The 51356-nt window shown below is 71.8% G+C and carries 42 protein-coding genes (1 of these 42 cut by a window edge); 18 read left to right on the top strand and 24 right to left on the bottom strand.

From position 1 onward, the window contains the following. The 5 genes from Raf01_RS23290 to Raf01_RS23310 all read right to left on the bottom strand — a co-directional run. Positions 1–279: the start of a DUF1684 domain-containing protein gene (locus Raf01_RS23290; RefSeq protein ID WP_203920079.1), read on the bottom strand. It extends 438 nt beyond the left edge of the window; 279 of the gene's 717 nt are visible here — the first part of the coding sequence; it begins with the start codon at positions 277–279; its stop codon lies beyond the left edge, outside the window. A gap of 181 nt (positions 280–460) precedes the next feature. Next, entirely contained in the window at positions 461–1651 is a 1191-nt protein-coding gene (locus tag Raf01_RS23295) for a hypothetical protein (RefSeq protein WP_203920080.1), read from the bottom strand. Next, positions 1648–4233 carry an FtsK/SpoIIIE domain-containing protein gene (locus Raf01_RS23300; protein ID WP_203920081.1) on the bottom strand — a complete coding sequence of 862 codons (2586 nt, stop codon included), beginning with the start codon at positions 4231–4233 and terminating at the stop codon, positions 1648–1650. Before Raf01_RS23300 ends, Raf01_RS23295 begins: the two co-directional genes overlap by 4 nt. Next, positions 4218–5351, bottom strand: coding sequence for a hypothetical protein (locus Raf01_RS23305; RefSeq protein WP_203920082.1), 1134 nt, complete (start codon positions 5349–5351; stop codon positions 4218–4220). Before Raf01_RS23305 ends, Raf01_RS23300 begins: the two co-directional genes overlap by 16 nt. A 5-nt stretch (positions 5352–5356) precedes the next feature. Then, positions 5357–5617 (bottom strand): hypothetical protein, encoded by a 261-nt coding sequence (locus Raf01_RS23310; RefSeq protein WP_203920083.1) that lies wholly within the window; start codon positions 5615–5617, stop codon positions 5357–5359. A 385-nt stretch (positions 5618–6002) separates the two neighbouring features. Here Raf01_RS23310 and Raf01_RS23315 point away from each other — a divergent pair, with 385 nt between their 5' ends. Then, positions 6003–6872 carry a DMT family transporter gene (locus Raf01_RS23315; RefSeq protein WP_203920084.1) on the top strand — a complete coding sequence of 290 codons (870 nt, stop codon included), beginning with the start codon at positions 6003–6005 and terminating at the stop codon, positions 6870–6872. 16 nt (positions 6873–6888) lie between these two features. On the opposite strand, the gene Raf01_RS23320 is transcribed toward Raf01_RS23315, so the two are convergent. Together Raf01_RS23320 and Raf01_RS23325 are read right to left on the bottom strand one after the other, a co-directional pair. Beyond that, complete coding sequence (locus tag Raf01_RS23320; protein WP_203920085.1) at positions 6889–7728, bottom strand: hypothetical protein; 840 nt, start codon at positions 7726–7728, stop codon at positions 6889–6891. Between the two features lie 13 nt (positions 7729–7741). After that, complete coding sequence (locus Raf01_RS23325) at positions 7742–9355, bottom strand: DUF885 domain-containing protein (protein WP_203920086.1); 1614 nt, start codon at positions 9353–9355, stop codon at positions 7742–7744. Positions 9356–9532: 177 nt separating this feature from the next. On the opposite strand from Raf01_RS23325, the gene Raf01_RS23330 reads away from it, so the two are divergent. Both Raf01_RS23330 and Raf01_RS23335 read left to right on the top strand, forming a co-directional pair. After that, positions 9533–10333: a siderophore-interacting protein gene (locus Raf01_RS23330; protein WP_203920087.1), complete on the top strand. Its 801-nt coding sequence runs from the start codon at positions 9533–9535 to the stop codon at positions 10331–10333. Between the two features lie 245 nt (positions 10334–10578). Continuing rightward, the gene (locus Raf01_RS23335; RefSeq protein ID WP_373319553.1) at positions 10579–12282 is read left to right on the top strand and encodes a cellulase family glycosylhydrolase; all 1704 of its coding nucleotides are present in this window, start codon (positions 10579–10581) and stop codon (positions 12280–12282) included. A gap of 67 nt (positions 12283–12349) precedes the next feature. Here Raf01_RS23335 and Raf01_RS23340 read toward each other — a convergent pair whose 3' ends face one another. Then, complete coding sequence (locus tag Raf01_RS23340; protein ID WP_203920088.1) at positions 12350–13780, bottom strand: hydrolase; 1431 nt, start codon at positions 13778–13780, stop codon at positions 12350–12352. A gap of 87 nt (positions 13781–13867) precedes the next feature. On the opposite strand from Raf01_RS23340, the gene Raf01_RS23345 reads away from it, so the two are divergent. Further along, the gene (locus tag Raf01_RS23345) at positions 13868–14887 is read left to right on the top strand and encodes a class I mannose-6-phosphate isomerase (RefSeq protein WP_203920089.1); all 1020 of its coding nucleotides are present in this window, start codon (positions 13868–13870) and stop codon (positions 14885–14887) included. Between the two features lie 175 nt (positions 14888–15062). Next, entirely contained in the window at positions 15063–15983 is a 921-nt protein-coding gene (locus tag Raf01_RS23350) for a polysaccharide deacetylase family protein (protein WP_203920090.1), read from the top strand. 75 nt (positions 15984–16058) lie between these two features. Here Raf01_RS23350 and Raf01_RS50610 read toward each other — a convergent pair whose 3' ends face one another. After that, entirely contained in the window at positions 16059–16193 is a 135-nt protein-coding gene (locus Raf01_RS50610; RefSeq protein WP_275413026.1) for a hypothetical protein, read from the bottom strand. A 142-nt stretch (positions 16194–16335) separates the two neighbouring features. Beyond that, positions 16336–16779 carry an alternative ribosome rescue aminoacyl-tRNA hydrolase ArfB gene (gene arfB, locus Raf01_RS23355; protein ID WP_203920091.1) on the bottom strand — a complete coding sequence of 148 codons (444 nt, stop codon included), beginning with the start codon at positions 16777–16779 and terminating at the stop codon, positions 16336–16338. Positions 16780–16912: 133 nt separating this feature from the next. Between arfB and Raf01_RS23360 the strand changes: the two genes are divergently transcribed. Further along, a complete protein-coding gene (locus Raf01_RS23360; RefSeq protein ID WP_203920092.1) occupies positions 16913–18187 on the top strand; it encodes an acyltransferase in 1275 nt (424 codons plus the stop codon). A 17-nt stretch (positions 18188–18204) separates the two neighbouring features. On the opposite strand, the gene Raf01_RS23365 is transcribed toward Raf01_RS23360, so the two are convergent. Then, positions 18205–19278, bottom strand: a complete 1074-nt coding sequence (locus Raf01_RS23365; RefSeq protein WP_203920093.1) for a serine/threonine-protein kinase — start codon at positions 19276–19278, stop codon at positions 18205–18207. A gap of 353 nt (positions 19279–19631) precedes the next feature. Between Raf01_RS23365 and Raf01_RS23370 the strand changes: the two genes are divergently transcribed. Continuing rightward, positions 19632–20720, top strand: a complete 1089-nt coding sequence (locus Raf01_RS23370) for an S-(hydroxymethyl)mycothiol dehydrogenase (RefSeq protein ID WP_203920094.1) — start codon at positions 19632–19634, stop codon at positions 20718–20720. 30 nt (positions 20721–20750) lie between these two features. Here the strand turns inward: Raf01_RS23370 and Raf01_RS23375 are convergent, their stop codons facing one another. The 3 genes from Raf01_RS23375 to Raf01_RS23385 all read right to left on the bottom strand — a co-directional run bounded on the left by Raf01_RS23375 (position 20751) and on the right by Raf01_RS23385 (position 23892). Then, positions 20751–21506: a DUF427 domain-containing protein gene (locus Raf01_RS23375; protein WP_203920095.1), complete on the bottom strand. Its 756-nt coding sequence runs from the start codon at positions 21504–21506 to the stop codon at positions 20751–20753. After that, positions 21503–23113 (bottom strand): sensor histidine kinase, encoded by a 1611-nt coding sequence (locus tag Raf01_RS23380; protein ID WP_203920096.1) that lies wholly within the window; start codon positions 23111–23113, stop codon positions 21503–21505. Before Raf01_RS23380 ends, Raf01_RS23375 begins: the two co-directional genes overlap by 4 nt. 65 nt (positions 23114–23178) lie before the next feature. Beyond that, on the bottom strand, positions 23179–23892 hold the full coding sequence (locus Raf01_RS23385; RefSeq protein ID WP_373319554.1) for a response regulator transcription factor: 714 nt from the start codon (positions 23890–23892) through the stop codon (positions 23179–23181). Positions 23893–24077: 185 nt separating this feature from the next. Here Raf01_RS23385 and Raf01_RS23390 point away from each other — a divergent pair, with 185 nt between their 5' ends. Beyond that, a complete protein-coding gene (locus tag Raf01_RS23390; protein ID WP_203920098.1) occupies positions 24078–25058 on the top strand; it encodes a serine hydrolase in 981 nt (326 codons plus the stop codon). A gap of 73 nt (positions 25059–25131) precedes the next feature. Beyond that, a complete protein-coding gene (locus Raf01_RS23395; protein WP_203920099.1) occupies positions 25132–25566 on the top strand; it encodes a MarR family winged helix-turn-helix transcriptional regulator in 435 nt (144 codons plus the stop codon). A 73-nt stretch (positions 25567–25639) separates the two neighbouring features. Here the strand turns inward: Raf01_RS23395 and Raf01_RS23400 are convergent, their stop codons facing one another. Further along, on the bottom strand, positions 25640–26641 hold the full coding sequence (locus tag Raf01_RS23400; protein WP_203920100.1) for a M56 family metallopeptidase: 1002 nt from the start codon (positions 26639–26641) through the stop codon (positions 25640–25642). Next, positions 26638–27012 (bottom strand): BlaI/MecI/CopY family transcriptional regulator, encoded by a 375-nt coding sequence (locus Raf01_RS23405; RefSeq protein WP_203920101.1) that lies wholly within the window; start codon positions 27010–27012, stop codon positions 26638–26640. Before Raf01_RS23405 ends, Raf01_RS23400 begins: the two co-directional genes overlap by 4 nt. Positions 27013–27246: 234 nt before the next feature. Here Raf01_RS23405 and Raf01_RS23410 point away from each other — a divergent pair, with 234 nt between their 5' ends. Genes Raf01_RS23410 through galE form a run of 3 tightly spaced genes read left to right on the top strand, consistent with a single transcriptional unit; the run spans position 27247 to position 30262 of the window. Continuing rightward, positions 27247–28470 (top strand): glycosyltransferase, encoded by a 1224-nt coding sequence (locus Raf01_RS23410; protein ID WP_203920102.1) that lies wholly within the window; start codon positions 27247–27249, stop codon positions 28468–28470. Continuing rightward, positions 28467–29285, top strand: coding sequence for a polysaccharide deacetylase family protein (locus Raf01_RS23415; protein ID WP_239133844.1), 819 nt, complete (start codon positions 28467–28469; stop codon positions 29283–29285). The genes Raf01_RS23410 and Raf01_RS23415 overlap by 4 nt, the downstream gene beginning before the upstream one ends. Further along, positions 29282–30262, top strand: a complete 981-nt coding sequence (gene galE / locus Raf01_RS23420; RefSeq protein ID WP_203920103.1) for a UDP-glucose 4-epimerase GalE — start codon at positions 29282–29284, stop codon at positions 30260–30262. The genes Raf01_RS23415 and galE overlap by 4 nt, the downstream gene beginning before the upstream one ends. A 101-nt stretch (positions 30263–30363) precedes the next feature. On the opposite strand, the gene Raf01_RS23425 is transcribed toward galE, so the two are convergent. Continuing rightward, positions 30364–32004 carry a phosphatidylglycerol lysyltransferase domain-containing protein gene (locus tag Raf01_RS23425; protein WP_239133849.1) on the bottom strand — a complete coding sequence of 547 codons (1641 nt, stop codon included), beginning with the start codon at positions 32002–32004 and terminating at the stop codon, positions 30364–30366. Positions 32005–32112: 108 nt separating this feature from the next. Between Raf01_RS23425 and Raf01_RS23430 the strand changes: the two genes are divergently transcribed. Then, on the top strand, positions 32113–32631 hold the full coding sequence (locus Raf01_RS23430) for a VOC family protein (protein ID WP_203920105.1): 519 nt from the start codon (positions 32113–32115) through the stop codon (positions 32629–32631). Positions 32632–32751: 120 nt separating this feature from the next. Here Raf01_RS23430 and Raf01_RS23435 read toward each other — a convergent pair whose 3' ends face one another. The 3 genes from Raf01_RS23435 to Raf01_RS23445 are packed head-to-tail and all read right to left on the bottom strand — an operon-like array spanning position 32752 to position 37532. Then, entirely contained in the window at positions 32752–35226 is a 2475-nt protein-coding gene (locus Raf01_RS23435; protein WP_203920106.1) for a serine/threonine-protein kinase, read from the bottom strand. A gap of 43 nt (positions 35227–35269) precedes the next feature. After that, complete coding sequence (locus tag Raf01_RS23440; RefSeq protein WP_203920107.1) at positions 35270–35815, bottom strand: hypothetical protein; 546 nt, start codon at positions 35813–35815, stop codon at positions 35270–35272. 37 nt (positions 35816–35852) lie between these two features. Continuing rightward, positions 35853–37532 carry a right-handed parallel beta-helix repeat-containing protein gene (locus tag Raf01_RS23445; protein WP_203920108.1) on the bottom strand — a complete coding sequence of 560 codons (1680 nt, stop codon included), beginning with the start codon at positions 37530–37532 and terminating at the stop codon, positions 35853–35855. Positions 37533–37665: 133 nt separating this feature from the next. Here Raf01_RS23445 and Raf01_RS23450 point away from each other — a divergent pair, with 133 nt between their 5' ends. Together Raf01_RS23450 and Raf01_RS23455 are read left to right on the top strand one after the other, a co-directional pair. After that, a complete protein-coding gene (locus Raf01_RS23450) occupies positions 37666–39231 on the top strand; it encodes an SseB family protein (RefSeq protein ID WP_203920109.1) in 1566 nt (521 codons plus the stop codon). Between the two features lie 13 nt (positions 39232–39244). Beyond that, a complete protein-coding gene (locus Raf01_RS23455; RefSeq protein ID WP_203920110.1) occupies positions 39245–39622 on the top strand; it encodes a hypothetical protein in 378 nt (125 codons plus the stop codon). Here the strand turns inward: Raf01_RS23455 and Raf01_RS23460 are convergent. The 4 genes from Raf01_RS23460 to Raf01_RS23475 form a co-directional block, all read right to left on the bottom strand. Continuing rightward, on the bottom strand, positions 39570–40484 hold the full coding sequence (locus Raf01_RS23460) for an SMI1/KNR4 family protein (RefSeq protein ID WP_203920111.1): 915 nt from the start codon (positions 40482–40484) through the stop codon (positions 39570–39572). The two genes, Raf01_RS23455 and Raf01_RS23460, sit on opposite strands and share 53 nt — an antisense overlap. Before the next feature lie 137 nt (positions 40485–40621). Further along, positions 40622–42634 (bottom strand): hypothetical protein, encoded by a 2013-nt coding sequence (locus Raf01_RS23465; protein WP_203920112.1) that lies wholly within the window; start codon positions 42632–42634, stop codon positions 40622–40624. Between the two features lie 58 nt (positions 42635–42692). Further along, positions 42693–43838, bottom strand: coding sequence for a hypothetical protein (locus Raf01_RS23470; protein WP_203920113.1), 1146 nt, complete (start codon positions 43836–43838; stop codon positions 42693–42695). A gap of 192 nt (positions 43839–44030) precedes the next feature. Continuing rightward, positions 44031–44738, bottom strand: coding sequence for a hypothetical protein (locus Raf01_RS23475; protein WP_203920114.1), 708 nt, complete (start codon positions 44736–44738; stop codon positions 44031–44033). A gap of 213 nt (positions 44739–44951) precedes the next feature. Between Raf01_RS23475 and Raf01_RS23480 the strand changes: the two genes are divergently transcribed. The 3 genes from Raf01_RS23480 to Raf01_RS23490 all read left to right on the top strand — a co-directional run. Then, the gene (locus Raf01_RS23480) at positions 44952–45347 is read left to right on the top strand and encodes a YbaB/EbfC family nucleoid-associated protein (RefSeq protein WP_203920115.1); all 396 of its coding nucleotides are present in this window, start codon (positions 44952–44954) and stop codon (positions 45345–45347) included. Next, positions 45344–45796, top strand: coding sequence for a hypothetical protein (locus tag Raf01_RS23485; RefSeq protein WP_203920116.1), 453 nt, complete (start codon positions 45344–45346; stop codon positions 45794–45796). The genes Raf01_RS23480 and Raf01_RS23485 overlap by 4 nt, the downstream gene beginning before the upstream one ends. Positions 45797–45855: 59 nt before the next feature. Next, positions 45856–51356 (top strand): DUF5995 family protein (locus tag Raf01_RS23490; RefSeq protein ID WP_203920117.1); only part of this gene is annotated, 5501 nt, incomplete at its 3' end.

The raw sequence follows: 51356 nt of genomic DNA on the forward strand, positions 1-51356 counted from the left end.
GGGGTTGGCGGGGAAGTAGCTCAGGCCGGTGAAGTCCGCCCGCCGCGCGGGTGGGATCGGCGACTGCGGGTGGGTGGCGAACATCTCGTCCCGGGCGGCCCGGAAGCCGGCCAGATCCAGGTCGGACAGGTAGAGCCGGACAATCCGCTCGCGCCAGTCGGCCAGGTCGATGTCGGAGGAGTGCGGATCGGAACGCGGATCAGGATCAATGTCGGAACCGGTGGGGCGGATGTCGTCGGCGTCTCCGGGAACGCTGAGCCCGGGCTGTGTGTAGTCCATCGCTGTCGACGGTAGCCGCTTGCAGGCTATGGTCGCGCGGGCCGAACGGCACGGGGCCGCCGGTTGCGCCCGCTATGCCGCCTTCCGACCGGTCTGGCTCGGGCCGTCTGAGCCGGCGTCCGGGTAGCCGCGAGCGCCGGGCGGCCGGGTCGCCGCGGACACCTCAGCCGGCGCGGATACGTCAATTCGCCAGTGTGAACGCCGCGTAACCGATGCCGATCAGCAGCAGGATCACACCCAAGATCAGCAGCGGCAGCCCCACCGCGGGCCGCTGTTTCACCGGACGTACCTGATCCAGCGCCTCGCGTACCTGATCCAGGAGGTGAGCCGGGTGTTCGGTGATCGGTTCGCCACTCTCGTCCGGCCCCGGCGGCGGCCCGAGCTTGGCCGGGTCGCGCAGCCGCATCCGGCCGGCCAGGATCTGCCAGAGCCGGGCCGACTCGGCCTCGGTGAACTCGACCGCGGCCTGCGCGACCCCGAGCGCGGTGCTGGCCTCGGCGACCCGTTGCGAGGTGCGGGCCACCTCGGCCTGGGCCCGGGCCTGCTGGCGGACGAACCACTCGTGCACGGCGGTGCGCCGCCGGGCGAGGTCGGCTTCGGCACCGGCCAGCCGGCGGATGAGGTCGGCGTAGGAAGTGCCCGGCTCGGTGGGCACCAGGTCGCTACCGACCGCGTGGGCGCCGGTTGGGGTCGTGACGGCTGGGGTCGTGACGGCTGGGGGTGTGACGGCTGGGCCGGTTTCGATCGGGGCAGCGCGAGTCGCGCCGGATCCGGTCGAAGCGGTCTCGCTCGAAGCGGTCTCGGTCGGGGGAGTCTCGGTCGCGGCAGCCCCGGTGGCGTCAACCCCGGTCCGGGCGGCGTCGCCCGGGGTGGTATCGGCCCGGGCGGTGTCGCCCGGCGCAGCGTCGCCCGGCGCGGTGCCGGCCGGGGTGGTGTCGCCGGGGGCAGCGTCGCCCGGGTCGGCGTCGGCCGGGACGGGGGCGGCCGGGATGGCGTCAACCGAATCAGCGTCGGTCGGGATGGCGTCAGCCGAGTCAGCGTCGGCTGGAGCGGTGCCGGTCGAGTCGGCGCCGGTCGAGTCGGTGTCGGTGGAGTCGTCGGGCGGGGCGGGGGCGTCCGGTGCTGCGCGCGACGGCTCGGCGGGCGCCGGGTCCGTCTCGATCGCCAGCGGCCTGCGACGCGGCGGGGGCGCGGCCGTGCGGCGGGTGTTCGGCGCGTCGCGCCACGGGTTGCCCGCGAACCCGGCGGACTGAACACCCGCGGCGGGCCGGGCGCCCGTGGCGGACTGGGCACCGGACCCAGGCTGGGCACCGGTCGCCGGCTGGGCACCGGTCGCGGGCGCCTCGGCACCCGGCTCGTCGGGCCTGCTCATGAGAGTCCGTAGGGGATGATGGCTTCCGCGTTGCGGTGCACCGTCCGGTCGAAGTACAGCGCCCGCCACGGCCGCGGGTACCAGGACGGGCCACCGGGCTTCGGGTAGAGCGTGGCGAGATCGCCACCGTGCACGTCGAGCGCGACCCAGGCCCCGATCGGATCCAGCCGCGCACCCATCCCGCCGAGATCGTCGCGCAGCCGTCCCACCCCTCGCCACCAGCCGAGCACGTGGGTGTGCCGCTCGGGTCCACTGTGGAGGATACGGCGCAGGTGGTCCTGCGGGCCGGCGGCCCGGCTCCGGGCGGCGTCGACCGCGTACAGGATAAGGAAGTGCGGGGTGCCGCTCGCGTCGTCCACGGTCTCCGCGAAAAGCTCGGAGACGGTGTCGACGTCGTACCACTCGGTGTCCTCGGGCAGCGCGGCATGCAGGTCGCCGGCCGGCCCCATCGCGTCCGGGTCGAGGCAGGCCACGGAGAACCGCGCGGAACCGTCCGGGAACTGCGCGGCCAGCGAGCGCCCGGCGGAGGCGAGTACCGCGCACGCCTCCTCCAGCCGGGTGCCGAGCACAGCCAGGTTCCGGCCGGGGGCCCGGGGCAGCCGGAGCCGGGCCGGCTCCCCGGCGACGTCGATGGTCTCGCCGAGCAGCGCCACCGGTTCCCGGCCACCGGGCGTGGGTACCCGGTTCTGCGGGAACACCGGTACCGCGTCGCCGTCGAACAGCCGCGGCGGCGCGACGTCGGCCGGCCGTCGCTGCCACAGCCGCAGTTGCAGCCCGCTCCACGATTCCCGGTCGCTGGCCATCGGTACCCGCACGATCCGGTTGCCGGGCAGCGCGCCGGAGTCAGCGTTGATGACCGCGTGGAAGCGCGGGATGGATTCGGCGGCGGGGTTGTTCTCGTTCAGGATCCGGCGTGCCTTGGGCAGCGCCATGCGCAGGGCGAACTGGCCGACGAGCGCGGAGCGCCCCCACAGCGCCTCGATACCGGAGACGTCCTGGCTGGCCAGTACCAGATGAATGCCCTGCGAACGCCCACGGCGGGCCAGATCCTCCAGCAGCGTGGCCGCCTCGGCGGCCAGCGCGTCGCGGCCGGACAGCAGCACCTGGAACTCGTCGACCACGGCGACGATGCGCGGCCAGTGCCCGGTCGGGTCCTCGGCGCGCAACTCGGCCAGGGTGGTGACCTCGTGCCGCTTGGCCGCCTCGGCGCGGGCCCGCAGCTGCCGGCTGAGGAAGTGCAGCAGCGCCACGCCGAACTCGCGGTCGGTGTTGACGTTGATGCCCACCAGCCGCACGTGCGGCAACCAGCTCGGGTCCCGCTGGCCGGGCGCGAACCGGGCGAAGGACACGCCCTCCTTGAAGTCGAGCAGGTAGAACTCCAGCTCGGCCGGGGAGTACCGGGCAGCGAGACCACCCATCCACGCGTAGATGAGATTGGTCTTGCCGGTACCCGACGGTCCGCCGATCAGCGCGTGAGGCGGGTAGTCGGCGAGCGACACGTCGACCAGTTCGCCGTCGGACGCCTCTCCGACCGGGGCGGTCAGGCCGATCGCGGAGGAGTGGGTCCACAGTTCGTCGGGCAGCAGGTCGGCGAACGCGATCGGCTCGGGCCCCTCGGCCGCCTGCGCGGCGATCGTCCGGCAGCCCGCGGTGACCAGCTCGGCCGGCGGCCCCTCGACGGTCAGCGGCATGCCGTGAAAGCGGTCGGCGCTCACCGTCGCCAGTGTGGTCACGTCGGACTCGACGATCGGGTCGACGGGCAGCCCGCGCAGGATGAGGTGCACACCGCAGGCCACCCCGGTGCGCAGCAACCGGGCCAGCTGCGCCTGCTCGTGGCGGGTCGGCTCGTCCGCGCCGAGCAGCACAGCCACCCGCCAGTGCTCGGGCCGCCTGCCGGTCGCCTCGGCGTACGCGCGCAGCGACGGGTACTCGCCGGCCAGTACCGTCTCGTTGACCCGCCGGACGTGGTCGACCAGCTCGTCGAGCAGCCGGCCCAGGCCGCCCGGGCCGACGAAGGTCAGCAGGCCGCCCGGGCTGAGCGGGGCGAACCCGGCCAGCCCGCCGCCCAGCTGGTCCGGGTCGTACCCGGTCAGTCGCACCGATCCGGGCGGCGCACAGCCCAAGGTACGCAGCAGCAACGCGGCCAGTACGGCGTCGCACCGGGCCCGGTCGGTACCGGTGATGCGCACGTGCGCCCAGTCGAGGAACGGCACCAGGGCCGGTACGCCGGGCGGCACGGTACCGATGCGGACCGGCCCCGGTACCGAGCCCCGGCGCAGCGGGGTGGGCTGCCACCGCGACCACGGATCGCCGGCGGAGCCCGGCGCACTGGCCAGCGCGGCGCGGATCGCATCCGCCGCGGTGTCGGCGACCGACTCCCGGTGCGCGGTCTCCAGCGCGGTCAGCTGCTGCTCGCGTACGTCGCCGGCGCGTTGGGGCACCTGCGCCGCGGCGGCCTCCATCCGTGCGTGCCGGGCGTGCGCGTCCGCGAGCCGGCGTTGCGCGGCCGCACGGCCGGCAAGCGCGGCGGCCTGTGCCCTGCCGAGGTCGCGCCGGATCGTTTCGATCAGGGAATCAGCCATCGGTCCGGTCCGTCGCTCGCGTGGTGGGGGTGGGTTACGCGGCCGCCAGCGGCGCCGACGGATGCGGCGCCACCGGTCGACGAGTCGCCGCGGTCGGACTGCCGGGGCTTGTCCATCGGCTGCGGCGCGTCGGGCCGCAACGAATCCGGGTCGCGACCGAGGCGGGACAGCAGCACACCGACCAGTACCGCGCTGGTAACCGCCGAGTCGGCCGGGTGCGCGGGCGGCCCGGATTCGCGAGGCGGCGGGACCCGGCAGACCCGGGCGAGCAGCGTGTCCACCACGCCGGAGGGCAGCTTCGGCAGCAGGGTGTGAACCGGTCCGCGGGTGGTGTCGGTCAGCGCGGCCAGGTCGGCCGCCCGCGGCTGGTGGCCGAGCAGGTCGCCGGCCAGCCGGTGCAGCACCGGAGGGCTGATCGCGGCCAGGCCCAGCCCGACCGGTGGGGCCGCGTCGGTCAGTTCCCGGCGCAGCGCGTCACGGTTGCCGGCGCGGGTGTGCCGGGCGACTCGGCGCAGCAGCTCGGGTGGTTCCCCGGCACCGCTTCCGCTCGGGCGGCCGGACCGGTCGCGCCCGGCCGTGTCGCCGGTCGTCCTGCCGCCCGCCGTCCTGCCGCCCGCCGTCGTGCCGCCCGCCGTGGTGTCGCCGGCTCTCTTGCCGCCAGTCGTGCTGCCGTTCGGCCCGCCCGAGCCCGGCTCGCCCTGCTCGTCCACCGGACCGTCGGTCAGTACCGTGACCCGCTGCGCCCACCACCGGCCGAGCCGTCCGGGCGCCGCTACGCCCTCCGGCTCCTCCTGCTCCGGCGTGGTGTCCGGCTGCTCGTCGAGAGCCTTCCGCCAGGCGTCCTCGGGCGGCCTGCGGCCCTCCAGGCCCAGACCGATCGCGGTCAGGTACTCGGCCACCGACTCCTGCGCCACGTGGAGAGCGCGGCCGGCCTGTTCCAGGTGTTCGGTGGCGCCGGCCAGTTCGGGGACCCCGATCGGCCGGCTCGACTCCTGCCGGATCCACATCAGCAGCGCCGAGGCGGCGCGCAGCCGCTCCAGCGCGGCGGCCACTTCGCCGACCGGCATCCGTTCGGAGGTCGCGTAGAGCACGGCGCCCAGTTCTTCGATCAGGGACATGGTCGTTACAGGGTGCCCAGGTAGGTCTGCGCCTGCTCGACCGCTGTGACCGTGGCGGCCAGTGCCTCCTCAAGCTCGGTGGTGGCCTGGTTGAGCGCGGCCTGCGCGGTGGTCACCGCGTCGTGCCCGCTGCCTTCAACGGCTGCCGCCAGGCTCTGCTGGGTCTCCGAGAGCTGTTCACCGGCCGCCCGTACGGCAGACTGCACCTCACCGATCTGCGAGATGACGGCATCGATGGCCGACTTGACCTCGGCGACGCTGGCCACAGGGCGGACCTCCTGCATATCGCGTGGTCTTCCATCTCATCATGGCGGCGGCGAGAGACGAAAGCGACGCAGGTGGTGGTCGGTGTGAGGGGGGCAGTGAGTGGCGGTTAAAGGGCGAATCCGACGGTATCCGACCAAATTAGCGACCACTCGGTCGACACACCGGCACGCCAGAGGCGGGGTTTCTTGAAATTATAAGTATCGATGGACTAATCGAAAGGCGGGTCGGGTAGCGCGTCCCGCGTCCCGCGTCACGGGCACCAGCCGCAAGCCGTTGGGATCAGCGCCAGATGCGTCGAGCCAGACAAGCGCGCCGAGCCGGACAAGTCGGTCGGAACCTCGACCGGACGTTCGCGAGATCAGCGGCGCCAGCTACCGTGACCTGGTGATGTGGGGGCTGCTGGCCGTCTTCGGGTCGGCGGTGTGTTACGGCGTGGCGTCGGTGTTCCAGGCGATCGGGGCGCGGCGTGCGCCGGACTCCGGCCGCACCGTGGGTCCGCGCATCCTCGTCCGCGCGCTGCGCCAGGGTCCGTTCGTGGCCGGCGTCGCGCTCGACGGCGGCGGCTTCGTCTTCCAGCTGATCGCGCTGCGCAGCCTCCCGCTGTTCCTCGTCCAGGCCGGTCAGGCGTCAAACCTCGCGGTCACCGCCGTGGTCGCGGTGCCGATCCTGGCGGCCCGCCTGAACGGCCGGCAGTGGGCGGCGGTCGCCGGGGTCTGCGCGGGCCTGGCCCTGCTCAGCGCCTCGGCCGGGGACGAGAACCCGGTGCCGCCCGGGCCGTGGTTCGGCTTTGGCCTGCTGGTCAGTGTGCTCGCGCTGACCGCGCTGGGCCTGGCGGTCGGGAAGACCGGCTCGCGGGCCCGCCCGGCGATCCTGGGCTCGGTGGCCGGGCTCGGCTTCGGCATCACCGCGCTGGCCGCGCGGGGCCTGACCGACTGGTCGCCCGCGTACCTGGTGCGTGACCCGGCGGCGTGGTCGCTGGCCGTCGGCGGTGTGATCGGGTTCCTGTTCTTCACCGGTGGGCTCAACAGCGGCTCGGTCACCGTGGTCAGCGCCGCGGTCGTGGTCACCGAGACGGTGGTACCGGCGGTGGTCGGCGTACTCGTGCTCGGCGACCACGCGCGGCACGGGTTCGTACCGGTGGCCGTGGTCGGGTTCGTGCTCGCGGTACTCGGCGCGCTGCTGCTGGCCGGGTCCGACGATCCGACGTCGGGCCACCCGTCGCCGGAGAGCCGGCCGGCGCTGGCTGAGCGGTAACCGCGGGCGCCGGTCCTCAGCGGGAGAGCGCGTCGGACAGCGCCCGCAGCGTGGCGTCGACTTCCCGGCGGCTGTACCCCTGCCAGAAGCGCGGCAGTCTGGCCGACTCGATCTCGGCTCTGGCGGCCTGCCGCCATGGCCCGGCACCGGCGTCGAGCGCCTCGTGAGCCCGCCGGACGAGTACCTGCACGTGGTACGGCTCGTAACCGATCCCGAACCGGAGGAGCCTGAACTCGGTGCGCAGTTCGCGGCGGCGCAGGTCGGCGAGGTTGACCACGCGGTCACCACCGAACCGGATCAGTGCCCGCGCCACGTCCTCCGCGGACTCCCGCACGTCCGAGGACTTCAACAACAGCTGGCACGGGCGGCCGTCGACCGGGCTGCGACGGATCGCGCCGGCGGTGAGGACGGCGCCGTCGACCGGTACGAGCAACAGCTCATCCCACAGCGGAGCGCGGTCGCGACGCACCGGGTCGTCGAGCACGACCGCGTGGATCTCGCTCCACGGCAGGCGCAGGTTCGCGCCCCGGAACCGCACCGTGAGCCCGTCCGTGCCGACGACGAACCGGAACGGCCACAGCGCCCGCACGATCCAGGGCCCCCACACCGCCACCGGAAACGCCGCTGTGACGACGGCCGCGTGAGCCCACCGGTCACCGAGAAACCAGACGTCCAGGGCGCCGGTGACCGCCGCGAGCAGGAGCACGCTGGTGACGGTGCTGAGCAGGCGCGGATTCCTGTGCAGCTCCACGAACACCTCGCCGTTCCGGGCGCCGATCAGCGCGGTCGCGGCGATTATCCAGTGCCGGGTGCACGCGCGCCGGTCCGCCGGGACAACCCCGGCGGACCGGCGCAAAGGGATGCGGTACTCAGCCGATGCGGCGCAGCGCCTCGGACAGGCCGGCCAGGCCGACCGGGCCGAGCCCGAGCGCTTGGGTGTGCCAGCGCTTGAGGTCGAAGCCGGGGCGCTGCCGGGCCTCATCCCGGGCGGCCAGCCAGCCACGCTCCCCGAGCTTGTACGAGATCGCCTGACCCGGCCAGCCGAAGTACCGGACCACCTCGGCGTGTACCCGGTGCGACTCTGCCCGGCCGCGCTCGTGCAGGATCTCGCACGCCTTCTCGAACGTCCACTGGGTGCCGTCGGGCAACGGCAGGTTCAGGTGAACGCCGATGTCGATGACGACCCGGGCGGCGCGCAGCGCCGAACCGGTGAGCATGCCCAACCGGGTACCGGGCTCGGAGAACCAGCCCAACTCGTCGGCGAACCGCTCCGCGTACAGCGCCCAGCCCTCGGCGTGCCCGCTGACCATGGAGAACCGCGAGAACCGGGACAGCTCCTGGTCGGGCAGCCGGGTCGCGCCGATCTGCAGGTGATGGCCCGGTACCCCTTCGTGGAACACGATGCTCAGCTCGGACCAGGTCGAGAACCGGTCCCGGCCGCCGAGCGGCCACCAGGTGCGCCCCGGCCGGGTCAGGTCCTCGTTCGGCGGGGTGTAGTAAGCCGCACCCGACAGCGAGTTCGTGGCCAGGGTGACATCGACCGTACGCAGCGCTTCCGGGATGTCGAAGTGGGTGCCGTTCAGCTGGTCGATGGCCCAGTCGTGCCGATCCTGCAGCCATCCCCGGTAGGCGTCGAGCCCGACGACGTACTCGGTCTCGTCGAGGATCGCGATCGCCTCGTCCACGCTGGCGCCCGGACGGATCCGGTTCGCCTCCTGCGCCATCTCGTCCTCGATGCGGCGCAGTTCCTCCCAGCCCCACAGGTACGCGTCGAGCGGGTCGATGTCCTCGCCGAGGGTCATCCGGGACGCGACCGCGTACCGTTCCGCGCCCACGCCATCGTCCTCCGCCGCCCGGGGTGCGTAGTCGTGGCGCAGGTACCGGGCGGCCTCCGTGTACCCCTCGTGTGCGGCGGCCGCGGCCTTAGCCAGTTCGCCGGCCAGCGGACCGTCGCCGTACGAGGTCACCAGGGCGTCGTGCGTTCCCGCGTACCGCTCCGCCTGCTGCGCCCCTTCCAGCGCCTGGCGGCGCGCGGCCGGGATCCCCTGCCGCAGCCCGGCGTCCAGGCTCGCGCGCCAGCTCGCCAGCATGCCGGGGATGGCGGCGAGCCGCGCCGCGACGTTGCGCCACTGCTCGTCGCCGGAGTGCGGCAGCAGGTCGACGCTGTCGCGCAGGTTGCCGAGCAGACCGAAGTGGGCACGCAGCAGGCGCAGCGGCTCTCCGGTCTCGTGCCAGGCGCGCTCGGCTTCCAGCCGCTCCCGCAGATGGTCGGCGGCCCGCCGGTCGGCCTCGGAGGTGACCTCCAGGCCGTCCAGCTTCGTCAGGGTGTCGCGGATCAACGCGGCACGTTCGGCCTGGCCGTCCGGACTGTAGTCCGTGGCGGCGCCGAAACTGGTAGCGATTCCGCGGCTGCCGGCGTTCACCGGGTCGAGTACGGCCGATGCCGCGATGTACTCGTTACAGAGATCGAAGACTGGCGTCACCAGAACACTCTAGCGGCGTGCCCGATCTTGCTGGTCAGCGTGACGGGAGCCGCTCAGCGTGACGGGAGCCGCCGGTCAGCGTGGCGGGAGTAGTGCAGCGACGGCACACGAGTTGACATACGCCACACGGCGGCCGATACGAGGTTTCTGGTTACCTGAGACGGTTACCGTAACCGGGTGACCTCACCCCGGCCAAGAACCGCTCCACGCTTCCGGAACCTCACGGTCGCCGAGGTGACCCGGCTCACCCCGCGGTCCGTGCGGATCACGCTGACCGGCGACGATCTGGCCGGTTTCGCCGCGGACGGACCGGCAAGCCACCTCAAGCTCGTTCTTCCGGTACCCGGCCAGGACCGGCCCACCCTCCCGACCGTCGGACCGGAGGGGCTGGTCTGGCCGGCCGGCCAGCGGCCCCTGATGCGCACCTACACTCCGCGCCGGTTCGATCCGGTCCGCGGCGAGCTGGACATCGACTTCGTCCTGCACGACAACGCCGGGCCGGCTTCGGCCTGGGCGACCCGGGCTCGTCCCGGCGACAACGCCGTGGTCGTCGGCCCGCGCGGGCGCTACCTGCCCGACCCGGCGGCCAACTGGCAGCTCATCGCCGGTGACGAGACCGCCCTGCCGGCGATCGCCACCATCCTGGAGGTGTTGCAGCCCGGCGTCCCGACGGTGGTCATCGTCGAGGTGGCCGACGCCGAGGAGCAGCTGCACCTGGACAGCAAGGCGGACCTGCGGGTCACCTGGGTCTACCGGGGCGACGCGATCGCCGGGTCGGCTCTGGAGCTGGCTGTCGCCGCAGCCGAACTGCCGGCCGGCGACGGGCAGGCGTTCGTCGCCGCTGAGGCGGGCGCGATGCGCCGTATCCGTCGCCACCTGCTGACCGAGCGGGGCATCGACGCGGATCGGCTGTATACCCGGGGCTACTGGAAGTACGGCGAGGTCGACCACCCCGACCACGACACCGGCGAGGACTGAGCCACCGCCTGTCGAAAGTTTCCGCGCAGGTCAGACGGAGTCCGCCGGCCCGCGCCACCGGTTGACCGGCCGCACGGGCCGGTCGACAATGACCGGGGAGCCGGATCATCGCGCCGCGTACGGGCATTCCGCGGCGCACCGCCATTCAGCCGCGACGAGAGCAGGCGCTACCGCGCGCCCAGCCGGCGGCACCGCCGAGGCATTGATCCGGGCATGCCTTCCACACCCCGAGAGGCAACTCCCTCATGGCAATTCGCGATCCCCGGCCGGCCACCCGGTCGGCTCCCCGCAGGTGGGCGGCGCTTGCCGGCGCCGTCGTCCTGGCCGCGACCGCGCTGACCGCGGTCATGCTGAACACCCCGCCCGCGGTCGCCGCGTCCGCCGGCACCGGCACCGGGTACCTGCACACCAGCGGCAACAAGATCGTCGACAGTACCGGCGCCACCGTGCGGCTGACCGGAATCAACTGGTTCGGCATGGAGACCGACAACAAGACGTTCCACGGCCTGTGGGCCAGCGTCACCTGGAAGTCGATGATGGACCACATGGCGTCGCTCGGGTACAACACGATCCGGGTGCCGTTCTCCGACGACGCGCTCAAGTCGGGCGCCCAGGCGACCAGCGTCAACACGTACACGAACCCGGACCTTGTCGGGCTGAGCCCGATGCAGATCCTGGACAAGGTGGTCGACTACGCCGGCCAGAAGGGCATGCGCATCATCCTGGACCGGCACCGCCCGACCAGCGCCCAGCAGACCGCGCTCTGGTACACGTCGGCGGTCCCCGAGTCCACCTGGATCTCTGACTGGCAGATGCTGGCGCAGCACTACGCCGGCAACCCGACGGTCATCGGGGCCGACCTGCACAACGAGCCGCACGCGGACGGCACCTCGCCCAACGGCACCGGTTCCTGCTGGGGATGTGGCGACACGACCCGCGACTGGCGGCTGGCCGCACAGCGGGCCGGCAACGCGATCCTGTCGGTCAATTCGAACTGGCTCATCTTCGTCGAGGGCATCAGCTGCCTGGACGGCGGCAACGCCAACACGTGGGACAACATCCCGGACGACCCGTGCGGATGGTGGGGCGGCAACCTGCACAACGTCGGGCAGTACCCGGTGCAGCTGAACGTGGCCAACCGGGTGGTGTACTCGCCGCACGACTACGCCACGTCGGTCGCCGACCAGACCTGGTTCCACGACTCCACCTACCCGGCCAACCTGCCGGGGATCTGGGACTTCTTCTGGGGCTACATCTACAAGCAGAACATCGCGCCCATCATGGTCGGCGAGTTCGGCACCACGCTGGCGAGCAACGTCGACAAGGTGTGGCTGCAGAATCTGATGCAGTACATGGGTACGGGCGTGAACGGCATGTCGTTCACCTACTGGTCGTGGAATCCGGACTCCGGCGACACCGGCGGCATCGTGCAGGACGACTGGGTCACGGTCAACCAGGCCAAGCAGGACATCCTCCAGCCGTACCTGATCCCGCCGACCGGCGGCGGTACCCCCACCGGCGGCCCGACCACGACCCGGCCGACGACCGCCCCACCGTCGACGACCCCGCCCACCTCGACGTCTCCGACCACCCGGCCGACCACTCCGCCACCGACGACAGCGCCACCGAGCACCGCGCCCCCCAGTAACGGCGGCAGGTGCAGCGTGGCGTTCAGCGTCGCCAGTTCCTGGCCCGGCGGCTTCAACGACAACGTCACCCTCACCAACACCGGTACCTCGGTCTGGCACAACTGGACCGTCACCTGGACGGTGCCGTCCGGCGTCACGCTGGTCAACGCGTGGAGTTCCACCATCACCACGAGCGGCACCACGTGGACCGTGAAGGCACCGAGCTGGTCGCCGGATCTCGCGGCCGGCGCGTCGGTCACCTTCGGCTTCCAGGCGAATGGGTCCTCGACGCCCAACCCCTCGAACATCGCCTGTTCCTAGGCGGTCTATGCACAGAGGACGGCGCCGCGCACCCGGTCCGGGGTGCGCGGCGCCGCTGCCGGACGGGTCAGGACACGTTGAGCGCGGTGTCGTCGACGACGAACGAGGTCTGCTTGGTGTAGTCCTCGGTGCCGGTGAAGGTGACCGCGACGCTGCGACCGATGAAGCTGCTCAGGTTCACGCTGTGCTGCTGGTACCCGGTCGCCTTGTTGACGTTCGAGTAGCTGGCGACGGTGGTACCGCCGACCGAGACCGTGAGCGTGTCGTACGCGGTGGACGTCGAGGTCTCCGCGCTGTCGATGTGCAGCCAGTAGGTCATGGTCGCGGTGGCGCACGAGGTCGGAATGCTCACTGTCTGGGAGAGCGTGTCGGTGTGCGTCGTGCCGTACCCGTCGAGCCATGCGTCCCAACTGCCCGAGTGGGCCGGTTCGGTGCTGGAGTGGGCGAGCACGCTGCTGCCGGCCGTCCACGGGGCCGGGGTACCGGTCTCGAAGCCCGGGTTGCCCAGCAGCTGAGCGGCGGTGCAGCCACCGCCACCACCACCGCCACCGCCTCCGCCACCGGTGCTCGCGCCGGCCAGCCAGGCGGTCGCGTTGAGCGCCAGGGTCGCGTCGGTGCCGGCCGGGTCGTTCCAGCCGTTGTAGAGCGTGTTGCCGGACTGGCCGGTGCCGTCGTCGATCGGTGAGCTGTCGCCCCAGATCGCCACGCGTCCCGAGCCGAACGTCGAGGTGGTGAAGAACGCGCCGGTGGTACCGGTCTGGCTCGAGCCGGTGCGGAAGACCAGACCCTTGACGTTCGGATTGTCGTTCGGGTGCAGGGTTTGGGTGCTGCCGTCCCGGATGATGCTGCCGGTGGCGGTACCGAACGGTCCGTTGATGACGGCATTGCCCGAGTCGCTGATGGCCCGCGGGTTGTCCGTGCTGATGTCGTTGGAGTCCTCGCTGAACCCGAACGGGTCGGTGTTGTCCACCCCGTTGTTGGTGAACAGGTCGTTGGCGACCTGCACCGAGTCGTAGCCGTCGTTGTTGCGATCGCTACCGGTGTGGTCGACGATCAAGAACAGTCCGCCGCCGTGCTGGACGAACTGCATGATGGCCGTCTTCTCCGACGCGCTGAAGCGCACGTTAGGTTCGGGGATGACGAACTCGTCGAAGTTCGACAGGTCGAGCGAGCCGGATCCACCGTAGGTGATGGAGTTTCCCGGGGGGAGTGTCTTGAGGCTGTACTGTCCGGTCCGCTGCAGGGCGACACCCCACGCCGACAGTGCTCCGGTCCAGGAGGTCTCGGAGGTGGGGTTGGCGTTCTGTGCCAACGGATCGGGCATGCTGGTACTGATGATCCAGTCAGCGTTGCCGGCCGTCTCCGCCTTGGTGTTGTCGAAGAGGACCCGGTGGACGGTGGCTGCGGCGGACGCGTGCGGTGCGGGTAGCAGACCGGCGACCGCGAGCATAGCGGCGGCGCCCACGATGGTGGCGCGGCGGCGCAGTGGCGAAAACATAGGCCGGAGCCTATTTCACGGCTCGGAAATAATCGATAACTATGAGTCGAATGCCGGCTGGCGTGAGACCGAACGGGAGAGTCATTGATGCAACCCATGCCACTGGCGGCCAACACGCCGGACACGTTCTACCGCGGCGCGGGCCGGATCGGCCGGTTCCGCGGCTGGGCGGAGCCCGGCGGCGACGCGCACCCGGAGGACTGGATCGCCTCCACGACCGCGCGCTTCGGCGCTGATCGGTCTGGCATGAGCGCCCTGCCGGACGGCCGGCTGCTGGCCGACGCGATCGCCGAGGCGCCCGAGCAGTGGTTGGGTGCGACACACGTGGCCCGGTATGGTGCCGATCCCGCCGTCCTGGTGAAGCTGCTCGACGCCGGGCAGCGGTTGCCGGTGCACGTCCACCCCGACCGGCGGTTCGCCGGTACCCACCTGGCGTCCCCGTACGGCAAGACGGAGGCGTGGGTGATCCTGGAGGCGGCCCCGGAAGCGGTCGTGTACCTCGGCTTCCGCCGTGATGTCGACGCGGCGGAGCTGGCTGGCTGGGTGGACGCCCGGGACACCGGGGCGATGCTGGACGCGGTCAACCGGGTACCCGTGCGCGCGGGCGACGCGGTGCTCGTTCCGGCTGGCCTGCCGCACGCGATCGGCGAGGGCGTGCTGCTGATGGAAGTCCAGGAGCCCACCGATTTCTCCGTACTGCTGGAGCAGGAGGGATTCCCGGTGGATCCGGCCAGCGCACTGCTGGGCCTGTCGAGCGACCTGGCGCTGGCCTGCGTGGACCGCACCGGCTGGGGCGCTGACCGGGTGGCGGCGCTGCGCGGCGACGGGCAGTCGCGGAGCCTGCGTCCGGGAGCGCGGCGCGTGTTCCCCGAGGCGGCCGACGAGTTCTTCGCCGCGGAACTCCTGCGCCCGGATCCGGTCAGCGTGCTCGACCCCGGGTTCTCGGTGGTGGTGGTCACCGCCGGGCACGGAGTCCTGGAACCGGAGTCCGGACCCGCGCAGGCGCTGCCGGTGACGGCGGGCGACACGCTCGTCGTCCCGTACGCGGCGGGCGCTCTCACCCTGCGGGGGGACGTGGCCGCGATCCGGGCTCGTCCGGCCGGATAGCCCGCGTCCTTCGCTTGCCTGGCGGTCTTCGCAGGCTCGGCGCTCTTCCTTTGCCGGGCGCTCTTCCCTGGCTCGGTGCTCGTCACCGGCCCGATGGAGACCGGTTTGGGTGAATTGGTGGCGATATCAACGCTTAGAAGGCGCTTTGCCATGCTCTGTGGCTAACGTTTTTCTCGTGAGCACACGGTGGACAACCCGGCGCCGGTACACGGCCGCCGTGGTCGCGATGGTGATGATGGGCGCGGTACTGATCGTCCTGGGCGTCGTCGGGATCGGCAGGAAGCATGACCGTGACACCGCGTCGCGCTCGACGCCCGATACCCAGTCCCGGGTGATCCACCCGGGGGCGGGCGAGCCGGTACCGGTGGTGCCGTCCGAGTCCACCAGCCCATCGCCGTCGGCCACGCCCTCGGTCCCGGCCGGCCCGCCGCTCCCGCCCGACCCTACCGGCCCGAACGGCGCGCTGACCGACACCGGCAACGGCAACGTCGCGCTCACCTTCGACGACGGCCCGAACCCGGACTGGACGATGCAGGTCCTCGCGCTGCTGCGCCAGTACCACATCCACGCGACGTTCTGCCTGATCGGCGAGCAGGTGCAGGAGTTCCCGGACCTGGTACGGGCCATCGTCGCCGACGGACACACCATCTGCAACCACTCGTGGGACCACGACGAGCAGATGGCGGACAAGTCGGAGTCGTACATCCGCAGCGAGCTGCAGCGCACGACCGACGCCATCGAGGCGGCGGCGCCCGGCACGCCGGTCCGTTATTACCGCCAGCCCGGCGGCAACTGGTCGGACCAGATCGTCGAGATCGCCAAAGAGATGGGCATGACCTCGCTGGACTGGAGCGTCGACCCGCAGGACTGGACGGTACCGCCGGCGTCCACCATCGAGAGCACCGTGCAGAGCCAGACCACGAACGGGTCGATCGTGCTCATGCACGACGGCGGGGGTGACCGCAGCCACACCATCACCGCGCTCGGGGTCCTGCTGCCCGACCTGGAGCAGCGCTTCCACCTGCAGCCGATGCCGACCGTCGCGCCCGCCCCGACCCCGGCCGCGTCCCAGTCGAGCAGCGCCGCACCCTACTGATCCGGGCGGTCGGCACCGGTCCGTGCGGCCGGTGCTGATCCGTGCTTTCCGGCCAGCGGCTTTCGGCCAGCGAGCTCAGCGCTTGCCCTTGCCGCCCTTGCCGAACATCGCCCGGATCGCTGCGACCAGCAACAACAACCCGAGGACCACGCCGGTGAACTTCACGCCGGGCAGGTTCTGTGCGCTGTCGGCGACAACCAGGGCGACCATGTACCGACTCTGACAGATGCCGTCCCCGGCGGGTAGCCACCACCCCCGGCGGGACACGGCGCGGTTGAACAGCGCCCCGGTTGGACCGTGCTCCCGCTCGGCGCGTCTGGCTCCGCGCCGCGACCCAGACCAGTCAGTTTAGTTACTCGCCGGTCTCCCGCCGGAGGTGCTTGGTCTGGCTCCGGCGCTTCTTCGACGCGATCCGCCTTTCGACCGACGCCCGGGACGGCCGGGTGGCCCGCCGGGGCTTGGCCGGGGCCGCCACCGCGTCGGCCAGCAGCGCCACCAACCGGGCCTCCGCGGCCCGCCGGTTCTGCAGCTGTGACCGGTGCTCCGAGGCGGTCACCACGATGGCGCCGTCCACCAGCCGCGACTGCAGCCGCTGCAGCGCGCGCGTCTTGAGGTAGTCGGGTATGGAATCGGTACCGGCAAGATCGAAGCGCAGCTCGACCCGGGAGTCGGCGGTGTTCACCGACTGGCCTCCGGGCCCGCCCGAGCGGCTGAATCGCCAGGTCAGCTCGGTGCGGGGAATGGCGAGGGAGCCCGTCACCGGAAGAAGATCAGCCACCTCGTCAGCATGCCCCATCGGCTCGCGGGTCCGCGTCGCGACCAGGCATCTTGCCCCGGAACGCGACCGGAGCAGGCTACCCGCTCTTTCTCACACAACTCTTAACCGGTACCGGCTTGCGGTCCGGGCGGTTTGCGGCAAGCTAATCCTGATGCGAGCGCTCAGTCGACCGGCCGATGCCGTCGTTCCTGGTCAGAACCGGGACGCGGAGCCGGCCAAGGCCAGTCGACCACGGCCGGCCCGGCTGCCGCAGATCGACGTGATGCGCCTGCTCATCTGTGCCTCCGTGGTGGCCACCCACGTGGTGTCCAACGCCAACCCGCTGGAGAGCGGGCCGGCCAACGCGGTGGTCAACGTCCTGCACTACACCCGGCAGGCGTTCTTCTTCATCAGTGCGCTCGTGCTGGTGCACGTGCACTGGGCCGACGTCCGGGCCGACGGGCGGGTGATCAGCTCGCCCGGCTCGCTGCGCAGGCGGGTCAGCGTGCTCGGCGTGCCGTACCTGGTGTGGAGCACGTTCTACGCGGTACTCGGGCTGATCACCGCGTACTCCTGGGGCGCGTTCAAGCAGTTGCCGTGGACCTGGTTCGTCGGGCTGCTGCAGGGCACCGACGGCTACCACATGTACTTCCTGCTGGTCAGCGTCGAATTCGCGCTGGTGTTCCCGTTCTTCCTGAAGTTGCTGCACGCCACCCGGCGCCACCACGTCGCGCTGCTGGTCGTGTCCGGTTCGATCGAGCTGGCCACCATGGCGCTGTTCCACTACGTGTACCAGCCGGACGGCTGGTGGCGGGCGTTCGTCGGCGAGTCCAGCCTGACCGCCTACCAGTTCTGGGTGATCCTCGGCGGCGTCGCCGCGGTGCACCTGGACGCCTTCCACGCGTGGGCGATGCGGCACAAGCTCCTGATCGGCTTCGCGATGGCCGGCGTGTGCCTCGCGGCGACCGGAATCTTTCTCGCCGAGGTGCAGGCCGGGGAGCTGCCCGAGTTCGCCGGACGCTCGCTCCAGCCGATCACGGTACCGCTCAGCCTCGCCGCGATCGGAGCCTTCTACCTGTTCTCGGTGTGGTTGGCCCGGCAGCGCTGGGCGGGGCGCCTGATCGTGTCCGGCACCTACCTGTCCTTCGGCATCTACCTGAGTCACCCGGCGATCCTCACCGGCCTGCTCTACCTGCAGAAACACCTGCCGCCGGCGGTGGCCCGGCACGCCGTGAGCGTCACGTTCACGATCTGTGTCCTGGACTTCGTGCTGGCGGTCGGGGCGGCGGCGGTGTTCAGCCGTACCCGGTGGAGCAAGGCGCTGATCGGGCGGTCGCGCCGCGCCCGGGCACGGCAGCGGGACGAGGTGCCGGCCGCCGCTTCCGCGGCTCCCGCCGTGTCGCCGGCTGTCTCGCCGGTCGCGTTGCAGGCCGAGTCGGTGGACTGAGCCGGGCCCTACCGCGCTTATCGCGGCGTGGCCGGCAGTGGCGTCGCGGTCAGGAACCGTGCCGGCAGGAAACGGGCCCGCAGCGAGCGCGCCGGGGACCGGACCGGCCGCTGGCCGTCTCGCGGGGTGCCCGGCTGACCGTCCGGCTGCATGGTTGGCGGGGTGCCCGGCTGGGCGCTCGGCTGCGATCGCGACCGTAGCGGAGCCGGTCGCCGCCAGCGGCCGAACGGCTCTGGAGTGCCCGGTGACCCGGCCGGTACCAGTACCGCGTCCGGCGCGAGCAGGGCCCACAGCGCGACCGCGACGCTCGCACTGTCCGGCCGCTCCTCCGGCCGCTTGGCCATGCAGTCCCGGCAGATCTCGGCGAGCGCCCGGGGCAACTGCGGCACCAGCAGCACCGGGGTCGGGGCGACGTGGCGCAGCCGGGCGGCGGCCAGGTCGCCGTCCGGTCCCCGGCTCGGGTACGGCGAGCGTCCGGTGAGCATCTGGTAGAGCACGACGCCGAGCGCGTACACGTCGTCGGCGGGGGAGGTCGCGACGCTGGCCGTGCGGGTGGGCAGCGGCTCGGCGGCGCGGGCCATGGCGGAGATCGGCTCGACCGTGGTCGCCTCACCGAAATCGATGATCTTCACGCCGGTACGGGTCATCATGATGTTCGCTGGGGTCAGGTCGCGGTGCACCACGCCACGGCGGTGCGCGATCGCCAGCACGTCGGCGATGGTGGCGGCCACGCGCACCGCTTCCCGCCAGTGCATCGCGCCACCGGCGAGCTTGCCGGCCAGCACCGCGCCGGTCAACAGCTCCATGGCGACATACGGCACGCACCCGCCGTCGGGCAGCGGCGCGTCACCGAAGCCGTACACCTTCGGGACGCTGGGATGGCGCAGCCGCTGGGTGATCACGGCTTCCTGGTGCACCCGCATCCGGGCGCGAGGATCGCCGGCGAACGCCGGTGCGAGCAGCTTGACGGCGCTCTGCTTACCTCGATGTGTATCGATGGCCTGGTAGACCACGGAGACACCGCCGTAGCCGATCGGGCCAAGCAGTACGTACCGGCCGACGATGGCGGTACCCATCCGCAACCAGGACACCGCGCCACTATTCCGCACCGCGATATCGCGTGACAAGACTCGGCGACTGGTCTGGGTCGTCCCGCGGCGCCAGGCGTGCCGAGCCAGCCGGTCGGCGACTGGTCTGGGTCGTCGCGCGGCGCCAGGCGCCCCGCGCCAGACGTGCCGAGCCAGACCGGTCGGAAGGCGCCGCGCGAATCGGGGCGCGGAACAATCCGGGCCGAACCGTCCACAGTGGATGCCAGCCGGCCGGAGGCGTGACGATACCGCGCCGGCATTGTGGCGCGCCGGCCGGCTCTGATAGGACGGGAGTACGTTTCGCAGCACCGGACGTTCGCGGTCCCGCACGTTCGCAATCCCGGAGGGAGCCCGGCATGCCATCAGAGGTTCGTGCGGTGGTCGCCGCGGCCAAAGACGCCCCGGTCACGGTCGAGACCATCGTCGTACCCGATCCCGGACCCGGTGAGGCGCTGGTGAAGGTGCAGGCGTGCGGGGTCTGCCACACCGACCTGCACTACCGCGAGGGCGGGATCGGCGACGACTACCCGTACCTGCTGGGCCACGAGGCGGCCGGCGTCGTGGAGGCGGTCGGCGACGGCGTCACCGACGTGGCGCCCGGCGACTTCGTGGTGCTCAACTGGCGCGCGGTCTGCGGCCAGTGTCGCGCGTGCCGGCGCGGCCGGCCGTGGTACTGCTTCGCCACCCACAACGCGACGCAGAAGATGACGCTGACCGACGGCACGCCGCTGTCGCCCGCGCTGGGCATCGGCGCGTTCGCGTCCAAGACGCTGGTGGCGGCCGGCCAGTGCACGGTGGTTGACGCGGAGGCGCCGGCCACGGTCGCCGGCCTGCTCGGCTGCGGTGTCATGGCGGGTCTGGGCGCGGCCATCAACACCGGTGGCGTGGGGCGCGGGGACAGCGTGGCGGTGTTCGGCTGCGGCGGGGTCGGCGACGCGGCGATCGCCGGCGCGACCCTGGCCGGCGCCACCACCGTCATCGCCGTCGATGTGGACGACCGGAAGCTGACCTGGGCACGCGACTTCGGCGCGACCCACGTCATCAACTCCCGGGAGACCGAGCCGATCAAGGCGATCCGAGCGCTGACCGGTGGCAACGGCGTCGACGTGGCGATCGACGCGGTCGGCCTGCCGGAGGTGTTCCGCAGCGCGTTCTACGCCCGCGACCTGGCGGGCACGGTCGTGCTCGTCGGCGTGCCGCGCCCGGAGATGAAGCTCGAACTGCCGCTGCTCGACGTGTTCGGCCGGGGTGGCGCGCTCAAGTCGTCGTGGTACGGCGACTGCCTGCCCACCCGCGACTTCCCGACGCTGATCGCGCTGTTCCGCCAGGGGCGGTTGCCGCTGGACAAGTTCGTCAGCGAGACGATCGGGCTCGACGACGTGGAGGAGTCCTTCGCCCGGATGGGCCGGGGCGAGGTGCTGCGCAGCGTCGTGGTTCTCGACTGACCGTCCACATGAGAGGGTGAACGGGGCCGGTCAGCTGAACAGCGTCTTGGGGCGCTCCTGCCGGACCCCGTCGAGGTCGATGTCCACCTTCTCGTTGTAGAAGCAGGCCAACCCGGCGATCTTCTGACTCTCCGGAAGCGGGGTCCGGTAGATCCAGACCAGGTCCTCGTACCGGCGCCCCTCGATCTCGATCGTCCAGTACGCGGCGGTTCCCTTGTACGGGCAGTGGCTCTGTGTGTCGGACGGGCGCAGCAGGTCGGTGCGGATGTCGCTGATCGGCAGGTAGTAGCGGGGCGGCAGCCCGGTCTCGAACAGGATCCGGGGGCTGTGTGAGTCGGCGAGCGTCACGCCGTCCACCGATACCGTCACGTGCCGGCCGCTGGCCAGGATGTCCACCCTGGTGTAGGGGTCGCGGGGGTGCGTGTAGACCGGCTCGTCCTCTTCCAGCCACTCGTGCATGGCGGCCCAGTCCAGCCGTACCGCGTTCCGCAGCTCTTCGATCGGCGAGTCGCGGTACCAGCGGGCCGCCCCGGCCGCCGTGCCGCGCTTGGTCACCACGTTCAGCACGTCGGCCTCGCCCCGGCTCGGCGAATGCTCGCTGGTGCCGGTGTCGCGCAGCTCGGCGAGGATGTCGCCGGAGGGGATGTAGTACGTGGGGTAGTAGGGAACCTCCCAGACCAGCAGCGGATGGCGGGTATCCGCGACGAGTTCCCCGTTCAGGTATGCCCGGACCCGCTTCTGGCTGGTCTCGACCCGTACCCGTCCCCGCGCCTTCGCCTCTGTCATGCCCTCAGTGTGCCCGACGCCGCGGCCAACTCGGGACGGCTCTCCGCGTCGTCACACGGCGGGTCGGTGAACAGCGGAAGCAGCGCCCGGAACGCCGCCCCGGCACCGGGCGCGGTACGCAGCTCGACGCGGCCGCCGTGCGCGGTGACGATCGCGGCCACGATGGCCAGTCCCAATCCGGCTCCGCCCAGTCCGGCTCCGCCGGCAGCGCCCAGTCCGGCTCCGCCGGCCGTGCCGGGTGAGTCGGCCTCACTCGGGTTGCGCGACCGGCTCGGATCCGCCCGGTACAGCCGCTCGAACACGTGAGCCGCCTCGGCGCGGGTCATCCCCGGCCCGGTGTCCACGACCTCCAGCACCGCCAGTGGCGTACCCGGTGGCGGCTCGTCGCCCACCGCCGAGGTCGGCTCGCCGTCCGGCTCGGCCGGTCCGGGACCGCGCGACGCCCCGGACCGCAACGCCCCGGCCCGCGATGGCCCGGACCAGACGCTCACGGTTATTGACGCCTCGCCGGGGGTGTGTTGAAGCGCGTTCGCGATCAGGTTGGTGGCGACCTGACGCAGCCGGGGTTCGTCTCCGTGCACCATGGGGGGCTCCGGGGCGGGATCCAGCCGGACGAACCGGTCCGGTACCCGGGCGTGCGCGTCCCGTACCGCGTCCATCGCGATCGCCAGCAGGTCGACCGGCGCACGGTCCAGCGGCCGCTCCTGGTCGAGCCGGGCCAGCAGCATGAGGTCGGCGACCAGCAACGCCATCCGGGCGGCCTCACTCTCGATGCGGCTCATCGCCTCGTCCAGGGCCGGGCCGGGTGGCGCGCCTCCGCGCCGGTACAGCTCGGCGAAGCCCTGGATGGACGTCAGCGGGGTGCGCAGTTCGTGGGAGGCGTCCGCGAGGAACTGGCGCAGCCGCTGCTCGGACGCGGTCCGGGCGGCCAGCGCGGACTCGATCTGGCCGAGCATCCCGTTCAGCGCGATGCCCAGCCGGCCGACCTCGGTGTGCGGGTCGCTGCCCTCGACGCGCCGGGACACCTCGCCCCGGGCGATCGCCTCGGCGGTGTCCTCCATGTGGGTCAGCGGAGCCAGACCGAGCCGGACGACCGAGGCGGCGGCCAGCCCGAGCAGCAGGAGCATGAGCAGGGTGACCGCCGAATCGATCGCGGACAGCCGGTCGGCGGTCGCGTCGACCTGGCGCAGGGACACCGCGACCGCGATCACCTCACCGTTCGGCCGGTGTGCCGTCTCCACCCGCCACGAGTCACCGCCGGCGGCGGCCGGGACCGTGTACGGGCTGCCGTCGGCGTGGCTGCTCAGCGCGTCGAAGGTGCCCAGGTCCGGCGCGGAGCTGCCGGCGTTGTCGGTGCTGCTGCGAACCAGGGAGCCGTTCGGCGCGAAGACGTAGATGCGCAGCTCGGGGAAGAGGTTCTGCATGAAGCGCGGGCGCGCGGCGGGCAGGTCGGGCTCCGCCGAGGGCGGGGTGTGCCGGTACGCCTGCACGGTGGTCCGCAGTTGCTGGTCGGTGCGGCCGAGCAGGTACGAGTGCAGCAACAGCAGACCGGCGAGGTTCGCCAGGATGAGTGCGACACCTGCGAGCGCCGCGATGGCCGCCACCATCCGGGACCGCAGACTCCAGCGCCGCCACCGTCGAGGTCGCCAGCGCCGCAGCCCGCGGCGGAGAGTCACTCCTCGGCGCCGCGGGGCAGTCGTAGCGCGTACCCGACGCCGCGCACGGTATGGATCAGCGGCGGGGCGGCCTTGTCGATCTTGCGGCGCAGGTAGTACACGTAGGACTCAACGATGCGGCCCTCGCCGCCGAAGTCGTAACTCCACACCCGGTCCAGGATCTGCGCCTTGCTGACCACCCGGCCGGCGTTGGTCAGCAGGTAGCGCAGCAGCTTGAACTCGGTGGGGGACAGGTCGATGAGTTTGCCGCCGCGGCGTACCTCGTGGGCGTCCTCGTCCATTTCCAGGTCGGCGTAGCGCAGCACGCCGTCGTCCGGCGTCGGGGTCGGTTCGGCGTGCGTGCGGCGCAGGATCGCCCGGATCCGCAGCACCACCTCTTCGAGGCTGAACGGCTTGGTCACGTAGTCGTCGCCGCCGACGGTCAGCCCGGAGATCCGGTCCTCCACGGAGTCACGCGCGGTGAGGAACAGCACCGGTACCGGCCTGCCGGCCGCGCGCAGCCGCTGGGCGACCTGAAACCCGTCCAGATCGGGCAACATGACATCGAGTACCACGAGATCGGGCTGGAACTCGGCGGCCGCCAGGAGAGCTTCGTTTCCGCCGCCGGCGGCGCGCACGTCAAAGTCGATCAGCCGGAGCGTGGCGGACAGTAAGGCCGAAATATTGGGCTCGTCATCAACGACGAGCACTCTGGTCTGGCGGCTCGTCACGTCCGTCACCCGTTCCACCCCCACGGTCTACCACATGCCGGTCTAGCTGCAGTTACGGTCTACCGGGCGAAACTTGAAACTCCCTGTGAGGGCCCTGGGAGTTGGCGGCGAGCGTTGATCGCAGTTCACCCAACAGTGACCTTGCCTTGATCTAATCCCCACATTTCAGGGCCAGGCTGGATTTTATGTCGCGTCTCGTCGGACGTCCCGCCACCCTTGTGGCGGTCGTCACCGCCCTGGTCCTGGCTGGGGCGATGCTGATCGTCTATGGGCTGCACCGTGGGACGGGTGGCCAGCAGACCGCCGCCGACGGGAGTCCGTTCTTCAGCGACAGCCCGAGCCCGAGCCCCTCGCCGTCCAGGCCCGATCCGGCGATTTCGGTCCGTGCCCAGGTGGCCTCGTACCTCGCGTCCTCCGGCACCCACGCCGCCCTGGCGCTGCTCGACCAGGACACCGGCGAGAAGGTCTATTACCAAGAGAACCAGCAGTTCAACACGGCCAGCATCATCAAGGTCGACATCCTGGCGACCGTGCTCTACCAGCACCAGAAGTCCGGGAAGAAGCTGACTTCCACGGAGTCCTCGAACGCCACCAAGATGATCACCCAGAGTGACAACAACGCGGCCACCGCGCTCTGGAACGACATCGGCAAGGGCCCGGGCCTCGCCCAGGCGAACAAGGACTTCGGGCTGACCGAGACCGTCCCCGGCGACGCCGGTTACTGGGGGCTGACCAAGACGACCGCGGCCGACCAGCTGCGGCTGCTGCAGGTGATCAGCAACCCGACCGGCTCCGCCCCGGCAGACCCGCCGGCCGGCGCGCCGCCGTCGACCGCAGCCGGCCACGGCACCCCGGGCCCGCTCGACGTGGCCAGCTGCGACTACCTGTTCAGCCTGATGAACCGGGTGGAGCACGACCAGCGCTGGGGCGTACCGGACGCGGCCGGCAGCCATGCGACCAACGTGTACGTGAAGAACGGTTGGCTGTCCTACAGCCAGGACAACTACAAGTGGATCATCAACAGCATCGGCCGGATCATCGAACCCGGCCATGACTGGCTGGTGGTGGTCCTGTCCAATTACCACCCGAGCATGGACAACGGCATCGACCAGATCGAGCACGCGGCCGACCTCGCGGTCAACGGCCTGCGCACCGCGACCCCCTGAGTTCGGCGACCCCCTGGGTTCGGTCAAGGTACTGTGCCCTGACCACAGGGTTCGCGGTTGTGAAGGAGGCCCGGTGACGTCCGAGCCGGTCGGTGCGGATCCGTATCTCGCCGCGCGGCTGCGCATCGCGGTCGGTCGGCTGTCGCGACGGATCCGGCTGGACACCAACGACGTGCCGCCATTGCAGCTGTCGACGCTGACCTCGATCGAGGAGCACGGGCCGTTGCGGCTGGGCGAGTTGGCCGTCCGCGAGGCGGTGACGGCGCCCACCATGACGCGGGTACTGGCGGCGCTGGACGAGCGGGACCTGATCGTCCGCAGCCCGGACCCGGACGATGCCCGATCCACCCGGGTGACGCTGTCCGAGGCCGGCGCCCGGGTGCTGCGGGAGGTGCGCTCGCAGCGCACCGCTCTGCTCGACGCACGGCTGGCCCGGCTCACCGACGAGCAGCGGGCGGCGGTGCTCGCCGCGCTTCCGGCGCTGGAGGCGCTGGTGACCGAGGAGTAGCGGGCGACTGGTCTGGGTCGCCGCGCGGCGCCAGACGCGCCGAGCCAGACTCGTCGAATTCCGGCGGCGTTGCCTATCGGAGAATCTGGGCCACGTCCCGCTCGACGTTGTGCAGATGGACGCCCGGGGTCGCGCTGCGGTGACCGTGGTGCGCCGGTATGTCCCGGATGTCCGGCACGTTGGAGGCGTTGTCGAGCATCCGGTCGCCCTGGCGTTCCATCGTGGCGTCGGCGACCGTGCCGGCCACGAGGAGGGCCAACAGCACGGTCACCGGCAGGATCCGAGGTCGCGGCGGGGGCTCCAGCAGCGCCCGTACCCGGCAGGGCACGTCTCCGCCGGTGGCCAGTGACAGCCCGGCCGGCGCGCCGCGATGGATGAGCAGCGCGCTGCGGGCGAGAGTCCGGGCGACCAGCCGGCGGTCGGTGACCTCGTGCGCGGCGTCCTCGTCGGCCCACCGCTCGACGGCGTGCTCGATGGCCGAGGCGGTGGGCCGCAACAACGGGTTGGCCGCGGCGGCGACGTCACTGGCGAGCAGCCACCAGGCGTGCCGGTGCACCAGGTGCGCGGTCTCGTGGGCGATCAGCGCCCGGCGCTCGGCCGGGCTCAGCGCCCGCAGCAGGCCGGTGGTGATCACGATGCGCCCGGACGCGCCGGGGGTCGCGAACGCGTCCGGCCGCTCCGAGTCCAGGACGACCAACGATCCGGGGGTACCGTGGCGGGCACATTCCCGCCGGATCGCGCGGGTGGAGCGCAGGCGCCGGTTGGCCAGCAGGGCTGCCCGGGTGACCGAGCCGACCGCGATCAGGCCGCAACCGGCCGGGACGATCATCGGAAACGGCGCGTCCGCCCGGATGGCGGTGGCCGACCAGTCGCCGTACCGGCTGACCGGACCGAGCTGCGCGACCCAGGTGAAGCCGACGGTGACCAGCGCCCACACGCCGGACGCGGCCATCATCACGCTCCCCGGCACGAGCAGCCAGGTGGCGACCGCGGGAGGCAGCCGGCGGGCCACCCCCGGACCGACGACCGCGAAGATCAGTACGACCGTGAGCGTGATCAGTAGGGCCTCGGTCATCGATCGTCGGTCCCCTCGATGCGCCGCAGCAAGTCCATGAGCAGCCGCTCATCTTCGCCGGACAGCACGCCCACGAACCGGGACAGTACCGCAGCCTTGTCGTCTCCGGCGTCCAGCAGCCGGTGCATCTGTCGGGCGGTGACTTCGGCTTCGTCCCGTACCGCGGTGTACGCGTACGCGCGACCGACCCGCTCGCGGGTGACCACGCCCTTCTCGGCCAGCCTGGCGAGCACGGTCATCACCGTGGTGTAGGCCAGGTCGCCGCCGAGGTGGTCGCGCACCTGTGCCGGAGTCATCGGCTCGGCGGCGGCGGCCAGCGCGGCGACAACCTCCTGCTCGAGCGTTCCCCGGGAGCGCCGTTCGAGTCCCATGCGTACAACCCCCGTTCTTCCCCTGGTTGATCTCCCCGATGCCTACTACCGACAGGGTAGTACTAACCCGGACGAAGACCTGATGTTCATGATGTGGCACTTGGCATAGCTACTACGAGCTGAGTAGTATCTCGGGCTACTACATTAGTCGTAGTACATGCCGGTCGGCGGCTCAACCGGGAGACGGCGCGAACAGCAGACGGCGTGAACCAGGGACAGAGAGGTTGGGCACGCGTGGGCGGATCGGATCGGATCACCATCGTGTCGGCGAGCGTCGGCGCTGGTCACGACGGTGCCGCGCACGAGCTGGGGCGGCGCCTGACCGAAGCCGGCTACCGGGTCGACTGCCACGACTTCCTCGACCTGCTCGGCGACCGGGCCGGGCGGACTTTGCGCCGTGCGTACGCCACGGAGCTCAAGGTCGCGCCGGAGAGCTGGGGCTGGCTGGTCGGCAACCTGGAACGGCGGCAGTGGATGGGCAACGCGGTCGGCGCGCTGGTCAGTCGCCGCGCCATGACACGGGCCGCCGAAGTGTTCGCGGGCGACGAGACGCTGCCGCCGCCCCGGGTCGTGGTGTCCACCTATCACCTGGCCAGTCAGTTGCTGGGCCGGATGCGCCAGGCCGGCGAGCTGGCCGCGCCGGTGGTCACGTTCCTCACCGACCTGTCCGTGCATCCGCTGTGGATCGGCGGCGGCGTCGACCTTCACCTGGCGCTGCACGAGGTGGCCGCGGAACAGGCCCGGCGGCACCGGGCCGACTCCGTCGAGGTGTGCGCCCCGGTGGTACGGCCGGAGTTCCATCCGGTCACCGACCCCGCCGAGGCGGCCCGTACCCGGGCCCGGCACGGGCTGCCGCCGACCGGCCGGCTGGCGTTGGTGGTCGCCGGCTCGTGGGGAGTGGGTCAGGTCGCCGAGGCGGCGGCCGACCTGGCCGCGACCGGGCTGGTCACGCCGGTGACGATCTGCGGGCGCAACGAGCACCTGCGCGAGCGGCTGACCCGTGCCGGGACCGGCGTGGCGCTGGGCTGGGTCGACCAGATGCCGGAGCTGATCCGGGCCAGCGACGTGGTGGTGCAGAACGCGGGCGGGCTGACGTCGCTGGAGGCGATGGCGTGCGGGGTACCGGTGCTCACGTACCGGTGCCTGCCCGGCCACGGTACGACCAACGGCCAGGCGCTGCACGATGCCGGGTTGGCCCGGTGGGTACGCGATCCGGCCGAGCTGGGCACGGTGCTCGCCGGTCTCCTCGACGGGGCCGCGGGGCGTGGCCAGCGGGCCGCCGCCACCAACCTGTTCCGGGCGCCCTCGGCGGTGGACACGATCGTCGGGCTCGACGCGGTCGACTCGGTTGTCGCGCTCGCCGACGCTCAGGCCCGGCCGGCCGCCGCGAGCCACGCACAGCCCGCGGCCGGGAACCCCGACCCGGACCACTCGCCGCTGGTCGGAGCCCGGCAGTGAGCCGGCCACTGCGGACGGCGGCGATCGCCGGCAGCGCGCTGGCCGCGCTGTACGCGTTGCCGGCGCTGGCCTCGATCGGCCCGCTGCGCAACCGGCTCGCCCCCCGGCTGGCCGGGGTCGGGCATCCGGACCATGTCGCGCTGACTTTCGACGACGGACCTCACCCGCTGTCCACGCCGCGGTTCCTGGCCGAACTGGAACGGCTGGACGTGCGCGCCACGTTCTTCCTGCTCGGCCGGTGGGCGGCTCGCTCACCGATACTCGCCAAGGAGATCGTGGCGGCCGGGCACGAGGTCGCGGTGCACGGGTACGAACACCGGTGCCTGCTGGCCCGGGGCGCCGGGGCAACGTACGACGACCTGGCCCGGGCCCGGGACGTGATCGCCGACGCGACCGGTGAGCAGCCGCGCTGGTTCCGGCCGCCGTACGGGGTGCTCACCGGCGCCGTCCTGACCAGCGCCCGCCGGCTCGGGCTGAGCCCGGTGCTGTGGACCGCCTGGGGTGAGGACTGGACCGCGCGGGCCACCCCGGACTCGGTGTACCGGACGGTGGTCGCCGACCTGGCCGGCGGCGGCACGATCCTGCTGCACGACTCCGACGTCACCTCGGTACCCGGCTCCTGGCGTGCCACGCTCGGCGCGGTACCCCGGCTGGTGGACACCTGCCGGGCGCGGGGGCTGCGGGTCGGCCCGCTGGCCGAGCACGGCGTCGACGGCGGGACGGTCGCGTCGGGGACGCTCACCTCCGAGGCGTTCGCCTCCGGGGCGTTTGCCCCCGGAGCTGGTCTCGGCACTGCCCGGCTGGTGCGGCGATGACCTGGCTCGTCACCGGCGGTGCCGGGTACATCGGCGGGCACGTGGTGCGCGCCCTACGGGCGGCCGGGTACCCGGTGGTGGTCCTCGACGACCTGTCCACCGGCCGGCCCGAACGGCTGCCCGAGGACGTGGACCTGGTGGTCGGCTCGGTCACCGACCAGCCCCTGGTCGCCGGCGTGCTGCGCGGGTACCCGGTCGACGGGGTGGTGCACCTGGCCGCCCGCAAGTCGGTGGCGGAATCGGTGGCGCGCCCGGACTGGTACCACCGGGAGAACGTCGGCGGGGTGGCCGCGCTGCTCGACGCGATGGCCGAGACCGGCGTGTCCCGGATGCTGTTCTCCTCCTCGGCGGCGGTGTACGGAATCCCGGCCGCACCCCGGGTGGACGAGGCGTGCCGCACCGCCCCGATCAACCCGTACGGGCTGACGAAGCTCCTCGGCGAGCAGCTGATCGCGGTGGCCGGGACCGGGTACCCGCTGTCCTGGCTCGCCCTGCGGTACTTCAACGTGGTGGGTGCGGCGCAGCCGCTGCTGGCCGATCGGGTACCGGCGAACCTGGTACCGATCGCGCTCGCCGCACTGGCCGCGGACCGCCCGGTGACCGTCACCGGCACCGACTTCCCGACCCGTGACGGAACCGGGGTACGCGACTACGTGCACGTCGAGGACCTCGCCGCCGCGCACCTCGCGGCGGTGAACCGGCTGATGGACACCCGACCCGCGTCGGCCGTCTACAACGTCGGCACCGGTCACGGCTACTCCGTCCTGGAGGTGTTGCGCCGGATCGGGGCGGTGACCGGGCAGCCGGTGCCGTACGAGGTCGGTCCCCGGCGCCCGGGCGACCCGCCCGAGGTGGTGGCGGACGTGTCCCGGATCCGGCGGGAGTTGGGCTGGCGGGCCCGGTACGGGCTGACCGAGATGATCGCCTCGACCTGGCTGGCCTGGTCGGAGCTGTCCGGTCCGGTGCGAGCCGGCTGAAGCCGCCGGCCGGCGCGAGGCTCGGTGGGCCGGTAGCGCGGCGGGTTCGTGGCGCGGCAGGTCGGTGGCTTGGCGGGCCGGTGGGTTGACGGGTGCGTTGCTCAGCAGGTCGCGGGCGCCGGCCCGGTCGCGTCGGCCGGTTCGGCGGGCGGCTGCGGTACCGCCGTCCGGCCGAACTCGGCGGTCAGCGCCGCGGCACCGACGACACCGAGCGACGCCCACGAGCCGAGCAGAAGGCTGCGTGGCCGCCAGGTCGGCTGGAACTTCGCACAGAACCGGTAGAGCGGGCCCAGCTCGATCCACCGGTCGAACGCACGCACCAGGAACCCCCCGATCCGCGCGGCCGGCCCGGAGGACTCGAACACGGCGCGCATCCCCGCGAAGTTCAGCGAGACCTCCTCGGCGCCGTGCGTCGCGCCGTACGCGACCATCTCGACGATCAGGCGCTCGACTACGCCGTTGGGCGCCTGCCGGCGGCGCGGCGCGACGTCGAGGGTCAGCGTCCGGCCGCCCGCGCACACCGCGAAGCGGGCGAACGCCACCGGCTCGCCGGACGGCAGGCTGGCGACCGCGAAGAGACAGTCCTCGCGCGGCGTGAGGATCCGGTCGAGGTTCATCGCGAACCCGCGTTCCCGGTGACCAGCCAGCCAGTCGTCGAGTACCGGCCGGAGCGACGCGGCCAGCCGCTCGTCCAGCGGACCGATCCGGACGCCGACGCCGGCGTTGCGGGTGCGGGCCACGGCCTGCCGCACGTTGCGCATGCGGCGGGACGCGAGGCTGAACGTCGCCGGGTGCACGATCGCCTCGTCGCCGACCACCAGGCCGCGCAGGCCGTGTGCGGCCCACCGGGCGCGCATCGGTTCGCTGGCGCCGAGCACCGCCGGCCGCCAACCGTTGCGGACACAGGTGGCGATGAACTCGGCGATCGCCCCGTCGGCGGAGTCCGGGTCGCCGACCGGGTCGCCGCCGGCCAGGGCGGTACCGAAGAACACCCGGTACCCGACCGCGGCGCGCCCGTCCGGACTGAAGGCGTACGTCTTGTCGTGCCTGGTCGCGAACGGCGCCAGGCTGTCCGAGCCGGGATGCCAGGTGAGGGCGGTCACCGACGAGCGCTGCGCGGCATTGGCCGGCACCGGCGGCGCGGCCGCCGCGAACGCGAGCAGCAGCACGACCACCCCGCCCGCGGCCACCAGCATGGACAGCACCGGATCGATGGGGAAGTGCGAGGCCACCGGAGGCCGCTCGCTGGTGGTCGTGATGAAGCCGGCGAGCATGGCGCTGCCCACCGCCCGCGGGTGAGCCCGGTCGACGGCCAGGTCCCAGCCGCTGCCGGCGACCACGAGGATCAGCACTCCCGCGCCGAGCTGCGCGGCCAGGCGCAGCCGGCGGGCGTCCGGCCGGGTGGGGAACTGGTCGCGCATCGCCACCAGCGCGACGATCACCGCGCCGAGCACCGCGACCCGCACCGGATCACCGGGCATCGCGCGCACCGCCGCGAGCGCCAGGACGGCCACCGCGAGATGCAGAGACAGCCTGCGGCGCCCGGCGAACCCGTGCGCGAGGATCACCATCACCAGACCGATGGTCAGCGCCTGCGGCCGGGGCATCGACCCGCCCGCGAACAGGTTCGCGGCGCCCCGGCAGATGCGGCCGCAGTGGTGCGGCACGGTCGCCGTGGCGAGGTCGACGGTACCGATGGTCGCCGGCAGCGTGGCCAGCACCCGGAGCCGTACCCGGTGCATCCCGTTCACGGTACCGATCCTCCCAGGATTCTTTGAGCTGTCGGCTGCCGCCGTACCGTGGTGAGTGAGCCGTCACCACCCGGCCGTCACCACCGAGGGAGCCGAGCAATGCCGATCCACCGCCTCAACCATGCCGTGCTGTACGTCCGGGACGTCCGGCGCAGTGTTGATTTCTACCGGGACGTCCTGGGGTTCCGCCCGGTCACCGAGATGGCCGTCCTACCCGGTGCCGCCTTCCTCCAGGCTCCCGGCTCGACGAACGACCACGACCTCGGCCTCTTCGAGATCGGCGCCGCCGCCGGCCCCTCGCTGGCCGGCCGGGCCACGGTCGGCCTGTACCACCTGGCCTGGGAGGTCGACACCCTCGACGAGTTGGAGCGGCTGCGCGGCGCGCTGGCCGAGGCCGGCGCGCTGACCGGTGCGAGTGACCACGGTACGACCAAGAGCCTCTACGGGCGAGACCCGGACGGCCTGGAGTTCGAGGTCGCCTGGATCATTCCGGCCGATCAGCTCGACGATCAGGCACGTTCGGCCCGGACCCGGATCGGCCGACTGGACCTGGATCGGGAGAAGCAGCGCTACGGCGGCCAGACCCGGGGCGGCGTGGGTATCTCGATCACCGGCTGAGCTGGTCCGCGGGGCTTCACCGAGCCCGGCCGTCCGCGGGGCTTCACCGAGCCCGGCCGGCTCAGCGGGCCGGCCGGGCCTCACTCAGGCCGGCCGGTTCGGGGATCGTGGGGCCGGCTTTCAGCCGGTCCGGTGGGTGCACACCACCTGCGAGGGTGCCACGGAGTTTTCGCCGGAGATGCTGTAGATCGCAGTGACGACGTAGCAGTAGTCGACCGCCGAGTTGACGCCGCTCTGCGTGTACGTGGTCTTGCCCGGCTCGGTCTGTCCCAAGTACCGGGGCTCGCTGCCCTCGGGAGCGCCGAGCACGGCGAACAAGACGTTGCCATCGCTCGGGTCGGTCCAGGTGACCGTGATGCTGCTGCCCTTGTCGTCCAGCTTGACGTTGGTGGGCGCGCCCTGGTTGATCACCCCGAGGGTATGGGTGGCGGACGGGTCGGCCGTCTTGTGGGGGTTCGGGGAGCCGCCGCCCTGGAGGGTGGCCACGACGCCGATCACCACGCCCAGGACCACCACCGCTCCGGAAGCGATGGCGATCAGCGGCCCCCGGCGCCGGCGCTCGGACGGCTCGCCGGGCCACCCCGCGTCGGCCAGGGGTGGCGCGCTGTGTGGGTCGACGGTGCGGGCGGGGCCGCCGTACGTCATCGGCGGGCCGGACATCGGTGGCCCCGCCAGTGGCGGCCCGGACATGGGCGGCCCGGACATCGACGGACTCGACATGGGGGGCCTGGACAGCGGCGGCCCCGACGTCGGGGGCCCGGACATCGGGCGGCCGGACATTGGGGGCCCGGACATCGGCGGCCCGGACATCGGCGGGCCGGACATCGGCCGCCCGGACTGCGGCGGGCTCGACACCGGCGTCCCGGACACCGGCGGGCCGGACATCGGGCGGGTCGAGGGCGGCTGGTACGGCGGTGCCGACCGGGTCCCGTACGGCGACGTGCCGTACCCGCCCGGGTGGCCGGGCGGGGCGGAGACCGGGCCGGTCGGGTACGGCGTGCCCGGTGGAGCCGAGACCGGCGGCTGGACCTGGCGCGGCGCCGCGTTCGTGGCCTCACTCGGTGGCGACGCCGGGTTCACCGCCGGGCGCATCTCGGTGGGTTGAGTCAGCGCGGCCCCGATGGACGATTCCGTGACCGGCGGCACACTGTCGGCCGGTTCGGCTGCCGGGCCGGCACCCGCGTCCGGCTCGTCCGATGCGCTGGTCGGCGTGCCAGCCGGCGTGCTGCCCGGCTCACCCTGCCCGGCCGCCCGCTGGTCGGTCGGCTCGCCCGTCCCGGTCGCCGGTGCGCTCGGCTGGTCGCGCCAGATGATGGTGGACGCCCCGGCGACCTCTCGCGCCTCCGCGTCCAGTGCCGGTGCCGGCGGCTCCAACATCGGGTCGGAGCGCCGGGTCGGTGCCGCGGACGGCCAGCGGAACGCCTCGCGCGGCGCGGTGGCCGGCGAACTCGGCCAGCCGGCGACCGGCGGCAGCTGCGGCGTCGATGGCGGGGCGGACACCTGGGGTGGGGCGGACACCTGGGGTGGGGCGGACTGCGGCGTTGCCGCGGGCGGCTGCCCGGTCATGGGCGGCTGCCCGGTCATGGGCGGCTGTGGCGGGCCGGAGACCGGCGACTGCGCCGCGGGCAGGCTCGGTGCTCCGGGCAGGTTCGGTGCCGCGGGCAGGTTCGGTGCTCCGGGCAGCTGAGGTGCGCCCGGCACGTACGGCGCGGCGGGCGACTGCGGTGCGGCCACGGGCGAACCCGGCGTCGCGGTCTCGGGCATCGCCCGGTATGCCTGGTAGCGCAGGACCTCGGCGAACGTGTACGCACTGGGGTGCCGCTGGCGCGGGTCCTTGGCCAGGGCGCGCAGCAGTTCCCGCTGCAACCACTCGGGGACGTCGGCCCGGGGGACCCGTGGCGCCGGCTCGTTGAGCACCAGCTGACGCAGGCTGTCCAGATCCTGCGGTCCGTGCGCCGGGTCGGCGAACGGCGGCCGGCCGGCCAGCAGGTGCCACAGGGTGGACGCCAGGCTGTAGAGATCCGAGGCCGGAGACTGGTTGTCCTTGCGCATCGCCTCGGGCGAGGCGTGGTGCGGCGTCATCTGGTCGATGCTGGTCGTGCCGGCCAATTGGTGCGGCGCGCGGGCGATGCCGAAGTCGGCGAGCGCCGGGCCGAAGGCGGAGCGCAGGATGTTGGACGGCTTCACGTCCCGGTGCAGGACGCCGACGTCGTGTGCGGCCTGGAGCGCTTCGGCGATCTTCATGCCGACGTCGATGACCTCGTCGACCGGCAGGGGGCCGCGCTGCTTGAGGATCTGACCGTACGAGCCGCCGGGGCAGTACTCCATCACGATGTACGGGTTGCCGGCGTCGGTGGTGCCCGTGTCGATGATGCCGACGATGTGCGGCTGGCTGGACAGCAGCACGGTCGTTTCCAGCTCACGCTGGTACTGCGCCTGAGTCGCGGCGTTGCCGTCGACCAGCAGCACCTTGATGGCTACCGTCCTGGCCAGCCTGGTCTGCACGGCGCGGAACACCAGCGAAGTGCTGCCGGTGCTGATCAACGTCGCGTCGCGGTACCCGGGCAGATCGGGTACCAGCGGCTCAATCCTCATGTGCGGGTCCACTGGGCCGGAGGTTATCAGTTGGTGTCGAAGATTACGTCAGCGCGTCGTCATACGAGGTGAGGACCTCGCGGTACGTCTCGGTGACGGCGGCCAGCCGGTCGGCGGTGAACCGGTCCGGTTCGCGCCGGTAGAGCGCAAGCCCGTCGGCGGAGGTGAACGCGTCGCCGGGTACGGCGAAGCCACCGGGCGGGATGAACTTGGCCACCTCTTCCTGTGCCGCGAGCGCCCGCGCGATGGCCGCCCGGCCGCGCGCCCGCTGTCGAGGGTCGGCGGTCGGTCGCAGCGGGGCCGACCGTGCCTGACGGTCGGCGACCAGCGCGAACTGGCCGGGACAGATGATCCGCGACGGAGTCGGGCCGCCGAATGCCGGCGGCGGCGGAGGCGTGGCCGGGTCGAGCGTGAACTCGAACCGACGGGGAAGCCCGCACCGGGGACACTGCCCCTCGTATACCGCGTCGAGCGAGCCGTCCGTCCCGGTCCGGAGCCGGTGGCGCACGTCGACGGCGGCCTCTCCGCACGAACAGGCATGCAGGTCGATATACAACCGGCACTCTGGCGCGGAGCGGGCAATCAGCACGATCAAACGCTACCGGAGCGGGCGCGCGATCGGCGAACTACTTCGTCGCGGCGAGCAGGTCGTCGAGGACCAGCGTGCGCAGGTCGTCCCGGTCGGGCATCCGACCCAGCGCGCGCAGCCGCCCGGACTGCGCCTTGCGCATGCCCTCCAGCAGCTTGCGGGCCTCGCGAGCGTTACCGAAGTTCTGGTCGCGCTCGATCTGGCCGAACCACTCGCGCAGCGCGTCGTCGAGGCCCGAGCCGAGCAGGTAGTCGTCGTTGTGCGCGATCCGGTTGACGATCAGCACCAGCTCGTCGGGGGTGTAGTTCTCGAACTCCAGGGTCTTCGCGAACCGGGAGGCCAGACCGGCGTTGGCGTCCAGGAATTCGAGCATCTCACCGGTGTATCCGGCGACGATGACCGCGATCGCGTCGCGGTGGTCCTCCATCAGCTTCACCAGCGTGTCGATGGCCTCCCGACCGAAGTCGGCGCCGCCGCCGCTGGAGCGGGACAGGGTGTATGCCTCGTCGATGAACAGCACCCCGCCGAGCGCCTCCTCGAACACGGCGGTGGTCTTCTCGGCGGTGTGGCCGATGTACTGGCCGACCAGGTCGCGCCGGGCGACCTCCTTGAACTTGCCGTCGGGCAGCACGCCGAGTGCCTTGAGCAGTTCGCCGTAGATGCGCGCCACAGTGGTCTTACCGGTGCCGGGCGCGCCGGTGAAGATGAGGTGGTGGCTGACCGCCCCGACCGCCAGCCCGGCGTTGCGCCGCCACTCGTTCACCTGGATCTCGTCGATCAGCGCGCGGACCTCGGCCTTGACGCCGGCCAGGCCGATCATCGTGTCCAACTGGGCGAGCAGCTTTTCGACCCGCTCCGGATCGAGCTGGCCAGCGCCGTCGTGCTGCTGGTCGGCGGTCCGCACGCCGACCGTGCCGCCGCGTGCCTCGGCGATCGTCGGCGTCGCGCCCTCGTCGACGTGGATGCCCGGCGCGGCGCTGTCCTCGACGGTGCAGCCCTCGATGAGGCCCCGGCAGCCCCGGCCCACCATGATGCCGACTCCCCGGGCGCCGGCGATCCGGCAGTTGCGCAGTGTCGGTGCGCTCTGGTTGGCGATCGACACACCCACGTCGCCGGACCGGCTGATCTCGCAGTGCTCCAGCGTCGGGCGCCCGGCCTGGTACACGTAAACGCCGCGGTATCCGCTGCCGGTGACCGTGGTGTCGCGGATGGTCGGGTCGGCACCGAGCCGGACGATGATGCCGTCTTCGGCGACGTCGCGGATGTCGCACTTGTCGATGACGCCGGTGGAGTCCTCGATGAGCATGCCGAACTGGCCGCCGGTCACCTTCACGTCGGTCGCCTCGACCGTGGCGCCGTCGGTGACGCTGAGCGCGGCACCGTAGCGCGCGCTCGCCTCGCACTCGCGGATCTGCAGGCGGCCGCGCATCACGCTGACGGCCGCCGCGTCGCTGGCGTGCAGCGTCAGGCCCTGCAGGGTCACCTTGCTGTCACGGCAGGTGACCGCGGGCATGCCGAGCGCCTCCGCGTCGATGACCACGCTTCCGGGCTCGCCACCCGCGACAAGGCTCACCGTGCGCCCGTCGAGTTGCAGCGCCTCCGGGTATCGGCCGGGCGCCACAGTGATGACCGCGTCGTCGCCGGCCACCTCGAGCGCGTCACGGATGGTGGGGTACGCGCCGGACTGTTGCGAGGAAACCGAGAGTGTGCGCGCCATGACTCCGCCTGCTCAGGGGGTGTAGGACGGGCAAACTTTACCGCAACCGCTCACCGGGTCCGGCCCGGCGCCGCGTCAGTGTGGCGGCGTCGGTAGGGTCGAGCGTCGAGTGGCGATCGATGGGCGGGGGAGAGTGTCGCAACCTAGCTGGGTACCGGCCAATGACAGCGAGTTGGCGATGGTCGACGCGCTCCAGCGCGGCGACAGCCAGGCGTACTTCCAGGTGCTGGCGACCGCGACGCTGTACCTGCCCGCGTTCGACGAGCCCGGGCCGCAGCAGTTGGTGACCGTGAAGTCCGGCGACGATACCTACCTCATCGTGTTCACTTCGCCGGAGGCGCTGGCCCGCCGGCTGAAGGGTGTGGATTCGTTCCGCACCACGAGCTATCCGGAGCTGCGGGCGAAGTGGCCCGACCCGCTGTGGATGCTCGCCGTGGACCCGGACACGCCGATCCAGGGGTTCATGCCGATCGCCATCGTCAGCGAGGGGGCGGCCGGACGGGTGGTGCTGCCGGCGGTACCCGACGACGTCGTACCCGGAGACGGTTTCCCGGTACCGGATGACGCGCCGGACAGCGGGCCGGTCACGTTCGACCTCGACCGGGTCAGGCCGGCGAACCAGCTCGAGCGGGACATGGTCGACTCGCTGCGGTCGGCCGACGTCAACGGAGTCGTCCGCACGCTCGTGCTCGGTGAGGTCCATGTGCCCACCCAGCGGCGGGTGGCCGGCCCGGTCGAGCCGGGTCCGGACTTCCCCTGGCGGGAAGCTGACGTGCGGATCCGCACGGTCCCGGTGTTCACCTCGGCGAGCCGCCTGGTCGACGCGGTGCCACTGGGCGCGCCCAGTGTCGCGGTGCCGTTCCTGGACCTGGTGCTGAGTTGGCCCGGACCGGCCTGGCGGCTGGCGGTCAACCCGGGGACGGCGCTGGAGCTGACGTTTCCGGGCGAGCACGTGCCCGGTTTCGTGGCGTGGGCCGAGGAGTTGGTGCACGGTCCGGTGAACCCGGACGGCGCCGGCGCGACCGACGCGCGGAAGCAGCCGGTCGAGGCGCTGCCGGCCGATGTGCCGCGGGCCGAGGCGCCGCGCGGGCGGGCCGAGGTGCCGCCGGCCGATGTGCCTCCGGCTAACGTGTCGCCGGCCGAGGTGTCGCGGGCTGATGCGCCTCTGGCTGACGTGCCGAGACCACGGGTCGAGCCGCCGACCGAGGTGTCGCTGCCTCCGGTCCGGGCGGCGGCTTCGACGGTCGAGGCGCCGCGTTCGACCGTCGAGGCGTCGCGCCCGGCGGCCCAGCTACTGCAGAAAATCGTCCCGCACCGGCAGGTCGAGTCGTACCTGCACGGCCACTGGAGCCAGGTCAGCGGTCCGGTGCACCGCTACGCGGAACTCGGTGAGCCGCGCACGCCGGCCGAACTGCACGCGGCGACCGGCGGGGCGGGCGACGCCTTCCAGGCCGACGACCCGTGGGTACACGTGATCCGCTGGGTGGCGGACTGCCCCGAGGTGTACCGCCCGTTCCCCGACGGTGCCGGGTCGCTCACCGTACTGTCCGCGCACGCGGTCGCCCTTCCGCACGGGGCGCAGCTGCACCGGCTCAACCGCGACGCCGAGCCGACGTGGCTGGCCAGCTTCGACGCGGACGTCCGGCAGTGGGTACCGGCGCCGGAACCCGGCCTCCTCCGACAGGCGCTGATCTCGTGAGCGAGGATCTGGCATGAGCAATGTCAATGGGTATCGGGCCCGCTGGCAGGGGCGCGAGTTCGAGGCCAGCCCCGACGGCGAGTTGCTGCGGCTGTACGTGAGCGCTCCGGAGCCCGGCTTCGAGGCCGTCCAACCGGACCGGTACCGCCGGCTGATCCCGGCCCGGGACGCCGAGTGGTACGGCTACGTGCGCACCGTCGCGATCCTGCGCGGGGAGCCGGTCGTGGTGCTGGTCGAGCGCGAGGGGCAGGCTCTCGTCGAGTACTGCGGCGAGCTGCCGTACGGGCCCGAGTGGTGGCCGGCCGACCGGCCGGAGCCCAGCGTCTGCTGGGCCTGGGTCAGCCTGGTTGAGCTGTCGGATCCCAGGTTGGAACGTTTTCCAGCAGCGTGAGCCAGGGAGGCCGGCGGGCCTTCGGCAGCGCGTCGCCGACACCGTCGGGCCGGAACAGCTCGGCACGCCCGTGCTCGATCGCCCGGTCAGCGACCGCGGACAGCGACGGCGGCACCGTCGACAGTCCGGCCAGCAGCTCCGGGAAGTTCGCGGCGCAGCGCACCAGCAGGTCCCGGCAGATCACGGCCGGCTCGTACCGCTCGTCGTCGCGCGAGTCGTCATCGTCCCAGTACCACACCGATCCGGCGTCGTGGCCGCGTACCTTCACCGCCAGCAGGCCGCCCTGCACGTACCCGACCGCGAGGAAGTCCCGGGTCAGCCGGTCGCGCAGCCACAGGTTGGCGTACGCGAGATCCTGCATCCGGTCCTCGGTCGCGAGCCCGAACAGGGGCTGGTCGAGCAGCAGCCCGGTGCCGGGCACCACCGCCCCGGCCAGGGGCAGCCCGCCGTTGGTGGCGGCCAGGAACTCGCGATAGCCGTCCGGCAGCCGGTACCCGAGCCAGCCCTCCAGCTTCCCGACCGCGTCCTCGGCGACGGTGCGTACCGGCCGGACCGGTACCGGCGCTCCGGTGTCGTCGACGAGCTTCCCGGTCAGCAGGCCGCGCCCCGGCACGGTGACCCGCATGCCGCTCACCCCGCCCCGGTGCCGGAACGCGGCGTGCAGCTCGGCCGGAACCAGGGCCAGGTGCCGGGTGGCGCCGAGGTGCGCCCAGATCCACCCGGCCGGCGCCCGATCCGCCGCGTACTCCCAGCCGGCCGCACCGGCGATCGCGCCGGCCACCAGCCGGTTGGCGATGAGCACGTCGACCAGGCGGGCCTCGTCGACCGTGAAGCCCCGCGGTACCGGCGCGATCCGGACCATCGCGGCGGCGTACGGCTGCCAGTCCGGGAACCCGCGCAGGTCGATGTAGACGCCGTGCCGGTACCGCAGGCGCAGCGGCGGCGGCCGCAGGTGTACGACGCGGCCGGCCGCCGACGACCCGACCGGTACCCAGTTCGTCAGTTGGCCCCACCGCCCAGGACGGGCCGGTGCTCGGCCTGGTACAGGGGCTGCTCGGTGCGGTTGGTCAGCACCGCCCCGCCCGGTGTCTCCACGGCCCAGGCTTCCTCGTCGCCGACCACCCGCGACCCGTCCTCGTGCTCGGTCGCGTCGATCCCCGCGTCCTGCCGCTGCTGGTCGGCGGCGACCCGGCGCCGGGAGGACAGCTCCGAGGGGCCGGCCTGCTGCTGCGACGCGCCGGTGGTGTGCGCGCCGCGCAGCCCCCGGGGGATCTCGTCGAGCCGCTCGTCGTGTTCCTTGCCGCGATGCCGCGTCGGGTTGCCGAGTACCGGTCGGATGGCGCCCGGCTGCTCCGGCTCGCCACCGAACACCTCGTCGGCCGGTCTCGCCGTACCGGGGGTGTTCCGGCCGTTCCGGGCCGCCTTGAGCACGGACGGCGTCGTACCGGGTCGGATCGGACCGGACTGCCCCGGCGGATCTTCGGCTGGACCGCCCGGCGTGCCGGTCGTGCGCCGGCCGCCCAGCACCGGCGCGGTGGTACCCGGGGTGTTGCGCCCGAAGAGCTCCTCCTCGCCATAGCCCGGAGCGCCCGGCCGGGACTCCTTCTCGGTCATGCCGCCGCCCGTCCCACGGGCCCGGCGACCGGGGGAGCCTCCCGGCTCGCCACCGTTGGGTGAACGGACGCCGGAGCGGGACAGCGTGCGGCCCATGCCTCCGGGCGGCGCCTCGCTCTGCCCCGCCGGCGTACCCGACGGGCGCAGCACACCCTGCCTGCTCAGCAGGCCCTTGAGGCCGTTCGCGCTTTCGGGCGACTCGACGTTTGCCGTCGACTTGCCGAACAGGCCGCTCGGCGACCTCACCGACGCGGTCAGGGCGAACGGCGACTCCGACACGGTGGGCGGCGGCATCAGGCCGAGCAGGAGCGCGGTTTCCGTGGTCAGCAGCGGCGAGAGCCCCGGCTGCGTCCCGGGCAGCGGCGCCGGCATCTCCGTGGTGAGCGGCGCTGGCGGTGGGGCCATGGCCAGCTGCTTGAGCTCCTCGAACGTGTTCGGCGGGGAGTCGACGGTCAGCTTGGAGCCGGGTGGCGCGCTGGCCGGTGGCCCGCCCGGCGGCGGTGCGCCCGGCCCGCTGCCCGGCGGGGGTGCGCTGCCTGGCGGCGGCGCGCTGGGCATGTTGGCCTTCATCGGGTCGTCGATGACCGCGTTGGACGGCCCCTCGAACCGGCTGCCCCGGCCGGCGGAGAAGTTGTTCTCCATCTGGGTGTAGTACACCTGGGACAGGTCGTAGGCGATGCCCTGCGCCTTGAGGCTCCACTTGCGCCAGATCGCGGTGTTGTGCTCGTAGATCTGGCTGATCTTGTCGGCCTGCGGTCCCGGGAGATCCTTGCGCTCGTTTTCCGGGATCTTCGTCGGATCGTGGTCCCAGCCCTCAAGAAGCTTGGCCTTGTCCTGGGCCGCCTCCAGCTGGTAGTTGCGCCACGCCTCGTCGATGTCGCCGTGCGCCTTCAGCACGGCCGCGGAGATGGCTCGCAGGCCACGCACGTTGGCGTCGGCCGCCGTCTTCCACTGCTTGATGGAGTACAGGGTGGCGCCCGGCCCCCAGCGCAGGAACTCGGTCGCGGCCGGCGACGACCAGCCGCCGAACCCGTTCTTGTTGCCGCCGTGCAGGGCGTCGGCCTGCTCCGACACGGTCTTCGCGACGGTGTCGAGCAACTGGCCGACGTTGACCCAGTAGTCCGCGATCGTGGAGATGGTGCCCGGCTGCTGTGCCTTGATCATCGCGCGGATGTTCTGGATGTCGTGCATGGTGCTGGACAGCTTCTGCTCGTCATAGTCGTACGGGTACTTGAAGTTCCCGTCCGGCTTCGGCGTCGACTGGTATCCCTGCGGGATCGTCCAGTGCGAGTAGGTGCCGTCGTCGCCGGAGAACCCGTTGTACTGGACGCCCTTGTACCCGAAGTCGTCGCCGCTGTTGTCCTTGGCGCCCGGGTCCTTCTTGTCGTCGCCGCTCATCTGCCGCTCCCCGCTCGGCTTCGGTCGGTGGGGGCCGGTCCGGCCGCCCGCGTGGCGGTCACTGCATCACCCGGTGGGTGAACGTGGTGTCGTCCCGGTCCGCGACCGCCTTCGGGTCGTTGTCGCCCTTCTGGTTGCTGATGTCGGTGTCGTTGTCGCCGACGGCCTGCTTGTCGGTGGTCTTGGTGGTGTGACCCTGCGAGTCGGTGCTGTAGGTGGTGTTGTCGGTCTCGGTGCTGCCGTCGGTGTTCTGCGTCTTGACCTGGGTGCCGCTCGGCGTCGACTTGCCGTTCGAGATCGAGCTCGACTCGGTCGTGGTGACCTTCGTGCCGTCGGCGCGGGTGCTGGTCGTCGTGACCTGCTTCGACACGTCGTGGTAGACGCCGTCCTTGTCGGGCGTCTGGGTCACCACCGTGGTGGTGCCGCCGCTGGTCGTGGTGACCTGGCAGGTCGACGACTGGACCTTCCCGTCCGAGCCGATGACGGAGGTCGTGGTGTACGAGCTGCCGCCGCCGCCGTACCCACCCGCGGACTCCTCGATCCTGATCGAGCTGCCGTCCGGGTAGGTGATCGTGGTGACCTTCGTCCCGAGGTAGGCCGAGCCCTCGTACGTGACCGTCACCTTCCCGCCCATCATGTTCGGGTCGGCGGCGTTGGTGCCCGCGTCGGCACCGGCCTGCGCCTCGGTGTATCCGCCGGGGTGCTCGTCGAGCCACGTCTTGCCGATGTTCTTGGCCAGCCCGGACGGTCGCGTGCCGCCCATGCCGAACGCGAAGTCGACCCCGTCCATCTTGATCAGGCTGTTGAGGTCCTGCGAGCTGCCATCGTCGTTGAGGTGGTACGAGTCCGAGATGGTCTGCGCCGCGTAGGCCGTGTTCTGCATCCCGACGTGCAGGTCGTTCATCATCGTGAGCAGGTCTTTGAAGTTCAGGCTGAGCATCGACGCGGCGAGGGTGCCCTCGGGGAACATCGGCATGCCGCTGCGGAACGCCTGATTGGTCAGCTCCGTCAGGTGGTAGAGCCGCATGGCCGCCGGCTGCAGGTCCATCGAGGCCATCTGCATGTTGAGCGCGTACTGCGAGAGGCTGCCGAAGTCCGCCTTGATGGTCTGATAGCTCGACAGCCACTCCTGCGAACCAGTGTTGATGGCGGTCTGCTTCGCGTATGGATCGGTCGTGCCGCCGCTGGGCGGATCGGTAGTCACTGTGCGCTCCCTCGGTTTCCCCGTCTTCTTCGAGTTCGTGCGACCAGTCTGGCTCGGCGCGTCTGGCGCCGCGCGACGACCCAGACCATTCGTGCAGCGTGCGCCGGGCCGATGATCGGGCCGTGCCCGACTGGAGCGTAGCCGTCCGGCACACACTTCGGTAGGCGGGGCGCGGCCGGCGCCCCGGCGTGGCTACCCGCGTCTGTTTCGTGGGACGTCGATGCGCAGGGCCTCGTCACGCACCGACCAGGTGGCCGGGCCGCCGCGTGGCGCGGTGACCGTGAACCCGTACACGTCGATGGCGGTGCCGACCTCGACGCGCAGGTAGCGGATGAAGGACTGGAAGGTGATGACCGTGCCGCCCCGGCCGTCGTCGCCGGCCTCGGGCGCGCGGGGCAGGGCCGGATCCACGAAGGGGTACCGGTCGAGGAAGGCGCGCGGGTCACGGATCAGGCGGCCGGGCGCGCTCGGCCGTGCCACCGGCTCGTCGCGCTGCCCCCGCGAGTAGTGCAGCTCGGCGAGCAGCTCGGCATAGGCCACCGGGTCGAGACCGTCGCCCAGCCGCCGGCCGAGCTGCCGCATGGCGGCGACGTCGTTGAGGAACACCACGTCGCCATCGGAGAGCAGCAGCAGCCCGAAGGTCGGCAGGTAGCTCGCGTTACCGCTGTCCGCCAGCACGCGCACCGCGTCCCGTACCCACGGGGCGGCGGCGACCGACCACGGGGCCGGCCGGATCTCATAGCTGAGCCGAGCCGTCCGCAGCGTGACCGAGTCCACCTCGTCCCGCCGCCGCTGCACGTCCTCCGACGGGTCCAGCACGAAGCGGCGTACCGCCTCGACGACGCGGTCCGCGTCCATCAATGCCCTCCCGTCGGTCTGCGGCTGGCCAGCGGATGTCATGCTCTCACAATCACTGCGCGCAGTTTCGCCATCACGCGCAGGCGACAATCGCGCCGCAGGTGACACCACGGACCTCATCGATTCGACACCGAGCGCTGATCTCCTTGCCCCGCTCACCTACGGTGGGCTTACCATGTCGTGACCGCTCCCGCGGCCATGCGACGTGTGGCACGGGCGGCGGGGGACGACCTGAGTGGCTGCGGGGGAGGTGCCATGGTCGACCGGCCGGATTGGAATGCGCTCTACGGCGCGTTCGATGACCTGCGCCAGGCCGTGGGCGGGCTGGAAGAGAAGCACCGGAAGATCATGAAGATCACCGGTGTCGGCTGGTCCGACGACCGGATGGTCAAGGCCGTGGTCGGCCCGCGCGGCCAGCTCGTCGACATCGAGATCGACCCGAGGGTCTACCGCAAGCCCAACTCCAAGGCGCTGTCCGCCGCGATCCTCGCGGCCGTGAAGGTCGCCATCGCGGACGCGAACAGCCAGACCATGGAGACGCTCGACCGGGACGTCCCGGCCGACCTGCGCATCAAGAAGTTCGGTTCGCTGGACGTGCGGCGGCTGATGCAGACTCCCGACAGTGACCTCGACCGTGAGGATGGTGAATGAGGATGGGTTCGTCCTATGTGAACGTCGGAGATGGTGGACCCGATGACGTCCTCAACCTGGCCCTCCGGGTGATGTCGGCCGGCGACGACTTCAGCGAGCAGGCCCGCTCGCTGGCCAACGCGATCCACGAGATCGAGCAGGGTCATCCGTGGGGCGATCACGACAAGTACGCGAGCGCGTTCCTGAAGAACTACACGGACACGCCGGAGGGCTCGCACACGGCCGCCAACGACGCGGTCCGGACGAGTCTGGGCGACTCCGGCGACGCGCTGTCGCACATCGGCTCCACAGTGGTCGAGACGATGGCCAAGTATTCGGTCACCGACCAGGGCAGCGGCTCGGACCTGTCGAAGCTCCACTCCGGGAAGGCCGAGAAGGCCGAGATGGTCGAGACGGTTGCCAAGGCCCCCGGACATGGCGGCTCGGCGAACAACTCCCAGAGCGCCTGACCGGGACGATGGGGCGCGGAGTGTCCGCCGACAGCTCGCCGGCCACCGGAGCGTAGGGCGTGGGCGTGGGCGACGGGGTCGACGACGTACTCGACCCGATCCTGGAGTGGTTTCGTGAAATCGAGGAGCACGCGCCCTGGCTCGTCAGGAAGGTACTGGAGTTCCTCGTCGACATCCCCGAGGGCAGCGAGCGGGGCATGTACGACCTCGCCGACGCGTACGGCAAGGCTGCCCAGGCGATGTCCGACCACCTGGACAATGTCTCCGGGCTGACCGGGCCGATCGCCGAGCTGTGGAGCGGGGACGGGGCGGCGGCCGCCTTCCAGGAGTCCTGGTCCGGCTACATCGAGCAGTGCGGCAACTCCATCAGTTCGCTCAACGGCATGCAGGAGATGTCGCAGAACGCCGGCCTGCAGATCGAAATGATGAAGTACATGGCCGCGGTCAACCTCTACATGCTGGCCGACGCCGTGTACGCCGCACTGTCCACGCTGTGGGTTCCGTTGCTTCCCGAGGCACTGGTGGGCGGTGCCGAGGCGACGTGCGAGATCAGCATCAAGATGGCCGCCAAGGAACTGCTGAGCAGCCTGCTGCGCAACAGGTTCACCGAGGTCGTCGGCAACTTCGCCAAGTACCTCGGCGAGAAGGCACTGCCGACGGTCCTGAAAGACGGCGGGGAGGCCGCGCTCCGCGACGCGGGTAAGACCGCGCTGACCGATGCGGGCAAGACCGCCCTGACGGACGCGGGTAAGACCGCGCTCACCGATGCCGGCAAGACCGCGCTGACCGACGCGGGCGAGAACGCCGCGACCGACGCGGGCAAGACCGCGCTCACCGACGCCATGGATACGGCGGTGACCGACGCTACGGACAAGGCGCTGACCGACGCGACCGAGACGGCGGTGACCGACGCGACCGACGCCGCGGTCACCGACGCGGTCTCGGACGCCGCCTCGGTCGCTGCCAGGGACGCCGCCGGCAACTCGGTGAGGGCGGGCTTGAAGGCGGGCCTTACCAAGTTCGCGGTGAACCCGCTCAAGTACGCGGCCCAGCGGCTGAGCCTCAAGGGCCTTGCCGCCCGGGGACTGGCCGAGCGGGCGGCCGCGGCCGGAGCGAAGGACGCGCTCGAGGGCGGGCTGCTCAAGACGCTCGGAAAGGTGGCGGACAAGGGCCTGCTCAAGACGCTCGGCGAGAACGCGGCCGGCAAGGTGGCGCTGGAGCGGGCCCGCGAAGTGGCGTTCCAGGACGCGATCAAGACGCTCAGCAACAAGGAAGCGCTCAAGATCGTCGGGCAGGATGCGCTGCACGCGGCCTACGGCGGGGCGAAGGGCTTCGTCGGCTTCCAGTTGAAGACGACGCTCGGTTTCACCGCACTGCAGTGGGCCGAGGGCCACCATCCGTCGCTGGACATCGTGTCCGTGGGCGAGCAGGCGATGTCCGGCGCGGCGATCGGTGCGTTCGCCGGGCCGCTGGGCAACGTCGTGGGGCACGGCATCCTGGGCTCGATGGCGTCGATGGCCGGCGGTACCGCCGCGGTCGACGGCATCAAGACAGCGATGGGGCAGGACGTCGACTGGGCCCAGGAAATGGGCAGCAGCATGGCCTTCGGCGGCATGATGGGCGCCCAGCACGGCCCCGGCGACCTCGGGCGGATGTTCGACGGCAAGGTACCCGACGGGAAGACGCCCGTCACCGTCGGCGGCGGACGCGATGGCGAGACCAGCGGTCGCGGTGGCGACGGTCGCGTCGCGATCGACGATCCGGGGCGCACCGATGTCCAGCCGGACTCCACGGGCGACGAAGGGTCGTCGACGGTCGACGCGCCGGTGGACGGCACGGATACCGCGGGCCAGGGCACGCACAGCGGCACCACGACTCACCCGGACACGGTCACCCACCCGGTGTCGCACGCCGGTACGGCGCCACACACCGAGACCGCGCCGCACACCGAGACGGTGTCGCACTCGCAGACCGTGCCGCACCCAGAGACGGTGTCGCACGCCGACGGTTCGGCGCACACCGACACCCCCACGCGCACCGAGGCGCCGACGCCGGATCCGTCCCGCGACAGCCGTGGCCCGGGCGGCGGGGGCGACCACCGCGACCCGGTCAACCGCGATCCGTCGGGTCACGATCCGTCCGATCGTGATCCGTCCCACCGCGATCCGTCTGACCGTGATCCGTCCGATCGTGATCCGTCCGATCGTGATCCGTCCGATCGTGATCCGTCCGATCGTGACCCGTCCCACCGCGATCCGACGGACCGCGATCCGGGGTCGCACGATCCGACCGGCCGCGACCCGGGCAGCCACCGCGATCCGACCAGCCACGATTCGCTGGATCGCGACGCGACCGATCGCGACCCGGTCCAGCATGACCGGGCGAGCGATGATCCGGCCCGCCACGACCGGGTGGGCGACGACCCGATCCAGCATGACCGGGCGGGCGACGAAATCCGGCACGACTCCGACGCGCCAGCCGACGACACGCTCGCGCCGGACCACCCGGACCACCGCGATCCGACGGCGGGGGACCCGGTCATACCGACGGAGACCGCGCCGCACCCCGTCGAGCACCCGGACGCCGACACCCCGCTGTACCCGGACGAGTTGCCACCCGATCAGGTGACGTTGCCCGAGCAACGGCTCGACGACCACGTCGACGGGCAGTCCGTGGTGCCGTTGCTCGATCTGGCGACCATCCGCGACGGCGTCGTGCCGACCAACCCGGTCGAGGCCCGGCAGTACGCCGACCATCAGGCGCACCTGGGCGACGGGAACGCCCCGGAGCGGACCCGGCCGGGCAACGACCCGTTCGACAACGAGAATCTCGAGCAACACCGTGGCCCGAGCCTGAACTTCGATCCGACAAGGGTCCGCACCGGATCGGAGTTGCCCCGCCAGGCGCACGAGCTGATCGAGCGAGCCAAGGCGCGGCTGCTCGACAAGTACCCGGAAAGTGCGGTCGCCGATCGGATCGCGGACCTGGACCGGATCGACGCGCAGGCGTCCGACCTGGAGCGCCGGGTCGAACAGGCGCGCTCCAGCGGCGACCTGCGCGACCTGGTCGATGGGGTACGCGAGTTCAGCAAGTCGGTCAACGAGTACGGCGACCGGTACGGCGGGTGGCGGGACTTCGACCGGGGCGGTGAGGCGGCCGATCCCGGCTGGCGCGACCTCGACGGCGTGGACCCGTTGAACTCGACCGAGATGGCCAACCGCACCGTCGAGGTCGACCCGGAGACGCACCACTTTCACGTCCTCGACCAGGCGATCGCGGTCGCGAAGATCGGTGACGTGCTCGGGCCGGAGTTCGAGCAGCACGCGACGCGCATGATGGAGCGGGCTGTCCCCCGCGACATGGAGTCGGTCGAGGCCCGGCTGGGCCCGGACATCGCGCGGGAGCTTGCGCCGGCGGTGGAGAACCCGGACACCAAGGGCGTCTACCACTCCGGGCACGACGTGACCCTGGTCGACGCGATGGACCACAACGACCACCGCTCGATCAGCGCGGTCGCCGCGACGATCGTGCACGAGTCCATGCACGCGGTGCAGCCCAGCATCCATCTGGTCAAAGACGCGGTCGAAGACGCGGTGGGCGGCCGGCCCGACTTCACCGAGAAGATGCAGAACGTCCGCGCCCAGCTCATGTTCGAGCGGGAGTACCAGGCGTTCACGGTCCAGCAGCATTTCCTGCGCGGGTTGTCGGGCTTCCACGACCGCGCGGACGAGAGCAACATCCAGGAGCAGACGCCCGGGACGGACAACTACCGGGAACTCGCCGTCGAGACGCCGGAGCAGATGCGCGACCGGATCATCGAGGACTACATCGAGGACCGCGGGCAGTTCGATTTCCGCTCGCCGCGCGACCTGCTCGGCACCGACGACATCCTGGCCGACAACCCGGATCTGAACCCGGAGAACATCGTCGAGCGCGCCAGGCAGGCGATCGTCGACACGTACGGGGGTGGCGAGGGCGAGGCCCGGCCGGGCGGGCTCGACGGCCCGGTCACCAGGCGGATCGCGGACGAGCACGGCCTGGATCTCGACGGCATCCGCGACAAGCAGGCCAACGTCCGGTACCCGGAGGTGCACAACCCCCGCGTGGAACCGGGCGGGCGGCACGAGGCCGGGCCGGAATCCGGGCACGGTAGGCACGAGGAGCCGGGCACCGGGCGCCACGCGGCCGACCGGGATCAGGGAGGCGACCAGCGGTCCGACCGGGATCCGGAAAGCGACCAGCGGTCCGACGAAAAGTCTGACCAACAGTCCGATCAGCAGTCCGAGCAGGAATGGCTCCGGCGGCGGCACAGCGTGCCCGAGCCGGATCACCTCGGACATGCGATGGAGGAGCAGCTGCTCGGGCCGCACGAAGCCGAGCTGTACCAGAGCCTCCACGACGAGGTCACCGACATCGCGCACGAGCAGGAGCAGCTCGCCGAGGGGCTGAAGGGTGACGGCAAGTACTGGTTCGCCAAGGTGTACCACCACGTCACCACGCGCGAGCTGGAGATGATCGACGGCGGTCGGTACGAGCATCCGATCATGAAGTTGCAGGAGGTGATCGCGTTCCATGCGACGTACCGCGACAACCTCCAGGCGTGGACGGAAGGTCGGCACGAGGACGTCGAACCCACGTGGCGCCTCGCGTTCAAGGCGGCCGAGGAGTCCGGGGACCACTGGCGACCGCTGCCGAGCCTGAACATCATGGACGCGCTGCTGCCGTCCATGCACGCCCACATCCGGTTCGACCTGCCGCGCGCGATCGCCGACGTGTACGAGCACAACTACGCGGACAGCGGCGTGAGCTTCCAGGAGTTCCGCGCCGACTACGAAAAGATGCAGCCGGTCTTCGACCAGGCCAGCGCCGACCTGCGTCCGGAGATCGCGGATCGGACGTTCGCCGCGGACCCGGGGCAGTACGGCTTCGTCCAGGATCACGGGTTCCGGGTCATCTTCGACGTGCCCGGTGAGCGTGCGCGGGCCTGGGAACGGGCAGCGGACATCGTGAAGCTGCACCAGGAGGGCGTCACCGATCCCGCGGAGGTGCAGTCCAGGCTTGAGGAGTACAGCCGGACCCGGCACCCGGTCAGGGGCCGCACCGACTTCAAGATCGGTGGGGAAAAGGTCCGCGACTACGACTGGTCGAACCAGCCGGAGGCGCGGCTGCACGACCCGAGCAGGCCGATCACCGTGGGCGAGGTCGAGGGGCCGGAGGGTCGGCCCGGCGACATCGAGGCCGGCGACATCGAGGCACCGGAGAACCGGTCCGGTGACCGGCCGGAGGACCTGGATGCCGGCCGGGACCAGGCGGACCCGCATGCCGGCCGGAACGAATCCGACTCCGACTCAACAGAGGAGGCCGAGCGCCGGTGGGGCCTGCGACGGCTGTTCGGCCGAGGCCGGAACGAGGAACCGGGGCAGGATCTGTCGCAGCACGACCCGACCGGATACGACTCGCGACAGGACCCGGCGCGGCAGGATCCGCGGGCGTATGACCCGCGTGCGTTTGACCCGGCGCGGCAGGATCCGCGGGCGTATGACCCGCGTGCGTTTGACCC

It is taken from the genome of Rugosimonospora africana (assembly GCF_016862975.1).
Taxonomy (GTDB): domain Bacteria; phylum Actinomycetota; class Actinomycetes; order Mycobacteriales; family Micromonosporaceae; genus Rugosimonospora; species Rugosimonospora africana.

Bases quoted from the DNA above. Each gene is read 5' to 3' on its own strand.
- Raf01_RS23295 (WP_203920080.1), bottom strand. From the start codon at position 1,651: ATGAGCAGGCCCGACGAGCCGGGTGCCGAGGCGCCCGCGACCGGTGCC.
- Raf01_RS23300 (WP_203920081.1), bottom strand. From the start codon at position 4,233: ATGGCTGATTCCCTGATCGAAACGATCCGGCGCGACCTCGGCAGGGCA.
- Raf01_RS23305 (WP_203920082.1), bottom strand. From the start codon at position 5,351: ATGTCCCTGATCGAAGAACTGGGCGCCGTGCTCTACGCGACCTCCGAA.
- Raf01_RS23335 (WP_373319553.1), top strand. From the start codon at position 10,579: ATGGCAATTCGCGATCCCCGGCCGGCCACCCGGTCGGCTCCCCGCAGG.
- Raf01_RS23340 (WP_203920088.1), bottom strand. From the start codon at position 13,780: ATGTTTTCGCCACTGCGCCGCCGCGCCACCATCGTGGGCGCCGCCGCT.
- Raf01_RS23345 (WP_203920089.1), top strand. From the start codon at position 13,868: ATGCAACCCATGCCACTGGCGGCCAACACGCCGGACACGTTCTACCGC.
- Raf01_RS50610 (WP_275413026.1), bottom strand. From the start codon at position 16,193: ATGGTCGCCCTGGTTGTCGCCGACAGCGCACAGAACCTGCCCGGCGTG.
- arfB (WP_203920091.1), bottom strand. From the start codon at position 16,779: ATGGGGCATGCTGACGAGGTGGCTGATCTTCTTCCGGTGACGGGCTCC.
- Raf01_RS23360 (WP_203920092.1), top strand. From the start codon at position 16,913: ATGCGAGCGCTCAGTCGACCGGCCGATGCCGTCGTTCCTGGTCAGAAC.
- Raf01_RS23370 (WP_203920094.1), top strand. From the start codon at position 19,632: ATGCCATCAGAGGTTCGTGCGGTGGTCGCCGCGGCCAAAGACGCCCCG.
- Raf01_RS23375 (WP_203920095.1), bottom strand. From the start codon at position 21,506: ATGACAGAGGCGAAGGCGCGGGGACGGGTACGGGTCGAGACCAGCCAG.
- Raf01_RS23380 (WP_203920096.1), bottom strand. From the start codon at position 23,113: ATGGTGGCGGCCATCGCGGCGCTCGCAGGTGTCGCACTCATCCTGGCG.
- Raf01_RS23390 (WP_203920098.1), top strand. From the start codon at position 24,078: ATGTCGCGTCTCGTCGGACGTCCCGCCACCCTTGTGGCGGTCGTCACC.
- Raf01_RS23400 (WP_203920100.1), bottom strand. From the start codon at position 26,641: ATGACCGAGGCCCTACTGATCACGCTCACGGTCGTACTGATCTTCGCG.
- Raf01_RS23405 (WP_203920101.1), bottom strand. From the start codon at position 27,012: ATGGGACTCGAACGGCGCTCCCGGGGAACGCTCGAGCAGGAGGTTGTC.
- galE (WP_203920103.1), top strand. From the start codon at position 29,282: ATGACCTGGCTCGTCACCGGCGGTGCCGGGTACATCGGCGGGCACGTG.
- Raf01_RS23425 (WP_239133849.1), bottom strand. From the start codon at position 32,004: ATGCACCGGGTACGGCTCCGGGTGCTGGCCACGCTGCCGGCGACCATC.
- Raf01_RS23430 (WP_203920105.1), top strand. From the start codon at position 32,113: ATGCCGATCCACCGCCTCAACCATGCCGTGCTGTACGTCCGGGACGTC.
- Raf01_RS23435 (WP_203920106.1), bottom strand. From the start codon at position 35,226: ATGAGGATTGAGCCGCTGGTACCCGATCTGCCCGGGTACCGCGACGCG.
- Raf01_RS23445 (WP_203920108.1), bottom strand. From the start codon at position 37,532: ATGGCGCGCACACTCTCGGTTTCCTCGCAACAGTCCGGCGCGTACCCC.
- Raf01_RS23455 (WP_203920110.1), top strand. From the start codon at position 39,245: ATGAGCAATGTCAATGGGTATCGGGCCCGCTGGCAGGGGCGCGAGTTC.
- Raf01_RS23460 (WP_203920111.1), bottom strand. From the start codon at position 40,484: ATGGTCCGGATCGCGCCGGTACCGCGGGGCTTCACGGTCGACGAGGCC.
- Raf01_RS23465 (WP_203920112.1), bottom strand. From the start codon at position 42,634: ATGAGCGGCGACGACAAGAAGGACCCGGGCGCCAAGGACAACAGCGGC.
- Raf01_RS23475 (WP_203920114.1), bottom strand. From the start codon at position 44,738: ATGACATCCGCTGGCCAGCCGCAGACCGACGGGAGGGCATTGATGGAC.
- Raf01_RS23480 (WP_203920115.1), top strand. From the start codon at position 44,952: ATGGTCGACCGGCCGGATTGGAATGCGCTCTACGGCGCGTTCGATGAC.
- Raf01_RS23485 (WP_203920116.1), top strand. From the start codon at position 45,344: ATGAGGATGGGTTCGTCCTATGTGAACGTCGGAGATGGTGGACCCGAT.